This window comes from Paenibacillus sp. UMB4589-SE434, from assembly GCF_030226685.1.
Taxonomy (GTDB): domain Bacteria; phylum Bacillota; class Bacilli; order Paenibacillales; family Paenibacillaceae; genus Paenibacillus_B.
The window spans coordinates 57672-115342 of record NZ_JASOYK010000007.1 but is presented as its reverse complement, the minus strand read 5'-3'; the positions used below and the strand labels follow the sequence as shown (position 1 = coordinate 115342).

The 57671-nt window shown below is 44.8% G+C and carries 52 protein-coding genes (1 of these 52 only partly in view); 42 read left to right on the top strand and 10 right to left on the bottom strand.

Features of this window, described 5'->3' with window-relative positions:
• Window positions 1-104 precede the first annotated feature (104 nt).
• The 14 genes from QP775_RS20500 (at window position 105) to QP775_RS20435 (ending at window position 13623) form a co-directional block, all read left to right on the top strand.
• A complete protein-coding gene (locus QP775_RS20500; RefSeq protein WP_285108762.1) occupies window positions 105-1019 on the top strand; it encodes a TIGR01777 family oxidoreductase in 915 nt (304 codons plus the stop codon).
• A 300-nt stretch (window positions 1020-1319) separates the two neighbouring features.
• The gene (locus tag QP775_RS20495; protein WP_285108881.1) at window positions 1320-1925 is read left to right on the top strand and encodes a TerD family protein; all 606 of its coding nucleotides are present in this window, start codon (window positions 1320-1322) and stop codon (window positions 1923-1925) included.
• Window positions 1926-1948: 23 nt separating this feature from the next.
• Window positions 1949-2530, top strand: coding sequence for a TerD family protein (locus QP775_RS20490; RefSeq protein ID WP_239331661.1), 582 nt, complete (start codon window positions 1949-1951; stop codon window positions 2528-2530).
• A gap of 86 nt (window positions 2531-2616) precedes the next feature.
• The gene (locus QP775_RS20485; RefSeq protein WP_285108761.1) at window positions 2617-3195 is read left to right on the top strand and encodes a TerD family protein; all 579 of its coding nucleotides are present in this window, start codon (window positions 2617-2619) and stop codon (window positions 3193-3195) included.
• Window positions 3196-3228: 33 nt separating this feature from the next.
• A complete protein-coding gene (locus QP775_RS20480) occupies window positions 3229-3810 on the top strand; it encodes a TerD family protein (protein WP_028544482.1) in 582 nt (193 codons plus the stop codon).
• 35 nt (window positions 3811-3845) lie between these two features.
• Window positions 3846-5150: a TerD family protein gene (locus QP775_RS20475; protein WP_285108760.1), complete on the top strand. Its 1305-nt coding sequence runs from the start codon at window positions 3846-3848 to the stop codon at window positions 5148-5150.
• Between the two features lie 38 nt (window positions 5151-5188).
• The gene (locus QP775_RS20470; protein ID WP_239331667.1) at window positions 5189-5983 is read left to right on the top strand and encodes a TerC family protein; all 795 of its coding nucleotides are present in this window, start codon (window positions 5189-5191) and stop codon (window positions 5981-5983) included.
• A 102-nt stretch (window positions 5984-6085) separates the two neighbouring features.
• The gene (locus tag QP775_RS20465) at window positions 6086-7294 is read left to right on the top strand and encodes an HpcH/HpaI aldolase/citrate lyase family protein (RefSeq protein WP_239331669.1); all 1209 of its coding nucleotides are present in this window, start codon (window positions 6086-6088) and stop codon (window positions 7292-7294) included.
• Window positions 7230-8621, top strand: a complete 1392-nt coding sequence (locus QP775_RS20460) for a phosphoribosyltransferase family protein (RefSeq protein ID WP_239331671.1) — start codon at window positions 7230-7232, stop codon at window positions 8619-8621. Before QP775_RS20465 ends, QP775_RS20460 begins: the two co-directional genes overlap by 65 nt.
• Window positions 8622-8656: 35 nt before the next feature.
• The gene (locus QP775_RS20455; protein ID WP_239331673.1) at window positions 8657-9781 is read left to right on the top strand and encodes a cysteine protease StiP family protein; all 1125 of its coding nucleotides are present in this window, start codon (window positions 8657-8659) and stop codon (window positions 9779-9781) included.
• Window positions 9782-9784: 3 nt separating this feature from the next.
• Window positions 9785-10621, top strand: coding sequence for an HAD family hydrolase (locus QP775_RS20450; RefSeq protein ID WP_285108759.1), 837 nt, complete (start codon window positions 9785-9787; stop codon window positions 10619-10621).
• A 12-nt stretch (window positions 10622-10633) separates the two neighbouring features.
• Complete coding sequence (locus tag QP775_RS20445) at window positions 10634-11662, top strand: ATP-grasp domain-containing protein (RefSeq protein WP_285108758.1); 1029 nt, start codon at window positions 10634-10636, stop codon at window positions 11660-11662.
• Window positions 11663-11781: 119 nt separating this feature from the next.
• Window positions 11782-12495 carry a hypothetical protein gene (locus QP775_RS20440; RefSeq protein WP_285108757.1) on the top strand — a complete coding sequence of 238 codons (714 nt, stop codon included), beginning with the start codon at window positions 11782-11784 and terminating at the stop codon, window positions 12493-12495.
• Window positions 12496-12516: 21 nt separating this feature from the next.
• Window positions 12517-13623, top strand: coding sequence for a toxic anion resistance protein (locus tag QP775_RS20435; RefSeq protein ID WP_239331681.1), 1107 nt, complete (start codon window positions 12517-12519; stop codon window positions 13621-13623).
• Between the two features lie 389 nt (window positions 13624-14012).
• Here QP775_RS20435 and QP775_RS20430 read toward each other — a convergent pair whose 3' ends face one another.
• The gene (locus QP775_RS20430) at window positions 14013-14879 is read right to left on the bottom strand and encodes a helix-turn-helix transcriptional regulator (protein ID WP_285108756.1); all 867 of its coding nucleotides are present in this window, start codon (window positions 14877-14879) and stop codon (window positions 14013-14015) included.
• A 215-nt stretch (window positions 14880-15094) separates the two neighbouring features.
• Here QP775_RS20430 and fabF point away from each other — a divergent pair, with 215 nt between their 5' ends.
• Window positions 15095-16333 (top strand): beta-ketoacyl-ACP synthase II, encoded by a 1239-nt coding sequence (gene fabF, locus QP775_RS20425; protein WP_285108755.1) that lies wholly within the window; start codon window positions 15095-15097, stop codon window positions 16331-16333.
• A gap of 87 nt (window positions 16334-16420) precedes the next feature.
• Here the strand turns inward: fabF and rluF are convergent, their stop codons facing one another.
• A complete protein-coding gene (gene rluF, locus QP775_RS20420; protein ID WP_239331687.1) occupies window positions 16421-17143 on the bottom strand; it encodes a 23S rRNA pseudouridine(2604) synthase RluF in 723 nt (240 codons plus the stop codon).
• Between the two features lie 290 nt (window positions 17144-17433).
• Between rluF and QP775_RS20415 the strand changes: the two genes are divergently transcribed.
• Window positions 17434-18624, top strand: a complete 1191-nt coding sequence (locus tag QP775_RS20415) for a hypothetical protein (RefSeq protein ID WP_285108754.1) — start codon at window positions 17434-17436, stop codon at window positions 18622-18624.
• A 456-nt stretch (window positions 18625-19080) separates the two neighbouring features.
• Window positions 19081-20961, top strand: a complete 1881-nt coding sequence (locus QP775_RS20410) for a sensor histidine kinase (RefSeq protein WP_285108753.1) — start codon at window positions 19081-19083, stop codon at window positions 20959-20961.
• Window positions 20962-21017: 56 nt separating this feature from the next.
• Here the strand turns inward: QP775_RS20410 and QP775_RS20405 are convergent, their stop codons facing one another.
• From QP775_RS20405 to QP775_RS20385, 5 genes are all read right to left on the bottom strand, one after another.
• Window positions 21018-21272 (bottom strand): NHLP leader peptide family RiPP precursor, encoded by a 255-nt coding sequence (locus QP775_RS20405; RefSeq protein ID WP_239331693.1) that lies wholly within the window; start codon window positions 21270-21272, stop codon window positions 21018-21020.
• A 171-nt stretch (window positions 21273-21443) separates the two neighbouring features.
• On the bottom strand, window positions 21444-22361 hold the full coding sequence (locus QP775_RS20400) for a hypothetical protein (RefSeq protein ID WP_285108752.1): 918 nt from the start codon (window positions 22359-22361) through the stop codon (window positions 21444-21446).
• A 28-nt stretch (window positions 22362-22389) separates the two neighbouring features.
• A complete protein-coding gene (locus QP775_RS20395) occupies window positions 22390-23166 on the bottom strand; it encodes a class I SAM-dependent methyltransferase (RefSeq protein WP_285108751.1) in 777 nt (258 codons plus the stop codon).
• 260 nt (window positions 23167-23426) lie between these two features.
• Complete coding sequence (locus QP775_RS20390; protein WP_285108750.1) at window positions 23427-23999, bottom strand: TetR/AcrR family transcriptional regulator; 573 nt, start codon at window positions 23997-23999, stop codon at window positions 23427-23429.
• The gene (locus QP775_RS20385; protein ID WP_285108749.1) at window positions 23983-24717 is read right to left on the bottom strand and encodes an MBL fold metallo-hydrolase; all 735 of its coding nucleotides are present in this window, start codon (window positions 24715-24717) and stop codon (window positions 23983-23985) included. The genes QP775_RS20390 and QP775_RS20385 overlap by 17 nt, the downstream gene beginning before the upstream one ends.
• Window positions 24718-25065: 348 nt before the next feature.
• Between QP775_RS20385 and QP775_RS20380 the strand changes: the two genes are divergently transcribed.
• The 5 genes from QP775_RS20380 to QP775_RS20360 all read left to right on the top strand — a co-directional run bounded on the left by QP775_RS20380 (window position 25066) and on the right by QP775_RS20360 (window position 30843).
• On the top strand, window positions 25066-26151 hold the full coding sequence (locus QP775_RS20380; RefSeq protein WP_285108748.1) for a DNA alkylation repair protein: 1086 nt from the start codon (window positions 25066-25068) through the stop codon (window positions 26149-26151).
• A gap of 482 nt (window positions 26152-26633) precedes the next feature.
• The gene (locus QP775_RS20375; RefSeq protein WP_239331707.1) at window positions 26634-27182 is read left to right on the top strand and encodes an RNA polymerase sigma factor; all 549 of its coding nucleotides are present in this window, start codon (window positions 26634-26636) and stop codon (window positions 27180-27182) included.
• Window positions 27172-28812, top strand: coding sequence for a DUF4179 domain-containing protein (locus QP775_RS20370; protein WP_285108747.1), 1641 nt, complete (start codon window positions 27172-27174; stop codon window positions 28810-28812). Before QP775_RS20375 ends, QP775_RS20370 begins: the two co-directional genes overlap by 11 nt.
• A gap of 804 nt (window positions 28813-29616) precedes the next feature.
• Window positions 29617-30654: a lantibiotic dehydratase C-terminal domain-containing protein gene (locus QP775_RS20365; protein ID WP_239331713.1), complete on the top strand. Its 1038-nt coding sequence runs from the start codon at window positions 29617-29619 to the stop codon at window positions 30652-30654.
• 21 nt (window positions 30655-30675) lie between these two features.
• Window positions 30676-30843: a hypothetical protein gene (locus QP775_RS20360; protein WP_285108746.1), complete on the top strand. Its 168-nt coding sequence runs from the start codon at window positions 30676-30678 to the stop codon at window positions 30841-30843.
• 529 nt (window positions 30844-31372) lie between these two features.
• On the opposite strand, the gene QP775_RS20355 is transcribed toward QP775_RS20360, so the two are convergent.
• Window positions 31373-31942, bottom strand: coding sequence for a stalk domain-containing protein (locus tag QP775_RS20355; RefSeq protein WP_285108745.1), 570 nt, complete (start codon window positions 31940-31942; stop codon window positions 31373-31375).
• Between the two features lie 683 nt (window positions 31943-32625).
• Here QP775_RS20355 and QP775_RS20350 point away from each other — a divergent pair.
• The 5 genes from QP775_RS20350 (at window position 32626) to QP775_RS20330 (ending at window position 37375) form a co-directional block, all read left to right on the top strand.
• Window positions 32626-33561, top strand: a complete 936-nt coding sequence (locus tag QP775_RS20350; RefSeq protein WP_285108744.1) for a polyprenyl synthetase family protein — start codon at window positions 32626-32628, stop codon at window positions 33559-33561.
• 48 nt (window positions 33562-33609) lie between these two features.
• Window positions 33610-33783 carry a hypothetical protein gene (locus QP775_RS20345; protein ID WP_239331721.1) on the top strand — a complete coding sequence of 58 codons (174 nt, stop codon included), beginning with the start codon at window positions 33610-33612 and terminating at the stop codon, window positions 33781-33783.
• A gap of 92 nt (window positions 33784-33875) precedes the next feature.
• Window positions 33876-36182 (top strand): ATP-binding protein, encoded by a 2307-nt coding sequence (locus QP775_RS20340; RefSeq protein WP_285108743.1) that lies wholly within the window; start codon window positions 33876-33878, stop codon window positions 36180-36182.
• The gene (locus tag QP775_RS20335) at window positions 36139-36810 is read left to right on the top strand and encodes a response regulator (protein WP_343224476.1); all 672 of its coding nucleotides are present in this window, start codon (window positions 36139-36141) and stop codon (window positions 36808-36810) included. Before QP775_RS20340 ends, QP775_RS20335 begins: the two co-directional genes overlap by 44 nt.
• Window positions 36811-36973: 163 nt before the next feature.
• Entirely contained in the window at window positions 36974-37375 is a 402-nt protein-coding gene (locus QP775_RS20330) for an O-methyltransferase (RefSeq protein ID WP_285108742.1), read from the top strand.
• A gap of 357 nt (window positions 37376-37732) precedes the next feature.
• Here the strand turns inward: QP775_RS20330 and QP775_RS20325 are convergent, their stop codons facing one another.
• Entirely contained in the window at window positions 37733-38053 is a 321-nt protein-coding gene (locus tag QP775_RS20325; RefSeq protein ID WP_239331924.1) for a MazG nucleotide pyrophosphohydrolase domain-containing protein, read from the bottom strand.
• Window positions 38054-38164: 111 nt separating this feature from the next.
• Between QP775_RS20325 and QP775_RS20320 the strand changes: the two genes are divergently transcribed.
• The 6 genes from QP775_RS20320 (at window position 38165) to thpR (ending at window position 44085) form a co-directional block, all read left to right on the top strand.
• Complete coding sequence (locus tag QP775_RS20320; RefSeq protein WP_285108741.1) at window positions 38165-38749, top strand: LOG family protein; 585 nt, start codon at window positions 38165-38167, stop codon at window positions 38747-38749.
• 354 nt (window positions 38750-39103) lie between these two features.
• Window positions 39104-40153 carry a glycosyltransferase family 2 protein gene (locus QP775_RS20315; RefSeq protein WP_285108740.1) on the top strand — a complete coding sequence of 350 codons (1050 nt, stop codon included), beginning with the start codon at window positions 39104-39106 and terminating at the stop codon, window positions 40151-40153.
• Window positions 40150-40611, top strand: coding sequence for a GtrA family protein (locus tag QP775_RS20310; protein WP_285108739.1), 462 nt, complete (start codon window positions 40150-40152; stop codon window positions 40609-40611). Before QP775_RS20315 ends, QP775_RS20310 begins: the two co-directional genes overlap by 4 nt.
• A gap of 29 nt (window positions 40612-40640) precedes the next feature.
• The gene (wsfD, locus tag QP775_RS20305) at window positions 40641-42053 is read left to right on the top strand and encodes a glycan biosynthesis hexose transferase WsfD (RefSeq protein ID WP_285108738.1); all 1413 of its coding nucleotides are present in this window, start codon (window positions 40641-40643) and stop codon (window positions 42051-42053) included.
• A 127-nt stretch (window positions 42054-42180) separates the two neighbouring features.
• Window positions 42181-43422 carry an anaerobic sulfatase maturase gene (locus QP775_RS20300; RefSeq protein ID WP_285108737.1) on the top strand — a complete coding sequence of 414 codons (1242 nt, stop codon included), beginning with the start codon at window positions 42181-42183 and terminating at the stop codon, window positions 43420-43422.
• A gap of 57 nt (window positions 43423-43479) precedes the next feature.
• A complete protein-coding gene (gene thpR, locus QP775_RS20295; protein ID WP_285108736.1) occupies window positions 43480-44085 on the top strand; it encodes an RNA 2',3'-cyclic phosphodiesterase in 606 nt (201 codons plus the stop codon).
• A 259-nt stretch (window positions 44086-44344) separates the two neighbouring features.
• Here thpR and QP775_RS20290 read toward each other — a convergent pair whose 3' ends face one another.
• Window positions 44345-44995 (bottom strand): hypothetical protein, encoded by a 651-nt coding sequence (locus QP775_RS20290; RefSeq protein WP_285108735.1) that lies wholly within the window; start codon window positions 44993-44995, stop codon window positions 44345-44347.
• A gap of 327 nt (window positions 44996-45322) precedes the next feature.
• On the opposite strand from QP775_RS20290, the gene QP775_RS20285 reads away from it, so the two are divergent.
• The 9 genes from QP775_RS20285 to QP775_RS20245 form a co-directional block, all read left to right on the top strand.
• Entirely contained in the window at window positions 45323-45883 is a 561-nt protein-coding gene (locus QP775_RS20285; RefSeq protein WP_285108734.1) for a hypothetical protein, read from the top strand.
• 34 nt (window positions 45884-45917) lie between these two features.
• Complete coding sequence (locus QP775_RS20280) at window positions 45918-46370, top strand: MarR family winged helix-turn-helix transcriptional regulator (protein ID WP_285108733.1); 453 nt, start codon at window positions 45918-45920, stop codon at window positions 46368-46370.
• 355 nt (window positions 46371-46725) lie between these two features.
• Window positions 46726-48441 (top strand): amylo-alpha-1,6-glucosidase, encoded by a 1716-nt coding sequence (locus tag QP775_RS20275; protein WP_285108732.1) that lies wholly within the window; start codon window positions 46726-46728, stop codon window positions 48439-48441.
• Window positions 48442-48597: 156 nt separating this feature from the next.
• Window positions 48598-50328, top strand: a complete 1731-nt coding sequence (locus tag QP775_RS20270) for a sensor histidine kinase (protein WP_285108731.1) — start codon at window positions 48598-48600, stop codon at window positions 50326-50328.
• Window positions 50315-51553, top strand: a complete 1239-nt coding sequence (locus QP775_RS20265; protein ID WP_285108730.1) for a response regulator transcription factor — start codon at window positions 50315-50317, stop codon at window positions 51551-51553. Before QP775_RS20270 ends, QP775_RS20265 begins: the two co-directional genes overlap by 14 nt.
• Window positions 51554-51705: 152 nt before the next feature.
• Entirely contained in the window at window positions 51706-52983 is a 1278-nt protein-coding gene (locus QP775_RS20260) for an ABC transporter substrate-binding protein (protein ID WP_285108729.1), read from the top strand.
• 372 nt (window positions 52984-53355) lie between these two features.
• Window positions 53356-54279 carry a carbohydrate ABC transporter permease gene (locus QP775_RS20255; protein WP_285108728.1) on the top strand — a complete coding sequence of 308 codons (924 nt, stop codon included), beginning with the start codon at window positions 53356-53358 and terminating at the stop codon, window positions 54277-54279.
• A 162-nt stretch (window positions 54280-54441) separates the two neighbouring features.
• On the top strand, window positions 54442-55254 hold the full coding sequence (locus tag QP775_RS20250; protein ID WP_239331756.1) for a carbohydrate ABC transporter permease: 813 nt from the start codon (window positions 54442-54444) through the stop codon (window positions 55252-55254).
• Window positions 55255-55461: 207 nt separating this feature from the next.
• On the top strand, window positions 55462-57671 hold the 5' portion of the coding sequence (locus tag QP775_RS20245; protein ID WP_285108727.1) for a glycoside hydrolase family 2 TIM barrel-domain containing protein. It continues 1132 nt past the right edge of the window; only the first 2210 of its 3342 coding nucleotides appear in the window; it begins with the start codon at window positions 55462-55464; the stop codon falls past the right edge of the window.

The following is a 57671-nucleotide window of genomic DNA, read 5'->3' as shown; positions in this document are numbered from 1 at the left end:
CTACCTCATTGCACATTGGAAAGTGTTGATAGAGGTAGTCGGGTTATGAGTTTATTGTAAGTTTGTCCTAGCATGAACAAGAGTACACGCCAAGGAGGGATAACATGGCAGCTAGCATCGTGCTTGCAGGTGGAAGCGGATTTTTGGGTCAGGCACTCGGCACCTATTTATGTGAGCTTGGTTACAAGTGCTGTATATTGACGCGAGGAGAAGCGGGAACAAGAGACGGCATTCGTTATGTGAAATGGGATGGCAGGACACAATCCGGCTGGGAGCGTGAACTGGAAGGCGCACACGGTGTGGTGAATTTTACGGGAAAAAGTGTGAATTGTCTGTATACGAAGGCAAATCGTGCTGAGATTATTCGCTCGCGGTTGGACGCTGTACGTGTTATCGATGAGGCTGTACGTGGTCTTAAGGTGAAGCCGAAGGTGATTGTACAGGCGGGATCACTTGCGATCTTTGGCAATACGGAACGTGAATGCGATGAAGATGCTGCGCACGGGAATGGCTTCTCAGTTGAAGTGTGTCAGCAGTGGGAGAAAGCCTTTTTTCAGCAAGACATCCCAGGTGTACGCAAGGTTATGCTGCGTATCGGCTTTGCCTTAGGCCCGGACGGAGGTGCACTGGAACCGTTAATGCAGCTTGCACGCTTTGGTCTTGGCGGTACGATTGGCTCGGGCAGGCAGTATATAAGTTGGCTCCATCTCCATGACCTTAACGCTATGTTTCGTTATGCGCTTGAGGAAGAGCAAGCAGAGGGCATATATAATGCTACTGGAGTTCAGCCGATATCGAACCGTGAGTTCATGAAGACGCTGCGTGAAGTTATGGGGAAAGGATGGCAGCCGCCAGCCCCAACGCCTTTTGTCCGGCTTGGTGCTTATCTAATTATGCAGGCCGACCCTGAGCTTGCGTTATCCGGCCGTAATTGTGTACCGAAGCGTTTGCTTCGTGAAGGCTTCTCATTCCAGTACACCAAACTGGATGAAGCGCTGAGGCAAATTACAGCACAATAATCCTACAAAAAGGGTGTAATCAAGCAGATGGCAAAGCCGTGAGCAGAAGCTCGCGGCTTATTATTTTGTAGAAAGATGTTATGAATATTATCGTTATTAGTCGTATTTTGTCATAATTTGAGTTTATATGTTTACAAAGTATTAATTTTCTTTACGTGGTAAAAACATGAAACTATAATTAAGGTTGCCTCGTATTAAAATCTAGAAAAATATCACAAAATAATCCGTCGAATCCTTACTAGAATTGTAGAATGCTAGCAAGATGAAGGTGGATAATAATTCTAATATGGGAGGTGAAATATTTTGGCGATTTCTTTAGTCAAAGGTCAGAAGGTTGATCTGACAAAGGGTAACGCAGGTTTGTCGCGCATTGTTGTAGGTCTTGGGTGGGATCCAGCCGAGGTCGAGCAGAAAGGACTGTTTGGGATGAAGAAAAAACAAGTCCTGAACGTAGATTGTGACGCTTCTGCCCTCATGTTAAATGCGAATGGGAAGCTCATGAAGGAAGGCAATCTTGTTTGCTTCTATAATCTGAAGAGTCCTTGTGGTTCTGTCCACCATTCTGGTGATAACCTTACAGGCGATGGTGACGGTGACGATGAGCAGATTCAGATCGACTTGTCTCGAGTGCCTGCCGATGTAGATAAGATTCTGATGTGTGTCAACATTTACGAATGTGAATCACGTCGTCAAGATTTCGGGATGATACGTTCCGCTTTTATCCGTGTGGTCAACCCAAGCAATAATCAAGAACTTATTCGCTTTAATTTGACGGACAGCTATGCGGGTATGACAGCTCTACTAGTTGGTGAAATCTATCGCCACGACGGCGAATGGAAGTTTAATGCATTGGGCGAAGGTGCCCATGCTGCTCATATTAATGTATTGGCAACGCGATATACCTAAAACAACGAAGCGAGGGATACGACATGGCGATTAGCTTGCAGAAGGGCCAGAAGATTGATTTGACAAAAGGAAACCCTGGGTTAACTAAGGTTGTAGTTGGACTTGGATGGGATACGAACAAGTATGATGGCGGTAAAGATTTTGATTTGGATGCAACTGTGTTCCTGTTGAATAACGGCGGCAAGGTAGCTTCGGAAAAGGATTTTGTTTTTTACGGCAATACACAGAACAGCAATCAATCCGTTGTACATACAGGCGATAACCGCACAGGCGAAGGCGAAGGGGACGATGAGCAGATCAAAGTGGATCTGGCCAATATCCCAGCGGAGGTTGACAAGGTGTCATTTTGTATCACCATTCACGAAGCGGACACGCGCAGTCAGAACTTTGGACAAGTGTCCAATGCTTTTGTTCGGATTGTAAACGAGCAGTCTGGTGAAGAACTAATCCGTTATGACCTGGGCGAAGACTTTTCTGTAGAGACGGCTATCGTTGTAGCAGAATTGTATCGTCATGGTGGTGAATGGAAATTCAGCGCTGTAGGCAGCGGTTATCGAGATGGTCTTGCAGGCCTATGCCGCGATTTTGGCCTTGATGTAGGCTAATCGTAATCATTACTTGCTATGCAGTGTTGAGAGCCGTCCAACAACAGGCGGCTCCTTCTAATATAAGGAGAAGGGTGCTGGAGTAGATGCCTGTAAATTTATCGAAAGGCCAGAAAGTAGACTTAACGAAGTCTAACCCCGGATTAACCAAAGTGATTATCGGATTAGGATGGGATACGAACAAGTACGATGGCGGCAACGATTTTGATCTGGATGCGAGTTCATTTTGTTTGAGCGCTTCCGGCAAAGTAAGCTCTGATGCTGACTTTATTTTCTACAACAACCCAGTTAACACTAACGGCTCCATTCGCAGTACCGGCGACAACCGTACGGGAGAAGGATCTGGAGACGACGAGAGCGTTCATATTCAACTGGCAGAAGTTCCGGCAGCCGTGGAAAAAGTGGCGTTTTGCATTACGATCCATGAAGCACAAGCACGCAACCAAAACTTTGGTCAAGTCGCTAACGCTTATGTTCGGGTAGTTAACGAGCAAACAGACGAGGAGCTTATTCGGTATGACCTAGGCGAAGATTTCTCCATTGAGACTGCTGTAGTTGTCGGAGAGTTATATCGACATGGAGCTGAGTGGAAGTTCAGCGCTGTAGGCAGCGGCTACAAAGATGGATTGGTTGGCTTATGCCGTGACTATGGCGTTAGTGTCTAAGACGTTAGTGAACAAGTGATAAGGAGTGATGACATGACAATCAGCTTGTCAAAAGGACAGCGAATTGATCTGACCAAAACGAATCCTGGATTGGAGAAAGTCATCATCGGTCTGGGTTGGGATACGAATAAGTACAGCAATGGCGTTGATTTCGATCTGGATGCATCTGCTTTCCTGCTGCATGAGGATGGAAAAGCCAAAGGTGTGGAAGGTTTCGTATTCTACGGCAATACGAAGACACCTAACGGCTCCGTTCTTCACACGGGCGATAATCGCACGGGAGAAGGCGATGGGGACGATGAACAGATTAAGATTAACTTCGCTTTAATTCCGGCGGAAGTCCAGCGTATTGGCATCACGGTTACGATCTATGAGGCGCAGGCGAGAAGTCAGAATTTTGGCCAAGTAGCCAATGCATTCGTACGTGTAGTGGATGAACTGAGCGGCAGAGAAGTACTGCGCTATGATTTGGGCGAGGATTTCTCCATTGAGACGGCAGTAGTCATATGTGAACTGTACCGTCATGGATCAGAGTGGAAATTCCAGGCTGTTGGGTCCGGCTTCACGGGCGGACTTGCTGCATTATGCCGCAATTATGGACTGGATGCCCAGTAACGGGCTGATCGTTTGCAGCGGAGAGGCGGAGACATATGTCATTAGCATTGATAAAAGGTCAGAAGGTGGATCTGACAAAAAGTAATCCTGGTCTAGATCAGATTGTTGTAGGGATGGGCTGGGTTAACCCGAAGCAGGTAGATATTGATTTGTCTGCCTTTCTGTTAAGCAAGGATTCGAAAGTTACTAAGGATGAGGATCTTGTATTCTATGGCAATTCAACAGGCGGTGCTGGCTCTGTTAGCGTCCAGTCCGCAGCGGAGAAGCGCTCTTATTCAGGCATAATGGATAACGAGCAGTTCATCATTCAATTACAGCAGGTACCTGCTGTGTATGAGCGAATTGCTTTCACACTTACGATTCATTCGGATGCACATGTGTCGCATCAGTTTTCAGATATTCAGGAACTGTACATTCGTATTCTCCACCCGATGACGGGCAATGAGCTCATTCGTTACAATCTTGGGCAGATTTTTACAGTCGAAACCGCTATTGTTGTCGGTGAACTTTATCGTCATAACGGGGAATGGAAGTTTAATGGAACAGGAGCCGGATATGCGGGCGGACTTGCTGCGCTGTGCGGGAGCTTCGGCATCGAAGTGCAGGATCAGAAGCCATCGGCATCAGCAGGCAATTCTTCAGGGGATCGCGATGACATGAACTCGCAAGCGTCGGTTAAGCCTGTACCTCCAGCTCCCTTGGTACAGACACCTCCTGTTCAACCATCTCCTGCGCCAACGCCTGTTAATTTGACTAAGATTGAACTAAAGAAGCGCGGCGAGGTAGTTAATCTGACGAAGACAAAGGGACCAATTGGCGAAATCGTCGTTAATCTCAACTGGAATCGTAAGAAGTCATCTGGTTTTTTCGGGGCGAAAGGTGTCGACCTGGATGTAGGCTGCTTGTATGAGTTAACAAACGGGGATAAATCAACCGTGCAAGCTTTAGGCAATTCATTTGGTGCTCTCCAGTATGCACCGTATGTCGCTCTTGACGGAGATGATCGTACAGGTATGGTCAAGACGGGAGAGAACTTGCGCATCAACGGACAGTATCTGTCCCAGATCAAGCGTATTCTGGTGTATGCCTTTATCTATGAAGGAGTAGCCAACTGGGCGCAAGCAGATGGCATTGTTACGATTAAGCAGCCAGAGGGACCCGATATCATTATTAAGCTCGATCAGCCAGAGAATCGTAAGGGAATGTGCGCGATTGCTATGATCCGTAACGTGAATAATGAAACATTCAGTATTGAAAAGCTGGTTGATTATTTCCCGGGCCATCGAGATATGGACCATGCGTACGACTGGGGATTGCAATGGAGAGCCGGTTCTAAATAATAAAGCAACCTCTTTTATAGAAGGAGCCAATATTCGATATGTCTGATTTCATAAGCAGCTTTATTAGCAATTTCTCCAGTTTCTTTGAATGGTCCAACATTGTAGCTACACTTAGTGATCCTGTTAACTGGGGCATTATCGGCACGCTTGTTATCTTGGAAGGTCTTTTATCCGCAGATAATGCGCTTGTCTTGGCCGTTATGGTTAAGCACTTGCCGAAGGAACAGCAGAAAAAGGCCTTGTTCTACGGAATTCTGGGTGCTTATATATTCCGGTTCATCGCTATTGGTGTAGGTACATTTTTAGTGAAGATCACATGGGTTAAAGTTGCCGGCGGTGTATATCTGTTATGGATCGCGCTTAGTCATCTGTTTGGACTACAATTTAAACTGGCCAAAGTCGGCGGCATCCCGTTAATTCCTTATATCGGCAAAAAAGCGGAAGCAGAGGCAGAGGAAGTCGAGAATAAAGGCTATGGCTTCTGGAGAACCGTACTGGCCGTTGAAGTTATGGATATCGCATTTAGTATTGACAGTGTGTTGGCGGCATTTGGTGTAAGCGAGAAAGTGTGGGTGCTGTTCCTCGGCGGTATTCTCGGCGTGCTAATGATGCGCGGCGTGGCACAAGTCTTCCTGCGGCTTATTGAAAAGTTCCCGGAACTAGAGAAGGCTGCTTTTATTCTCATTATTATTATCGGTGCGAAAATGATTGCCGCAGCATACGGAATCCATGTGTCGCACATCTTGTTCTTCTCGGTCATTATCGGTGTCTTCGTAGGTACGATGATCGTCAGCTCCATCAAGAAAAAAACAGAGCATACGACTTCTGCTTAATCAGCACTCTCCTTCGCAGTACAATCCCCCTTCTGAACCGTAGATCAGGGGGATTATTTTTTACTTAACAATCAGTCCCCGCTTACGGAGGAGGTCATTCGAATGCGTTACTTCAACAATCTCTCTGAAGAGGAAGAAACGCTGATTTTTCATAAAGCGCCGGTCCCATTCGATAATAGGGCAGATAGAGAATTGCTGTCGCATGCTCTTGGCGCGGCTTTGTACATGCCGGCTACTCGGCAGACGATAAGTGAGGATATCTTGACAGGCAAGTACGAGGGTCTTGTTACCGTTGTGCTTGACTTGGAAGATGCGGTAGGAGATCAGCATCTTCAGGTTGCCGAGGAGTCGATCAGGGATCATCTCAGAAGGTTATCAACGCTGCTGCACCACGGTTTGATGACTCGTGATCAGCTGCCGTTGTTGTTTATTCGTGTGCGTGCACCAGAGCAGCTGACACGAATGATCGCAGTGCTGGAAGATACGATTGAACTGGTTGCAGGCTTTGTGCTGCCTAAGTTCTCGGTGCTGAATGGACGTTCATACTTATCCATTCTAAGAGAATACCATTTGGCTAACCCTGCCTTGCCATTGCTGTACGCGATGCCGATCCTGGAATCTTCGAGTGTTATATATTGTGAGTCGAGAAGGCAGACGCTTATCGAAATCAAGCAGCTGCTGGATGAATATAGGCCTTATATATTAAATGTACGGATTGGAGCTACCGATTTCTCCAGTTTATTCGGACTAAGACGCAGCCCCGATATGACGATCTACGATATTGGTGTAATCAGGGATTGCATCACGGACATTATTAACTTATTTGGACGGATGGAGGACAGTTATGTCGTTTCGGGTCCGGTCTGGGAGTACTTCAAGAGTGAACGTGTGCTGAAGCCACAACTCCGTCAGACGCCATTTGAAGAAAGTGCTGGTCGATTGGGACGAAGATTGCGCATGCAGTATATCAATGTATATGTAGATGGACTCATTCGTGAGGTCGCTATGGACAAGGAGAACGGCATTATCGGCAAGACCATTATTCATCCGTCACATATTCGACCGGTTCAGGCGCTCTATGCGGTTACACACGAAGAGTATGTGGACGCAGTTCATATTATCGCCAACAACAATGGACTGCTCGGTGTGATGAAAAGCGAATATTCCAATAAAATGAACGAAATCAAGCCGCACATGAACTGGGCGCGCCGCATTATGATTCGTTCCGAAATATACGGGGTGCTGCATGAAAACCAAAACTTTACCGCACTGCTTATCGGGAAAAATGAATACGAGCAAGCATTCATTTAACATACTAGGGGATTTGTTGGTAGAGATCGAAGTGACAGGCAATCCGTTTGGGCTTCCGCTTGATGTGTTATTCGAAATGGCGGCAAGAATCAATAAAAAGCGAAGCTTTCTCTTTGTCAGCAAAATATTGGGCAAACACATTCCCGTTCATCCGCATGTCTCTTTGTTGGGAGGAGCGGCATTAGCCTTATTGCTTCAGAACAGATTGCAGGGATCACCCGTAATAGGGCTTGATGATATGATTCAAGCGTTTGTCGAACCGGATACAGCGAAGGATAAATATGAAGCGCTGCGGACAAATCCTCTTGAAGTAGAAGAACCTTTGTTGTTTATTGCGTTTGCGGAAACGGCAACAGCTCTGGGACACAGCATGTACAGTTTCTTCAAGGGTCAGACTCGATTCTTGCACACAACTAGAGAAATAGTTGCAGGTATGACACCGGTTTTGGAGTTTGAAGAGGAGCATTCACATGCGACAGCACATCGCTGTTATGCGAGACAGGCAACTTTTTTTAATGGAACGGAACGTGTGGTATTAGTAGATGATGAGATAACAACAGGCAATACGTCGTTGAATATTATTCGTGATCTTCACAGCAAGCACCCGCGCAGCCACTATGTGATCGCTAGTCTGCTGGATTGGCGATCAGCATCGGACAAAGCGAGATTTGCCAATCTGGAGAAGGAACTCGGGATTACAATCGAATGTCTGTCATTGCTGCAAGGAGAAATTCGAGTAAGCGGAGGCCCGATTGAACTGGAACGACCTCAGCTGGATGTATGGCCAGGGCATCAAGACATGCCAGTTAGGCGTCACTACATAGGGCGTTATTTTGAACCTGCTCGGGCTCAAACGATGATTGCGGAGCGGTCGGTTCACGAGGAGTCCTACATGAGGGATACGGGAAGATTCGGAATGGACGCTCTTCACCAACAGGAATTAGAGGAACAGTTAGCTCGTGCGGGACAGTACATCCGATCGTTGCGGACGGGGAATAGAACATTATGTATGGGAACGGGCGAATTTATGTATATCCCGATGCGGCTTGCCAGTGAGATGGGGGAAGGTGTGTCCTATCAATCCAGTACACGCAGCCCCATATACCCGCATCGTCAGCAAGGATATGGGATTCAGAACGTGTTCTCATTTGATTCAATGGATTGCAGGGGAACGTTAAACTTTTTCTATAACGTGCCTTTGGATACGTACGATGAATTGTTTGTATTTATAGAACGGGCAGCAGGAGACGAGCAGGAAGCATCTTTTCTTGATGCATGTCGTCTGACGGGTATTCCGGTTATACATATCGTGTATGGTGATCAATGAATTAATGGGGGTATGATCGGATGCTAACCAATCTCATGTCCAGGCGCTTACCGGATCCGCCACATATGGGCAGTTACCGTGCTGAAGATGTACGATTTGTGCTTAAGGATCTGAGTGGTCTAATGATGGAACAAGGAACAGAAGATCGGGAGGAAGCGATCCAAGCGGGCGTTCATTATTCGGAAATGCTGCCGCTGGAGTATAGACCGTCTGACGCTTACATTCAACTGTTCCATCAGGCGCTGAAAGATAATGCTGAGCGGGTGGCATTAGCCGTAGGGATCGTGGCAGAGCTGATCCGGCTGAAGCGTGGCGACAACGTTGTGCTTGCCTCGCTAGCTAGAGCAGGAACACCCGTAGGGATATTGATCAAGCGATACTGGCGTGAAATATGTCAGATCGAAGCGCCGCATTACAGCATTTCGATTATTCGTGGCAAAGGGATCGATGAGAATGCTGTCTGTTATATGCTGCAGCAGCATCCGGATCGCCAGATCCAATTTGTTGACGGCTGGACAGGCAAGGGGGCGATCCGTACAGTACTCATGCAGGCTAGCGACCATATGTTCAGCAAGTATGGTGTACAGGTGGATGACGATTTGGCTGTATTAGCTGATCCTGGCCGCTGCTCGGACACCTATGGCACAAGGGAGGATTATCTCATTCCGAGTGCCTGCTTGAATTCCACTGTATCTGGATTGATCAGCCGAACGGTGCATCGAGCAGATTTGATCGGAGCAGATGAATATCACGGTGCAAAGTTCTATCGCGAATGGCAGCAAGAGGACTTGTCCAACTTATTTGTTGACACCGTATCCCGCTGCTTTGCACGTGTAGCTGCTGAGGCAAAGGTAAAAGCAGCTTATGCGTACGCGCATCCACGGGAGCATCGTGCAACTTGGCGGGGACTTGAGGATGTAGTAGGCATTCAAGATCGCTTTGGCATCAACAATGTGAATCTGATTAAGCCTGGCGTAGGAGAGACGACAAGGGTGCTGCTTCGTCGTGTACCCTGGAAGATTATTGTGGATCGCCTCGACAATCCGAGTTTAAAGCATATCCTCTTGCTAGCTGAGCAGCGAAATGTACCTGTTGAAGTATACAAGGGATTAACGTATTCCTGCTGCGGCCTTATAAAGTCGATGAAGGAGGATGCTTAACGGATGTTATTTGCGAGTGATCTCGATCAGACCTTGATCTATTCACAGCGTTCTATGGGGCAGGTTAGTCTGGATCAACTTGTGCCTGTCGAACGATATGAAGGTCGCATTATTTCTTATATGTCCCACACCTCGATCGAAAGGTTAAGGGAGTTAATGAATCAGGTGGAGTTTGTTCCTGTTACGACAAGGACGGTTGAGCAATATCGCCGTATATTTTACCTTGCCGACCTCTGCAGGCCCAAGTATGCGATCACGAGTAATGGCGGGTATCTGCTCGTGGACGGCAAGCCCGATGAGGATTGGGCGCAGAAGATTCGCTTGACAATGCGGGAATGTAGCGAAGCATTAGAGGTGAAAGCAAGGTTTGATGAGCTGGCCCATCCAGAATGGGTAGTCGATGTATCATTCGCTGATGAGATGTTCTTTGCGATACGAATTCATAGAGACAAGCTGCCGTTGTCTGAGATGGAGTCCTTCCGCTTGCTGCTTGCTGATCAGGGGTGGAAGATGTCGATTCAGGGAAGGAAGCTTTATCTTGTTCCTGCTGGATTATGTAAAGGTCGGGCTTTGTCTTACGTCGCTCAACTTCTGGGTTGTTCCCGTTTGGCTGCTGCGGGTGATTCCTTGCTGGATGAGAGCTTGCTGCGTGCAGCAGACTTTGCAATTGCACCGAAGCATGGTGAGTTGTTCAGACATTACGGGGGGGCAGCGCCTACTCATTTTACTTTTACTGAACAGTCAGGATTGGCGGCGTCAGAGGAGCTGTTAGTTCGTATACAGGCGTGGTTTGCCTCAAGTACTAACTATGCAGAAACAACCCCATTAGGGATACAGTGAGGAAGATGTGACATGACGAAAATTTGGTTTAATCGTTGGTTTTCCGTAGCTTATCATTACATTCATATGATTCGCAGCAATCCGGACCAGCAGCCGTTTGTATTTTATGGGACTCATCCTGACCCCAATCATATGCATTTGCAAGCTTGCGATTATGCTTTTGTGGAACCTACTGTCAAGGGCGCGGAATATGTGCAGTTCTGTCTGGACTTCTGTAGACAGCATGGCATTGATATCTTTATCCCCCGCCTGCACATGTATGACATTGCCGAACAAATCGAGCGTTTTGAGGCCATTGGGACTAAGGTGATGGTGTGCAGGGACCTTACGCTGCTCCACCAGCTGATGAACAAGCATTTGTTTTACGAAGCGCTTCAGAACACCGATGTCGTTACATTGCCCTCTTATCGGGTCGTAAATACGGCTGCACAGTTCAAGCAAGCTTATGAAGAGCTAACATCAGAAGGGAATAAAGTGTGTTTCAAGCCAACTAACTCTGAAGGTGGAATGGGATTCCGTATTATTGCTGAACGCAGTAACCCATTAGAGGAAATGTATGGCTGGGTGACGCTTAGAACTTCGTTTGAAGAAGCGTATAAAGCTTTTTCAAGCAAAGAATGGTTCGACGGCATTATGGTAATGGAACTGCTGGAAGGAGACGAATACAGCATTGACTGCTTGTCCTCGGCAGAGGGAAAGCTTCTGACAGCTATACCACGCAGAAAGTCGACCGGCCGGGTATACGAGCTTGAAAAGCTCCCGGCACTGCTGGACGTTGCCGAACGTGTAGCCGCACGTTATCGGATTCCATATGTGTTTAATATTCAAGTGAAGTACAACAGGGGAATTCCAAAACTGCTGGAAATAAATCCGCGTATGTCGGGGGGCTTGTATATATCCTGCCTATCGGGTGTTAACATTCCGTATTTGGCTGTAAAGGAGATTCAAGGTCAGTCTTTTGTTGTTCCAGAGCCAAAGTTTGATATGCAGATCAGTTATATTGAACAACCTGTCGTCTTAAAGAGCCATGTTGGGCACTGAATTGACTTCATTGACAAGCCTAAAAACCACCCGTAGAATGAATCCTGATACCAAATATTTACTTGGAATAACAGGGCAGTTTATCCTGTTCATCCGGGATCATATGGAGGTGTAGAGGGATGAACCGTAAATATAAATGGGCCGTAGGTCTAGCTGTTGCAGGTTATGCAGCGGCTCTGCTAACCCATATATGGCTGCCGTTATACGTCAGCATGCTTATACCCGCCGCCATTATTTTTGTGGCGGTAGCCGCAGGAAGTGGTCGTGCCAGACAGGTGGCGGCACAGGCCCTGCCTGATCAAGGACTGGCTAACGTACAGTCTGTGCAGCAGTCCATGCACATAGGTCAGCCGACACAGGCACCGCCGCAGCCAGCACATGCAGCATCCGCGGATAACCCGCCGGATTTGCAGACTGCAGCCGCGCAGGAAGAGGATCCTGTATGGGCTTCCGTGTATGAATATATCGGCGTTATCGAAGAGATGGTAATCTCTGAAGGTCAGAAAAATACGCTCGATAATGAGATTGTAGAGAAGACATTGACGTTATTAACACGTATTACGCGGCTTATCCCGCAGCTCAAAGAAATGAACGATGGTAATATGAATCATAATATTCAACGGCTCGTATTCCGCGATTTGAACGGTGCCATTAATCCCTTTTTAAAGTTGAGCGGAGAGGCTAAACGTCAAAATCGAAGATTGCTCTTAACAGGTGTAAAAGATATTAATTCTAAGTTGTCATTTTATGTGGAATCTATTGAACATAAAGATCTGGTTGAGCTGCAAGCCAAGGTTGAACTCATCCAGCAGCGCTACCGTACAACGGATTAAACCAATGAAGGAGGCGAGCAGATGGCTGCAACGCAGACGACTTTGTTAAAGCAAGAAGATGTGCTCAGAGTTGAGCAGGAAGCTGCACAATTTATTACCAAAGTATCAAACACCAATCCGATGGAATTGGAAATGCTCATGGACGATATCGGAATGATGGGGCAGAAGACGATGGAGAAAGCGGGACAATCGCTTGCGATGCTTGAACGTCCTGTTAATGAGCTTGCGTCTGGCAAACGTGCGGAAGTAAGCAACCATATTTTAAAGCTGCGCTCTGAGATTGATTCATTAAGCAAGAGCAAGCAGTTAAGTTTGTTGGACAAAATATTACGCAAAACGCCGATCAAAAATTATATCTATAAATACCAATCCGTCCGAACTAACGTCAACGCAATCGTTTCTAATTTGCGAAATGGGCGTGATACGCTGCAGGAAAATATCGTGTATATGAAAAGCTTAAAGCGGTCCTCCTTGGAGGAAGTGTATCACTTGCAGACACGAATAGCGATGGGGAAGAAGCTGCAAGAATTATTTGAACAAGAGATTGCTAAGCCAGAAAATGAGAGTCGTAAAGTACTGCTGGAAAAAGGACTTCGCAAGGTGGTTACTCGAATCCAGTCTTTTACGGAAATGGTGATGTTGTATCAGCAGGCGATAGCTGGCACAGACATTATTAATGATAACAATGACAAGCTGATTGATTCTGTCAACGCGACTATCGATAAGACACAGCATCTAGTGACGGTTTCCGCCATGATTGCGATGGCGCTGCAGGACCAGTTGGATACGATCGATGCTGTCAATACAGCGAATAAGACACTGCAAAATATGTTTGAGGAAAATTCAAAATTGTTAAAGGAAACTACGGAGAAGACGAATGATCTGCTTGGTAAGCCAGGATTAGAGCTGGATTCGATCAATCGTGCAATGACCGATTTGTTTGCGGCGATGGATGCTTATGAGCAATCAAACCGGACAATCATCCAGACAGCAACGGAACATACTGCACGTATGTCGGAAGCCAACCATAAGTTATCTGAACGGTTGGGTTTGACAGCTGGCAAGCCAGGCTCAGAGGCCGGTAGAGAGCTTCATACGGGAGCCAAAATGTCTAGCTTCCTGGACTAAAGCAAGCTTCGGGCGGTCAATCCAGGTTCCGATTGTCGTTTCCACGGCTAACGTGACAAAGGGAGATCAAGCAGCTTCGCCTGTTCATATTAGCAGCTTCTGATTCATATAGATGTACTACTATGAACATGGAGGAGCTAACATATGGTGGGGGTTATTTGTGCTGTTCTATTGACTGTGTTCCTTATCGTTATAGCAAGCCTTGAGAAGACTAAATCCATTTTGTCACGTCTATCCCAATGAGCATAAATCGAATCGAATTTAATTTGAAGGAAAGAAAGAAGCCGATCTGCGTTATATACAACGTTAAGATCGGCTTCTTGGCATACGGCGGGAAGAAGGGATGAGTCATCTGAACCGTGAAATGTGTGAATGATATTGTATATCTTTTATGGAAGGGGAATCTCTTTGCCCATCAGTTTCTGGAGCTTGTACTCTGTGGAAGATTCGGGAGCGGGCGTATAAATACTGACCCTCAGATCCGTATCCCCATGAACTTGCAACGAGGTAAGATGGAACAGCATTTTACCTGCTTTCGCATGTCGGAATTCAATAACAACTTCTGGCGCAGAGCTGACCTGGCTCTGATTCCAGAGCTGTTGGAATCCCGGATGAACTTCCCTCATCTCCTCTAAAAACGATTCATACCACTGATCTTCGACATGTTGGCCATAATATGCGCGGAAAATGGACAGGAACCCCTTCACGAAGTGCTCCCAATTGACAGCCAGCGACTGGAACTCTTTGCGTGTAAAGAGCAGACGGATCATATTCCGTTCCCCGTGCGGAATATGATTAAAATCGAGAAATACATGTGCAGCGGCCTCATTCCATCCTACGATATCGCATTTTCTATCCGAAATAATGGTGGGACAATGCTTTAATTCGCTAAGGATACGCTGGAGCGACGGGCTAATTCGTGGCTGCTCCTCGTGTATGACGTAGGTGCCTGTACCACTTTCCGTCGCTAACGCGTACAAATATTTGCGCTCATCAACCGTAAGCTGCAAGGCTGAGGCGATGCTGTCAAGCACGGAGGAGGATACCTGGATGTCACGCCCCTGCTCAAGCCATGTATACCAGGTGGTGCTGACGCCGGCGAGTTGAGCGACCTCTTCACGTCGAAGACCCGGTGTTCGTCTGCGTGTACCAGCAGGCAGGCCTACGGCCTGAGGCATAATCTTGGCGCGCTGTGCCTTCAAAAACTCGGATAATACTTGTAGTTTTGTCGGATGGTTAGAGTTAGATTGAGTCATATGATCATCCCCCCAGACGGTTAAAGGTTGTGTTCTATTTAGGGTGCATGCTTTGCATAAGGTGTGTTTATTGGATATCTTCGATCGGGTTTAGAGCGGAGATAAGTGTCAGGTTTATTCTAGTAGTTATTATACTAGGATAAACAACAACTTGTAATATGATAACTACTGTGTGAAGATAATGCCATGATTAGGAAAGCAGGAGGGAATTCTTCATGAATAGAGTTGTAGTTACAGGAATGGGTGTTATCTCCCCTGTAGGCAATGACGTGGATACATTTTGGAACCGCTTAGTGGAAGGACAATCAGGTATTTCAAGCATAGATGCTTTTGACACAAGTCACCATAAGGTAAAAATTGCAGGTATTGTGCGTGAATTTGATGCAGATGGCCGCTTTGGCCGCAAGGAAGCAAGACGGATGGACCGCTTTTCTCAATTTGCCGTAGCTGCGGCTGAACAAGCATACGCAGATGCGGGATTGGAGGGATACAAAGTCGATCCCGAGCGTGTTGGGGTGTACGTCGGCTCTGGCATAGGCGGCATTCAATCTATGATGGAGCAGGAAACCGTGCTGCGTAATCGAGGCCCTGAGCGGGTGAGTCCGCTGCTAGTACCGATGATGATTGCGAACAGTGCAGCAGCACAGATCAGCATACGTTTGGGCACATGGGGGCCAACCCTGTCCCCAGTGACGGCATGCTCAATCGGCAATACCGGAATCGGCGAAGCTTTCCGGCTTATTCGCTACGGTGGAGCGGACGTGGTCTTGGCCGGCGGGGCCGAAGCAGCGATTACGGAGCTGTCGCTCGCCAGCTTCAGCAATGCGACCGCGCTGTCTACGCGTAATGAGGAGCCTACCCGCGCAAGCCGACCATTTGACCAAGCGCGCGATGGCTTTGTAATGGCTGAGGGTGCTGGGGTTCTGGTGCTGGAATCACTCGAACATGCGCTGCATCGTGACGCCCGGATTTATGCGGAAGTGATCGGTTACGGAGCAAGCTCTGACGCTTACCACATGGTGGCAACACACCCAGAAGGGCGTGGCGCTTATCAAGCGATGAAGCTGGCGCTGCAGGAGGCTGGACTTCAACCCGAACAGGTGGATGTTATCAGTGCACATGCCACAAGCACAGAGCTGGGCGACCGTGTCGAGACAATGGCAATCAAGCGATTACTCGGCGAGCATGCGGGCAAAGTTCCAGTGACCTCGAACAAATCGATGCTGGGTCATATGCTTGGTGCGTCAGGAGGAGCAGAAGCGGTTGCTTTGGTGAGGATGCTTCAAGAAGGGATTGTGCTCCCAACGATCAACTTAGATCAACCCGATGTCGATTGTGACCTCGATTATGTTCCACATACAGCACGTCAGGCTGCATTAACGGTAGGCATGTCCAATTCCTTTGGGTTCGGCGGCCACAATGCGGTTATTGTGTTGAAGAAGTATATTCAGTGAAGCTTAATAAGCATATTAAGCTCAGGATAAGTTAAGGCTGTGGAAGAAATGAGAGACCTTGTAATGAATAAAGGAGGAAGGACCTAATCAGGTCCTTCCTCCTTTATTATCACGACTGACATGATCTGTCAGCCTCATCAACTCCGAGAGCTCCTTCTCGGTCAGATCACGCCACTGGCCCTTTTTCAAGGTACCGATTCCGATGTTCATAATTCGAATACGGCGCAGCTTGACGACGGTGTAACCAAACACTTGGCACATACGACGGATCTGGCGATTAAGTCCTTGCGTAAGAACGATTTTGAATACATTATCCCCTATCTTAGTCACGTGACAAGGCTTGGTGGTCGTTCCTAGAATACGGACACCGCTTGACATCCCTTGAACAAACTCAGGCGTTATTGGCCTGTTCACCGTTACAATATATTCTTTATCATGGTTATGTTCCGCACGAAGAATCTTGTTGACGATATCTCCATCATTGGTAAGCAGGATTAACCCCTCTGAGTCCTTATCCAGTCGTCCGATCGGGAAAATACGTTCTTTATGATTAACGAAATCGACAATATTCCCTCTAATGTGAGGTTCAGATGTGCAGGTGATACCAACAGGTTTGTTTAGCACGATATAGACATGACGTTTCTTCTCGCCAATTGCCTTGCCATTAACACGAACATCATCGCCTGCTTCCACAGTGCTGCCGAGCTCTGCACGCTGGCCGTTAATCGTTACACGTCCTGCCTCAATCCATTTATCTGCTTCACGTCTGGAGCAGACGCCTGTCTCACTAATGAATTTATTAATTCTCATATGGATTCCCTTCTCGTATCAGATCAAAGTACATCGCCTCACTATTATACTACATATGCATAAAAATAATGGAATTCTAAAGGGAGAACCTAATTGCACAATTTGACAAAAAAGTCTAGAGGTAAAGTGAATTTTCTCAATTTAAGGAGGAAATTTACATTGTGTGCAGAATATTTATAAGTGATCATACTTTCAGCAGAGAGGGGTAGGCATATGTGGAAGAAAGCAATTAATGAGTACATGTTCTCCAAAAAAACGATGATGTCAGTTCCTCGGAGGTGCATTTTAAAATGAAATGGTTACGTAAATGTTCTATTCTTGGGATATTGTTGTTTATAGTAGCGGGCGTATTTGCTCCTTACCAATCAAGCGCTGCAACACAGTCAGAGGAGATTATAATAACCAAGTGGGAAGTGTTGTGGGAAACAAGTGCCAAAGAGTGGGAGGAAATAGCAACGGGGAATCAGCCGTGGCAGGCCATCAACTTTGAACAAGGACTTCCTCCTATTCCTGAAGGAACTCACTCCGCGTGGTATCGGATTGACCTTCCCGAAACGCCATGGGGACAGCCAAGCCTAAACATTAATAAGCTGCACGGATATGATGTGGAGGTTGTTTCTTCTGAAGGAAGGACGCTGTACCACTCCATTCGGACATATGGTTTGGACCAGTATCGATTATTAATACCTGTACCCTTTCAAGAAGGTGCCCAATCGCTCTACATTCATATTAAGACTCCAAGTGATCGCATAGGTATTCAAAGTAGCATGGTTCTTGGAGACTATCAGTCACTATTCCCGAAGCATGTCTGGGGGGGCTTAACAGATCTGCTGCTGATCAGTTTTTTGATTTCAGTGGCCATTATAATGCTCATTTGTTCGATTTTTTTAAGAAGAAATCACTTTTCTTCGATGCTAACTTTAGCAGTACTTATCCTCTCATTTGGTGTACTTATTCTGGGGTATAGTGAATCTATTACGATGATTTTACCAGGTTATCAGACTGCGCTCGATACGGCCTTTGGAATCGCCCTAATCATTATTATGTTGACCCTGAGCTTGTACTTTGAGAAATTGGTAGGAGCAGGGCCTTGGGGTATCATTCGTCGTTATAGATATTTCTTAATCATTTACTCCATACTGTTTGGTGCGTATCAATTAAGCGGTGAACTTGTAAGTAATGAATTTATTAGCCTGTATATTTTTAGTTTGAATATTTATGGATTATTCCTGGTGATACAACTTGTCTTGCTTCTCGTTATTTCGATTGCGTATTCTACGAAGAAGAATAGCGACGCGATTTCGTTTATCATCGGGTATGCCATCTTTAGTTTACCTTTGGCTGGAGAATTGATATGGTTTATTATAAAAAGAGGACAATATGATCTTATATATTGGAAATGGGGGATTTTGGGGTTTGTACTGGTTATGATTTTAATGTTGGGCAGAAAAATGAAGAATACAAATCGAATGATTGGATAGCAGGTCACTACGAAACTAATCTTGAATGGCGAGCATATAGATCATATAGAGTAGATTAAGGATGGAGGGGGAATCCCCCTCTTGCTTAATCTATATCAGAAGTTTTAAAGTTTAACTATTGAGTATATGTTCATTTTATAATATGTATAATATTAAAGTTGTCTGATGTAAAAGTTATATGGTTTTAATTTTCAAAACTCGCAACAATCGCTACTTCCTAAAAACTTATGCTAGTACTAAGTTATTTCTTTGTGAAGTTGATAAAAATAAGTCCAAAGAAAGTTGATATTTTTTATTTATGAAAATATGATCATTTATTTAATGAAATTTGATAAAATATAGAAGGTAATCTGCAATAATTTGTCGAATAGTAACGAAATACGAACAATATTTTGGGTCTAAATAGGTTCCGAGGTGCATATTATAATGAATTTAATTCGAAAATGCTCTGTGCTCGTGATCGTATTAATCCTTCTAGGAGGCATATTTGCTCCCCTTAAATCGAGTGCAGGGACACCATCTGATGAAATCAGATTAAAGACATGGAAGGTGTTGTGGGAGAAAGAGATTAAGGAATGGGATGAAATTTCAAAGGGTAATCATTCTTGGGAGACGATTAACATTGAACAAGGGCTGCCGGATGTTCCAGAAGGTGTTCGTTCAGCTTGGTACAGAGTTGACCTTCCTAAGCTGTCATGGGGACAACCAGGCTTAGGTATTTATAAGTTATACGGGCGTGAAGTTCAAGTTGTATCATTTGATGGAAAAACCTTGTATAATTCCGTTCGTCAGTTTGGCTTGGATCAATATCGCTTATTATTGCCAATCCCATCTCAACAAGACGGGCAATCGCTATTCATTCACGTTAAGACACCAGATGACAGAATAGGTATTCAGGAATCTATGCTACTTGGTAATTATCAGGAAATGTTTCCTAATTACGTAGGCTCGGGGTTAACGAATATTCTACTTGCATGTTCTATGATATTAATGGCGCTTGTTATGTTGTTTTGCTCGGTTTTATTACGAAATGCTTATTTTTCTTCATGGATTACACTAGCGGTTATTGTACTTTCATTTGGTTTTCTTATTCTTGGGTATACGGACTTTGTGTTAGTCATTTTACCTGGATACGAGACTGCACTCGACATGGTTTTCGGAGCAGCGCTTATATCTTTAATGCTTGCACTAAGTGTTTATTTTGAGAAATTAGTAGGACCAGGGCCATTTTTGATTATTAGAAGATACAGACATCTATTAGTTGTTTATTCTTTATTATTTATTACCTTCCAATTATGTAATGCATTTGTGAGTAGTGAGTATTTTAACTCGTATATTTTTAGTTTGGATATATATGGGATGCTGCTGGTTATTCAGCTTGCACTTCTTTTAATTATTTCCATCGTATATTCAGTTAAGAAAAATTTTGACGCTATTTTGTTTATCATTGGTTATGCAATCTTTAGTATTCCGTTTATAGGGGAACTAGTATGGTTTATTCTAAAAGAAGGTCAGTATGACCTTGTATACTGGAAATGGGGTATTTTAGGATTTGAATTTGTGCTTATCATTATGCTGGGTAGAAGAATCGCTAATAATCATGAACGAGTTATTCGATATTCCAAAGAACTGGAAATGTACAATAATGAACTTCAACACTCTGAGAAGATGGAGATTATTAGCGAGTTAGCTGCTTCAGTTGCACATGAAGTGCGAAATCCATTACAAGTAACGAGAGGATTTATGCAGCTGTTGAATCATCGTTCAGGACCAAAGGAAAAAGAATACTTGGATATGGCCCTGATTGAATTGGACCGTGCGGCAAATATTATTACTGACTTTTTGACATTTGCCAAGCCAGAACTGCATGAAGTGATTCTACTTGATTTGGGAGCTGAACTTAGACATATTGAAAGTATTCTTGTACCGCTTGCCAATATGCAGGGGGGGCAACTCAAACTTCATATTGAAGAAGATGTGTTTATATATGGGAACTCTTCGAAATTCAAGCAAGCATTTATTAATATGGTCAAAAATAGTATTGAATCGATTACCGTTAAAGGTCTAGTTGTTATTTCTGCACACAAAAAAGGAAATAAAGTATTTGTACACATTAAAGATGATGGATGTGGCATGACTGAAAAAGAGCTGGCTCGGTTAGGCGAACCTTATTACTCAAATAAAAGTAAGGGTACTGGTCTAGGTCTAATGGTTACATTCCGTATTATTGAAGTTATGCAAGGCAAGATCAAGTTTACTAGTAAAAAAGGTATCGGTACAGAAGTAATGGTAGAATTTCCTTATGGTGAGCTTAATAATCCTCCAATACCGGTCTAGCAGAACAGGAGAAGCTGAGTATCAGCTTCTCCTGTATATATGTATGGGGCAGTAGTTTACCAAGCTATTTTACTTTGAGGCAATAGTACATTTGGATCAGAGGATTGCGTATCTGCGGGATTGGGAGGAATGACAAGCACGAATCGAGTAGGCGTTTCTTCCTCAACGTCTAGTGTAATATGTTCAGGAATTACAATGCCAAACTCCTCTTGAATAGCTTTTTTGGGGTTGATTAATAGTTCATTCTTGAACTCTTGATCATTCCAAGCTTTTTGAATAATTTCGTTCTTGAGCTGTTGTTCAGCGGACACTGAAAAATCATCCTTCCAGAATAATGTTTTGCGAATAATTCTAGTGTACCATGGGATATAATCAGGTTCTATTTCTTTTTTACTATTTTCGACAAAATAGGTCCTTTTTTTACTGTATATCTTGTCGATTGTGTTTCAGATAGGATTATTGATCTGGATTTCATTTGTTTTCTATAATATGGACAAGAAGTGAGTGAATCCACCTTCGAATAATAGCTCCTTTTGTCTCTGAATACGATTAGCCTCTTCTACTAAGACTTGTATGAGTAAATGTTGAAAATCATGTAGCTCGGATGCAACGGTGGGAGCATGATGGAGCAGCAAGGCAAATTGTGCAAATCCATCAAAATGTCCTAAAGTAAAGATCGATTGACGAACAGTTGCCGCGGTAAGCTCCTCAAAAGAGGATAAGTCTAATTTATATGTAATCCACGCCAACAAGCTATTGTAATTTCCCTCTGCCATGTCTTCTTCCCAATCGTAATAGTCGTCTACCATCTGTAGAGCAATTAATGCGTTGTTCACCTCATGAGATAGAACATCTTGGATATGGATACGCCCACCTAAGTAAACCGCGCCTTCAAATGCCAGTTTAATAGGTGCTGCCTTCAGCGTAATGTGAAATGGATTGGTTAAAAAGTAATTCGCGTATCCTTCTTGTGTAACTCCTTCTGCCCATTCTGCAGTACATTGATCAAACGCATTCCAAAATGGTGATTCGGAAGGGAAGAGTTGTCGGTATAAGGATAAGGCTGTGTTATAAAATAAGCTGCTAAGTGCAAGCGGCTCCTTTATTTGCGCAGGACGAGTGTCCATAACATCATCCTGAAGGAACAGATACAACATAATAAACACCTCTGCTAGAGACAACTGGCGACATTGCTCGGTTGTAATGCCGGTTGCCTCTTGTGTCCAATAAGGAAGAAGGTAGCAGATATAGTTCTTTGTGCTGGTTTCATTTAGCGGATTGTAAGCTTCTATATAACGAAAGCCATGTTCCTTTAATGATGGAGGGTATCGATTGATGTATGTTTTTGCTTGAGCGAAGATTAGCTCTAATTCAGGCTTATATTTCTCGAACCAGTACATGTGTAGTCCCCCGTTTATTTAGATGTCGTTAAATACGTTTTGCATGTAGACAAAACATACTTATTTCCATCGTGTCATCCCCTGAAATCAGCCAATTCTCCAATTCCTCATATATGGCGTTACGATTATGATCAAATGGAGTATGTAGGTGTGATTGCACAGCGGTCATTAGCTCGGTTACTGATCTTAGGTAGTGATAGAATTGTGCTCGCAGTTCTTTCGTATGGATGGCTAACTGATATTCTGTTGTAGTCACATGATGAAAACGAAATTGTTTCATCTCCAACCGTAATGAATCTTGAAGTCGAAGAAAAGAGGGCCGACGAATCCGATCTCTTATTCCTTTGTACATGCTAGTGAACAGTGGGAGTTTGGTAGAATCTGAAATACCATAGCCATTTATATCTGTAATTAAAATAGAGCCGTTTATCGCGGCTCGCTGCTGCAGCCAGTTCCAAAAATGAGTCCGATCCGAGATATGGTCAATGACTAAGCGAGCCAGTATCGTATCGAACGGATCGCTGACAGGCAAGTTTTCATAACTGCAATTGTAAAAAGCGATCGCCTCTCCGTTTCGATCTTTCGCTTGCTGAATAATAAAGGGGTCCAAATCCAGCCCGATAGCTTGTGCTTGGGGGAAATGGTTAATATATCTGGCTAGGTAATCTCCATTGCCGCAGCCTACATCCAGTACATGTTGAGCGGAGGAAGAGACCTGACCTAATAGCAATGATGACTCAAGCTCGAAAAACGCGGATGAGGTGAATGTTAACATTTTGTCGAATAATGCAGTGCTCCGGTCCATACTATCCTCCGATTGTGTTATAACTACCTGGTTAAGTATAAGTGAAGGTGACGAAAAACAGCAATAAGTCCCAACTATTCTTTCGAACAGTTGGGACTTGATGTTCATGTGTGTGAGCTGATATGAATAATTTCCATGTGAGATAACGTAACTCGGATGTGGTTTAACTAGATTACTTCATCAAGACGATACAATAACGGATTTTATTATCCTCAACTTTGAGCCTAATACGAAAGGAGCCGAATAACACACCCCTTTGTTCAATCGGAGCTTCGACTTACATACTGTATCCCTCTCAGATAGGCGGTTATGGCGTAGTGCAATGATTCATTCTTGCTCAGTTCGATATTGAATTCTTTACGTAGCTCCAGAGAAGCAAAGCCATGCACGATGCTGCGCATGCCGCGTACCGCATGAATAGCTACTTCTGGTTCTAATTGATAAGATTCCATAAGTCGCATAATCAATTGAACCACTTCAGTCCCAGCGGTCTGGAAGTCTGGGTCTAACGGATCAGGTGCACCCATCGATGCCTCATATATGCCGGGATGTCGGCGTACGAAGTCTACATAGGCGAACGCTAATGCATGAAGCGCTTCATCACCGCTCTTGCCGATAATGGCCTCGACGAGTGCCTCTTTTAGCTTGCGTACAGCATAGGAAGCCAGCGCTTGTTTAAGCCCAGGCATTCCTTTCACGTGATTGTATAACGAAGGAGTACGGATCTGAAGCTGTTTAGCCAGCGAAGCTAAGGAAAGCTGCTCATAACCGTGTGCGTCGGCGAGCTCTGCTGCTGCCTGTAACACGGTAAACTGATCAAGACCTTGCCGCATGCTGAGCACTCCTTTCGATGGCTGCTTCCGCTTCTGCAATGGATTGTTGCATTGCTGGCAGCGGATTAGCGAGCATAAGCCCATGGCCAACAGCCAGTGTGGCGGGCTGCAGAGCAATCAGGCGCTTGGCACTGTTTAGTGCAGACTCTTTGTGCCAAGTAGCCATTGCTGGGAATGGGAACCACGGCTTCATCGTGCCGGATACAGCGATGCCCCCTCTTGTCTGAAAAGCATCCCCTGCAATAAGCGTCTTGCTTCGTGTATCCAGGAAAGACATTGAACCTGGCGTATGACCTGGAGTGGATATGGCCATGAGCGAGCCGATAGGATCGCCATCTTGGATGTGGCAGTCAGGTATAGTCTTGACCTTTTTCGGCACGCTGCCTCGTATGGGTACAGTGGGTTCTTGGGTCTCCAATGACGTATCACCGTGGAGTAGCTTGGCATCCCGCGCTGAAATGTATACTTTTGCTTCCGGTAATCGTACTTTTAACTTGTCTAAGGCGCCGACATGATCGTCGTGCGCATGGGTTAGCACAATACGTGTAATTGGCTTGCCGATTCTCTCCGCTGCCTGTAGGATGCTCTTATCGCTGTATGGAAGTGCGGCATCAATCAGGGTAAGCTCACTTTCCTCCTCAATGAGATAACAATTCACTGGAAATAGATTTGGCATAAAAGATAATTGAAAGACCTGATGTACTTTACTCATTCGCATTGTATATTACCTCCCAGAAGGGTGTGTGTTTATTTGCTCTAAACTAATGATGTTAGTATATAACTAATAATATTAGTTAATCAAGTTGTTTTTTATATTTATTTGGTTCGTATACAAAATGGATTAGCTAAAAAGCGAGAAAAAGTATACTATATAGGGAACGTATGTGCGCTAATTACTTGTTAAGCAGTTTAAAGGCTATTGTTTATTATTTTTGTAGAGTTATTCCAGCATTTATACCAGCAACATTGATATATGCATAAAGATTATGATGACATATGCAGCAGGGAATAAATGATTCATAACAAGATGGGTGCAGAGATTACATCTAAATAGGAGGACTTTCCAATGTCTGAGCTGCGCAAACAAATTTTCGGCGATTCTTTTTTTCGTCCACTGATTACTCATTTAACTGATGCTTATCCGAAGTTTGATGGTGAGCGTTTTTTGTCTCTCGTTCAGGACACAGATTGGGAAGAACGTGAATTAAAACAGCGAGTACGTCACGTATCTGGAGTATTAAGGAAGACCCTGCCCGATTCGTATGAGGAAGCAATCGAAGTGTTGATGGAAATTGCACCTTTAGGGTCAGGGCTTGCTTATATTACGTTCCCTGATTTCGTGGAAGTATACGGACAGGAGCATTGGGACGTGTCTATTCGCGCGCTGGAACGTTTTACACCTTATTCTACGTCAGAGTTTGCAGTTAGGCCGTTTATTGAACGAGACCAGCCGCGTATGATGGCTCAGATGCTCAAGTGGGCATCACAGTCTAACGAGCATGTTCGTAGACTAGCTAGTGAGGGCTGTAGACCACGCTTGCCTTGGGCGATGGCACTGCGGGAGCTTAAGCGGAATCCAGAACCGATTTTGCCTATTTTGGAGCTGCTTAAGGAGGATGACTCCTTGTACGTACGGAAGAGTGTGGCGAATAATATCAATGATATTACAAAGGACCATCCTGCACTTGTTAGACAATTGTCCGCCGCGTGGATTGGCAGGCATCCACATACCGATTGGATTATTCGTCATGGCGCGAGAACGCTGCTGAAGCGTGGAGATGAAGAAATGCTGCAGTTGTTTGGGTATAAAGGGCATTTGCCGGTGCACGTGGAAGAACTGGAACTGTCCGCAGATAAGTTGCTGTTGGGGGAGAGACTACGTTTTCAATTTAACATTGTAAATGAATCGATAGAGTTAGAGAAGCTTCGAATTGAATACGGAGTGGAATATGTGAAGGCAAATGGAAGTCGATCCCTAAAAAAGTTCCAGCTGTCGGATAAGCTCTATCCGCCTGGTAGAACAAAGGTAACTAGGGAGCAGGAATTCCGCGACTTGTCGACACGCAAGCACCATGCTGGCGAGCATATCGTATCGGTGTGGGTAAATGGTGAACGTAAGCAGGAAGCCACCTTTATGCTTGAGCTTGTGTGAATGTCAGCCGTTGTCTCGTTTTTTATTAGAGCACTTGGGGTTGATGCTGCTGGGAGGAGCGCCTCAAGATCGATTCTAAAGGGACGGCTACTCGTGAAGAAGTAGCTGCTATTACATAAATCATAATATGATCCATTTACATCTACGAGGGACCCTCAGCGCTTATGCGCAAATCATCCGTATTCAATTACCCAAACCTTAACTTTCTCCAGCAACCTCTTGGACGCCTTCCTTCATACCATCAAATGGTATAGAAGGTGAGGCTCCAAGAGGTATTTTTGTGTCCGGCAACATGAAATCGTTTTTATGTTGAAAGATATGTCATACTTTCAACGTATTAAGAATGAAGATTCAATAAGGTACTTTGGGGTGACATGAGGATGAATCAACTATGGAGACCAAGCTGATCGAAGCAAGGAATACACATGTGGCTCTACAAGGAAAGACATATAGGGAAGATGACAGACGGAGGAACAATGATCATGATGGAAGATCAGGAGTGGGTAGCTCGGGTGTTGGCCGGCGACACGGAGAGTTACGCTCACCTTGTGAATAAATATAAACATAGGCTTGTTGCCATGCTCGTAGGTATGGGAAATTCTGCTGCGGATGCGGAGGATATCGCGCAAGCCGCTTTTGTGAGAGCGTACAAGCATTTAAGCAAATATAATCCTGAAAGCAAGTTTCCGGCCTGGTTGAATCGAATTGCAGTCAACTTGAGCATCTCCAATTGGCGTAAAAATCAAACACGCCAATGGTCGGAGCTTCAGGACACGTTAGTGGGGAGTGAGCCCTCTCCGGAAGTACAACTCCTTAAGCAGGAACGAAGAGAGGAAGTTGCGGAAGCTATTAAGCAGTTGTCCTTACCATACCGTACTGTCCTGTGTATGCGATACACGCAGGACATGAGCTACAAAGAAATTGCAGAAGTGCTAGAAGTCCCGGTGACAACTGTACAAGTTCATCTCCATCGAGCGAAGAAGAAGCTAGGGGAATTGATGGCTGAAAGGAGGGATTTGCTTGAAGTGTAGTCACTTTATATCGCTGCTGGATGAAGAAAGTCCATTAACAAATCAAGAAATAACTGCGCTAGAAGCACATGCTGCAGCGTGCGAATCCTGTTCTGTACTACTGGAGCCGGGAGAAGAACGAGATGAGTGGGATCTGATGACTCAATTACCAGATGTAAACGTATCGGAATCATTTACGAATGATGTGATGGCACAGATCCATGCGATAAATAAGGCCTCGACCAAACCAAAACGAATGCGCAGTAACATGGGATTAATCGCAGCAGGAATTGCATTTGCTTTGGTGGTAGGTGCTACGTCATCGCCGGCAGTTGCCCAGATGATCAAGTCCTTCTTTGCTTATGGCTTTGACAATTTGGATCGTGCCGCTGAGATGGGCTTTGCAGATCAGGTGCAAGCATCAGCTACGGATAAGGGGATAACGCTGTCGGTGCACCAGGTACTGCCTGATTCACCGATTGTATATATTACCTATCAAGTTAGCAAGGACGGGCAGGTGTATGACCCCTACTTACGATTCGAGGGTAAGAGAGGAAAGCAGAATAGATTGTATGTTACAGATGATCAAGGAATGGTATATGAAGCGAGGGCAAATGGAGGATCAGGCGGCAGGATGGGCAGCAACGATTATTCTACAGTCCGAGTGGATATGCCCTACGGTCTGGAAGGCAAGCAATTGACTCTTCATATGGAAATTCAAGTCGTAGGCGGACAGGATGAGTATGCTTCAGAATCTTTAAATATTTCATATAATGAGAAGGTTGAAGGCCATTGGAAAGTGAGTGTTCCTTTCTCATTCGGGAAGAGTGAGCACGCCAAAGTTCACATTCCGTTAAATCAATCAAATAAGTCACCGCAAGGTGTAACTTTAAACGTAAACAAGCTAGTATTAACTCCTACAGAAACGATTTTGGGACTGTCTCATGAAATGACAGCAGAAGCCAAGCAGCGCCAAATAGAGCATAAGCCACCATTTTGGAGCCAACTAAGCCGGGATGAATATATTCAGTATGATCTGAATACGCGTCGCTTTCTATGGCAGTTGTTGGACGATGCGGGAAATGTGATTAGTGACACGAACACATCCGAGTTATTGCTTGGTCGTTGGCCGCAAGGGAAGAAGTTGACGTTTAGACTGGATTATGAAGAGTACAACGAACTATCTGATCTAACTTTAACGTTCCGCCCTGCCGATGTTCGTCAAGGAATGGTAATCATAAAAATAAACGATCATGAATTTAAGTTAACCTCATTTAAGACGGAGGCTGACCCAAGAGAGTCTGGCAAACAAAATGCTGTACTCGAAATGGATCTCATCTTGAAGGCACCAGATTACAAATTTGGGGCGTGGATGCTGGCTAATGAGTCAGATTTGCTGCGGGAGCATTTGTTGGTTGAATCTAATCGCAACGAAGTAGAGGCGCATCAATCGCTTCAACTTGCGGGTACAGCCCGAATGAAGTATACGATTCGGATTCCGGATTATGATCCGTCATGGGAAGACAAGAAGCTGAAGCTTATCGCCCCTATAGTAACCAAGCGTTACTACTATGGTGATGAGGCGTGGACTTTCCCGATAGAGATTCCGCCGACAGCAGTACCTAATACCACTAGTAACTCTAGTAAATAACTTGTAATCAGGGAATCGAAGTGAATGCTACTCTTATAATATACGATAGGACTGCAGGTTCGGTTATGATATGACAATTCATATGAGACTAGTTCTTCTATTTATTAAACTGACAAATGCCGAGGGAAACCTCGGCATTTGTGCATTGCTTGTCTAATAGTGGAAAAGGTCTAATTGATACCCCCGCAATAACGCTAGAGGAAAAGTTGCGGGGTTCGGAAAACACACGTAAAACTTGTAGAATTAAAGCCTCTCAAATGTGATAGAATGGTTCTGCAAATTGTGTCATAAGTGCGCTTAACCCGCGTCAGTAATGGCTTTACAGCCATATCCGACAACTAATTAATTCTTGATTCTGGAAGTTCGACACATTCCGATAGCCCGCAAAATTATTGTGGGAATTACGGGGCATGAAGTCGGTGAAGAAATCCGGAATATAGTATATGATACAGACAAGACAAAGGTTGCAGTTACGTCAGTCATTCCTCAGTCAACAACTCATGAGGTGCAACTTCTCCTCTTGCACAATTAGTTGTTGGTACTGCCTCCTCTGCTAGGTTAACGGTGCTGCGAGCAGCCTCCCCCTTGCGCTTGCAGCACCGTTTATTGTTATCAGTCTCAGAAACAGGGAGATATCGATAACACATCCCTTTTTCATTCGCTGCTGAAGGTAGAACCTTACCAGCTATAAGTATCGATTCGAATTCAGCCCATTGCATGCGATAGCGACGTAGAGTTACTGAAATATATGGATACGAGTCGCAACAGCAGCGCAATTAGGTCAGGCGAAGGAGGTTTATCTTAGTGTGGAAAGCTGTGCACGTATACTACTATGAGGACAAGCAGGAATCGCTGCTCCTAGATGGCATACGACCGGTATTGCAACGCATTCAAGCAGAGGGGCAAGTGATTAGAGCCTATGTGCAGAGGCGATGGAATTTCGGGCCGCACATTGCCATCCATGTAGAAGTAGAACACGAGGCTTCTTTTGACCGCGCGTTACATGTACTCCGACGTCGAATTGGCTCCTATTTGAAGAAGCATCCTTCTACTAAGCAATTGGATCAACTAAGTTATAAGGCTCTATTTAGTAAGTGGTCATCGCCTGGGCGTGATACAAAGACATTTGAGCTTATTGCACCGAATAACAGCATTGAAGCAAGCGAACTCCATATTTCAAACGAATGGTATGGCAATGAAGCAATAATGGAGCTGCTGCACAGTTTTTATGCCTATACACATGAGCTAATTCTTAGCGAGATCGAACGAAGCCGTTCGAACAGCCAATTTCGCTTTCTCCAAATGCTTCGGATGATGGCTGTGAATGGTGGCTACGACCTGCAGGAAACTTTGCTGCGCGGTCACATTTCTCCCCGTGCTAAAGTGAGCCAATATATCTCAAGTTTACCGGAGCGTGACTTCGTTCAGGAGCAGTATGAAGCAGCAGATGTTCAGTTAGGCAGAGCTGTCGATGAGGTTGTCCAGGAAGTTATTCTGCATACGACCAAGGATGGCTTGTATGTGGGGGAAGACGTTATCCTGCGTCGGTGGTCAGCCGCACGTAAGGAACTGTACAAAGCAATCTGCAAACTTTCTGAAGTAGGCGTGATCCCTAATCAACTGGCTGCCTATGGGCGATATTGTCATGAGTATTCCGCTCATCAAGTGCTAAACGATAGTGTTGTGGCACTAATGCCATTGTTTCATATTAATCGGCATGAACAATTTATGCTGAAATTTTTGCTTATTCGAAGTATGGAACGCGTGGAAAGTCAAGGCCTATATGCTGGGTGCAGGATGCCAGTGACTACAACGCGTACAGCAGCTAGTTTCGCCCAATAACAAGTAAAGGAGGGCTACCCTATGGACGTGAACCAGCATCGAAGCGGTCCTCCAAGAACGGTAGAGAGTATTATTCAGATGCGTATGCAGGCGTTGTCTTCCCTGTTTCAACGCATGAACGATCCAATGGCAGGGTTGAGTCGCGAAGCCGTTAAGGGCCATATCGCGGAAAAAGACAAGTTTAAATAAGACATTCCGAAATGATTCACGTATGTCCGCGTTCTTTACTTCTACAGATGCCTCTAGTCTTTTTCTATCCGCCTTTACTTTACTCATCTCGTTTCAGCCTGTGGGTCTACATCCATTTTACGCATCTGTTGCATAATGACATTTCATTTTACGTAATTAGATTACATCTTAGTTATACAATCTCAACAACTATTGTATCATTAGCAGGTAGCAGAGAGGGATACTTTGTAGTTCCTATAGTCTGCTGCCTTTTTTGTGCTGTTAATGAACCATACGTAAATTATGTATGGGCCCTATTAGATACTATAAAATGAACATAGTCCGGAGTATTGAGCATTATTCTCTTCTGCACTTAAATTATGTATTAAGAGAGCATAATAGCAAGGGAGAGAGCGTGCCGAATAACGCTAGATTGAATCATTGCAATGACATACTGCTGCGAATTTTTGTATGAAACAGCATGTCTAGTAAAGCATTGGTAAGCAGAATTAATCAAAAAGCTGACTCCCGTCAGAATGATTGCTTCAGGCTATTTGATCTTTGATTGTAAATCAACAATAGTTAGCGCACCTGTACGCTGGACGTTTATGTTTAGATCAAATACCTTTGACATATCGCGAACGGGTACGTACAAGGTCCCTTTTCTTACAAACGGGCCGTGATATTTCTTTTCATCCAATGTGCAATTGTCCGTTTCTGGCTTACAAATGTATGTAGGTCCAGATATCTTCGTACCATAAGGACTATCCTCTTGTCCGAGCGGACGAGTTTGTATCCAGTAACCACGCTCAAGGTTTCCCCATACTCTAACGGCTTTGTTATTATGTTGTGTCTCATAGTTGTGATAGACATATTCTTCATTAAATTGAGAGAAATTCACGTTCAAACCAAGCGCATGAGTCAGAAACTTAAAGGGGACGTAAGTTCTTCCGTCTTTTAAGTACACTTCAGCGTCTCTAGCCACTTTTCCCTCGAACTTGATGACGTAATTGGACTGGACGTCTTCAGCTGTTGCCATCTGTCCATTAACACTCATAACTATAATCAAAGAACAGAATAGAGCTATCCAAGCGAGAGAGGGTATTCTTTTAACCCCCACAGTCTTACCTCCTAAACAACATTAGTGGAAATTGGACGAAATCATGTACACACTATATAGACTCTTGCTAACTATAAAATATTTCAATATCACTATGATTATTGGGTTGAATAATCTCACTGTTAGATTCTAAAGAGTTTATAAAAACTATTTTCATTTTCTGTTTTTACTATATGCTTAAGATAATATTGGGAGAAACTGCATTCACTCGTTTATACGCAAAAAGAAAGTATCTTCGGATGCGATCTCACTGCGGATATTCATCCCATGATTAATGAAAACCAATTGGTGTATCGCTACTTGATGTATCAGATACATCTTCATTCATGGAGCAGCGATAGCGAAGGAATACACCTTAATAATGATGAATTATATCTAACTTTGTTAATAGCGCTGCTTATTTGGTTTTTTTATGGATGCTATATAGGATAATGTTACAGCTGTGATAAAACTAGGATCATCCATTTCGCGATGTAAGATAGGGGACTTGAGTACGATGATAATTTAGTTATCGTGATGTTGTACAACAATCGACATATTTCGACTTTATTTTAAGGCTAAATGAAGATCTCAGGCAGTAAAATGAGGATTTCTTTTCATTATGAACTCCTTCATGGTTGCCTGTTTTTTCTTTTATAGTTATTATTATCAGTAGTAGTAAAGTATCAATTTGGAGGTGGGGCATGGAAGTTGAGTTAGTGAGAATTAAAGAGGAATTGCTCGCATTAATCGACGAATATTTTCAAGATTCGCTACGGGAATATGCGCGTACTTTCTTGGATGACAAGCTGGAGGAAGGCACTCATTTTGGCTTGTTAACCGTATTCCACTATCGCATGTTCGGAGGAGAAGGAGAGCTTATCTATAAGGCTGCGGCTGCTATTGAACTGTTTGTGTTGAGCTGTGACATGTTTGATGATATTCAGGATCAGGATGCGCCGTCTAAGCCATGGATGCAGATTCCTCAACCCCTTGCTATTAATGTAGCATTAGGCTTTATGGTTTTAGGGCATCAGTGTATAGGAAATAGTTCATTAGACCATGAGCGGATACGTATTGTAACTGATCAAGTAGATCGATTGCTTCTTAAGTCAATTAATGGCCAGATGATGGATTTGCAAAATGATGTGGCTGATTCTGATGGTTACACGAACATGATCACCATGAAGTCTGCATCCATATTAGTAATGGCCTGTATGGCAGGAGTTCTCCTTGCTACTGGGGCATGGAATGAAACTGTTGCTAATTACGCTACCGAAATGGGTCTGGGGGCACAGCTATACAACGATTACCGTAATATGCTTCGTTGGCATGAGTCCAGTGATATCATATCCGGTAGACGTACGCTGCCGATCTTATTAATGTCGGAAGAGCTTGAGAAGGCACAGCTTGTGTCAAGCGAAGGATCTAATCCGTTAGCCCTATATTTAAGCGAACATGAGAATACGGAAGAGATTGTTGCGCTGCTGGACCAAACAGGTGTAGGGAAATACATACAAGTACTGTTGAAATTGAATTACTATCAGTGTCTGGAATATTTCGACTCGTTGTCACCAACACCGTTATTACGCCAGCAATTTATAGATTCCTTTGTTCAACAGACTGAATTAGTTTATTGAACGTATTGTTAGCACACATTAAGCTTATATCATAGGAGGATTTTAAAAATGATTAAAGATATAATTAAAGAATTGATGAATGATATCTCTAAAAGAGAAATGTTTTTACAAGGGAAATTGAATTTCGCAGGTGTAACACCTGTTCAACAACAAGTTATCATGGAGTCTTTTAGCCCAAAGAAAAATTCTCCAAAAGATAAGGTTTTTCTTAAATGGCAATAAAGAGGTGACTTGAAATTCGATTTAAAAAGTGGCAGGACATCATATTTGTGATTTGTTTACTTCTATTAATAATTCAAATCGTTTCTGCATCTATGAAGTGCGCTCAGATTGGATTAACGGTCTCTATGAACAATGAGGGGCAATATATCGCAACGGATATAAATCCTTACGATAGAGCAGACGAAAATGGAATTAAGCGAGGAGACATATTACTACAAGTCGATGGAGATCCACCTGCAAATAATATGTTTGTTCGAAAGTTTGGCTTGGTTGAACAAGTAGATACGTTAATGATTCGTAAGCTGAATGGCACAGTACAGACAATAACAATTGATCACGATTGGCTTACTAATATACGGTCAGGTCCACTATTTTTTCAGATCATCATGCCCAGCCTTGTACTGATTGTTTTCCTCTTGATGGCCAGTATTGTGTATGTAAAGCGAGGGGATGATAAGGCCGCAAGGCTGCTAATCCTATTTTTTGTATCATTAGGCATGATGTATTTTAGTGTAACAGCTTCAACAAGGCTTGATCATATTGGACGTATAGTAATGTCTTTGCTCCCTGTAAGCTTCTGTATTTTTATGTACTTCATGAATGTATACTTATGTCGGTATAGAGTTAAATTTATAAATAATGTGATATTAAACTCTTTGACGCTTATTGTATTAACACAATGTATAATACGAGCATTGTATCAATTTGATATTATTCGTTCGAATATAAACATAATGTTAAATTACTTATATTTGGGTTCTATCACAGTTGTTTATGGAATTTGCTTATACCGACTTGTTACTTTATTTGTGCAGTATCGATTTACTAAGCTTAATCCATTATTCAAATTTATGCTTGCTGCACATATGATGGCGTTCATACCATTTGTCACTATGAATGTACTACCATTAATTCTATTGAATTTGCAATTTCTTCCTTCAATGTTCACTACGTTATTTGTGTTGGTTCTTCCTTTAAGTTATATGTACTTAATAACATCTAATCGTTTGTTTGATATCGATTTTATTTTGACACGTTTTAAATATTACACTTCACTAGCTATTATTCCGTCACTTGTTGTTCTATTTTTTTTAGGCTTAGTTTACAATATTAATTATGATCACACATGGATACAGTGGTTCCAAATCTTTGTTGTGATCCACATTGGGTTTACTCTTTTCTTGTATCTCAAAGAGCAAATCGATTATAAATTTAGACCCAAGCTCTTTAAACAGATGTATAGCTACCAAGATAGTTTGGATCGATTTTCTAGATCAATGGCCCGTGTGATGAAAAAGGAAGATCTTGTCCGCGCTATTGAGCAAGAAGTGACCTCCATGTTGCCGTTATGCAGCTTTCAATTTCTTACAGTGAATGGTGAACAGCGTATCGTCAACCCAGACCCTTTTAATGATGTAGATCATGACATTGCAAAGTATCTATTAGCAAATGTGGAATCTCTTCAAGTAGCAGAGGTCATCACGATGCCACAGGGTGTCGCATTAATAGTAGGGCAACGCAAAGAAGAGATTCATGTCATCTGGATTGGCAACAAGAGTAATCGCACCTTATTTAATGTAGACGAACTGCGCTGGCTCAAAACAATTGCTAATTACACAAGTATTGTGTACGAGAACCTGCATTTTCTTGATAACTTTATGGAGCAGTTGGAAGATGAAATGCGTCAAACGCAGTCTTCTACCTCGCCTTGGCTGCTGCGGTTGTTGTTCTTGCTATCAGAGAATGAACGACGTCGCCTTGGTTCGGATCTGCACGATTCCGCGCTTCAAGACCAGTTGATCTGGTACCGGAGGCTGGAAACCTTTATGGCCGACAACAAGATCCCTAAGCACATGCAAAATGAGCTGTTTCTGATTAAGGAAGGGCTGCTTGACGTTATACATCAGATTCGTGAGACGTGTAACGAACTCAGACCGCCTTTGTTAACTGAGCTGGGTGTAGTAGAAGCGGTTGAGTTTTTAACAGATCATTTGCAGCTTCAGGTGAACTTTGCGGTTGTTCTTCAGGCCAAGCCTGTAACGGCAACTTTAAGCGAAGAACAGATCACTGCGGTATATCGGATTATGCAAGAACTGCTGCGCAATACGGAGAAGCATGCGAAGGCCAATAAAGTTGTTATCGACATTGAAGAGGATGATACCCACATTTACCTAGCCTATAAAGATGATGGTATCGGCATGAATTTGGACAACTTACAATCGTCATTCAGCCATATGGGATTGTCAGGGATTCGTGAACGTGTGATTAGCCTGGAAGGTGAGATTGAGTTTCATGCGGAAGAGGGCCATGGGTTCGCAGTAAGCATGAAGATTCCGATTAAATTGTCAAAACGACGTGAAGAAAGGGACGATATACGTGATTCGTATCTTATTGGTTGATGATCATCCTTCTGTAGGAGAAGGTACGAAGACCATGTTAGAGCAGGACCCGAACTTAAACGTAACATTTGTGCTGTCTGCAGTTGAGGCGCTGGAAGCGGTAAAGCACGAGGAATTTGACATTTTTCTGTGTGATCTGAATATGCCTACAATAAGTGGCATGGAATTAACGAAACGGTTAATACAGGAGGACCCGGATCGTCGGGTCCTTATTTATACGGGCTATGAGATCAATACTCATTTCAACTTGCTTGTTGAAACGGGCGTTTCCGGCTTCATCTCAAAGACGGCGCCACGCGACCAACTTCATAATGCTATTTATTGCGCAATGCATGGCGAGGCTATGATTCCTGTAACGCTGTTGAGACAGCTACGCAGAAGTGAGGTTAAGATTCAGAAGGGCGAGAAATCAATCGAAGAAGCCTCCATTACGGAACGAGAACAACAGATTTTGCAGGGCGTAGCGGATGGGATGAGCAACAAGAACATTGCGCTTATGTTGATGATGAGTCAACGTACAGTGGAGTACAATCTAACCCGCATCTTTGAGAAGTTAGGTGTTAGTTCGAGATCAGAAGCCATTGTAGAAGCAAAACGATTAGGTCTGGTTCGAATGGAGTCCTTTTAAACGAGATTCATCACGGTAGGCCCTTGTATTCAGATTCTTTCTTATACCTAAGCACTAATTAATATATGAATATATGTTGATTAATAGTATATATCCCCTTATAATGGGCATGTAGAACTATGTTCTTGCATATATATGGGTATTTTTTGAGAGGAGGAATTAGATGTCAAGGGCTTATGAGATGAGTTTGGCTAGGCAGCTAAGTTATGTATTTGAGGAGTTGGAACCGGAACTTCTAGGCCTGACTGGGGGCACCTTAGTCGTTTGTATCCGTAATGATTCCATAGGTAAGTTCGGCATCAGACATGATGCTATGGAAAGCCATGACGGTGTTATTGTTCCGCTCCGCAAAGGACTGCAGAAAAGTCATGTTACCTCATTCCGCCTCATGGCGATGGAAGCATTAAAGCGCAAGAAGAACTGGACACACGGTGAGATCGTATTTGACTTTACAATGAAGCAGGATACGCTGCTCGTGAGTACTTGGTTCGAGTCCAATTATAACATGTCCAATTTGTTAGAGAAGTTCCCTTATTCAGATCCACATCAAGCTTCCCGTCGTTAATCCTCTTACATCATGCTTACCTAACATCCTTTATTCGGATCGTCCCATAACTTATATTGTTATCCGTACCCTGTATGATGCTGGAGCTGCAGCACAAAGGATGTTCAAGGTAAAAGACTATCCTGTTTGCTACAATTCGTCACATTTATAGCTGTACATACCGTTTGAAAACAAGAGCGTTGGGCCGACAAGGTCCAGCGCTTTATTTAATAATGTTGAGATCATAAGAGAACCAAGTAACACTTTAATCAGACTCAAACCCACACTGGACATACGAAGCGTGGGTTGTATAGTTTGACAACGCGAGATTTATAAGAGACCGCCGATAATCCTTATGTTCAAAGCTTGATCATGGCCCTATATGGAGCCGAATCGGTTTATTAATTTGTCCTGATGGGCTTGCATCATACGATCCATAGAAATATCATATCGCTTCGCTAACACGAGCAGATTTGCCAGTACATCACCAAGTTCTTCAACCAGTTCCTGATGCAGCATGCTGTCGCTTGGAACAGCCTCATCTGGCCGATCACGACCGATCTCCATTGCACGTACTGCTCTGGCAACTTCGCCTACTTCTTCCATGAGGAATCCGACACGGATAAAGGAGTCATAATCAGACCATTGGCGAGAGGCGTAGAATTGATGTACCCATTGTTCAAAAGATTGAATATCCATTTTTGTGTGTTCTGTCATATGTAAGCTTCCTTTCTATGCCATTAAGGCTTATACTTCTTATAGCTTATATGGAGCTGCAACAAAGAACAAGTAATAGGAGTGTTAACAGAGATGAAGAGTATTTGTGTGTACGCTGGCTCTAACTTGGGCAATCGGCCCGAGTATGCGGAACAGGCACGCCAATTGGGTGTGGAACTGGCTAAACGGGGGATTCGGCTTATCTATGGAGGTTCCAAAGTGGGACTGATGGGGGAAGTCGCAAACAGCGTATTGGAGCATGGCGGTAAAGTGACAGGTGTGATGCCAACGGGCTTATTTAAGGGAGAAATGATGCATACAGACCTTACTGAGCTGATCGAGGTTAAAGATATGCATGAGCGTAAAGCAACGATGATCCGGCTGGCGGATGGCTTTATTGCGATGCCAGGCGGTTTCGGTACGCTTGAAGAATGGTTTGAAGTGATGAGCTGGTCCCAGCTTGGTATTCATGAAAGTCCAGTTGGGTTATTAAATGTCGCGGATTTTTATACTCCATTGCTGAGAATGATTGATCATTCAATTGAAGCTGGATTTGCTCTTCATACACATCGAAGCTTGGTTATTGCAGAACCGACAGCGATCGAGCTGCTGGAACAGATGGAAGCATTTAAGCGTCCTGTATTCGGGAATAAGTGGAAACAGCTTGATGAAGCTTGATGTTTACATAAATGTATACAGATAGAGGACTGTATCCCAGTGAATGCAGTCCTCTTTAGTGATGTAGAGGTAGTGACGAAGTGTCACATATTTCCCGATATCAGCAGATTATAGCGCTGTTCATCTTATAGATGAGGGTTCACTTATAATTAAAATGTGCCGAAAGAGGCAAGTTTATTGTGTTCAAACAGGCCGAGCAGGATGGCCAAATGCGATCTTAAGCTAAAAAAATGTTAAAAAAAAGACGTATCGCTTTTACTTTTTTTAGAAACGTGTTGTTATAGAATAGAGAAAGTTAGGAGTATAAAGGAATAGATACATAAGTAATTAACGGATTGTGGAAAGGAGTCGTATATGGTTCAGTCAGAAATGTCATTTTACAACAGCAGTCAGTCATCTTCTTACAAACAACAACCTATCTTGTATATTGTAGTACCTTGTTATAATGAAGAAGAGGTATTCACCCTAACCGTTGAGCATCTAACTGAGGTGATGACGTCGATGGTGCAGGAGCAGCTAGTTTCAAGGGAGAGCCGTTTAATGTTTGTGGATGACGGTAGTCGAGATGCGACATGGTTGCAGATTGCGGCGGCACGTAGGGAGAATCCTTGGGTAACCGGATTAAAGCTTGCTCGAAATGCGGGGCACCAGAAGGCATTGTTAGCGGGCTTGATGTACGCGAAAGAATTTGCGGATTGTGTGGTATCGATGGATGCTGACCTTCAGGATGACACGGGAGTTGTGCGCGACTTTGTACTCCGATATCGTGAAGGTTATGATGTGGTGTATGGGGTGAGAAGAAGTCGCGAAACAGATACATGGTTCAAACGTTGGAGCGCAGAGAAATTCTACAAGTTAATGCAGCGGATGGGAGTTAACACGGTATACAACCACGCCGATTATCGTCTGATGAGCAAACGTGCATTGGAGCACTTGGCTGAGTATAAGGAAGTAAACGTATTTCTGAGAGGGATCGTTCCCTTAATCGGCTTCCGTACGACAGTTGTTGAATATGATCGTCATGAAAGGGCCGCTGGAGAATCCAAGTATCCTTTAAAGAAGATGCTCTCATTTGCTTGGGAAGGTATTACTTCATTTAGTGTGAAGCCTATGCGAATTGTAACGATGATCGGATTTTTAAGCTTGGGAGCCAGTTTGCTTGCGGCTATATATGCGCTTATGTCCAAAATCATGGGCATGACCGTCTCCGGTTGGACTTCCCTTATGGTATCCGTCTGGTTTATAGGAAGCATTCAACTGTTGGCCCTGGGGGTAATTGGTGAATACATAGGCAAGATATATAACGAGGTTAAGCATCGTCCGCTCTATGTTATAGATGAAGTCCTCCACGAGCAACCGAGCGCCGCAGCTGCACCTTGGAAGGAAGCAGGTTGGAAGGAATGATTCAATTTATCAAATACGCTTTGGTTGGCGTTGCTAATACGGTGATCGGGCTTGGGACGATTGCTTTGCTGCTGCATGCGCTTCATTGGCCCCATCTATGGGCGACCTTTGTCGGCAACAGCGTAGGCGTGATGTTTAGCTACGTGATGAATCGCAACTACACGTTTCAACACCGAGGGAAAACATCAACAAGTATGCTATTGTTTTTTGGTGTGAGCTTTCTTAGCTATGTGCTAGCCTATCTGGCGATGCACAATTGGATTACACAGGCTGTTAACACTGTACAGCCCCAATTAAGCATGGCCGCCAAGGTGAATGTCGTCATATTAATTGAAGCATGTATCTATACGGGGGCTTCTTTCCTGCTGCATCGCTACATTACCTTTGCTCCGGCTCGATCCAAGAACGTGGAGGGCATGTTGCCGGCAGGAGTCAGTGAGGAGTCCAAAGGAGATTAAACAACGAGAAATTAATAGGAGAGATCATGTTGAACAAAGATCGAGTAATGACTGCCGTTATCGTAGTTATCGGGGCAGCGCTTTTGATTGGTCTGTTGTTTGTGCCGCCATTTATCGGCATTGCGGACAATGGCGACTACCCAAGAATTATGTCCAGCGGGGGCATATCTGTACTGAATGATACGTTTACTTATGAGGATAAATACTTTGGATACGCACATAGTCAATATGAATATGCTCCTTTTGGAATTGGCTATGCTTCTTCTCAAGTATTGTTTGTATTTATCGCGGGTCTGTTGGGGAGATTGTGGGACAGCAATCTGTTCACAATGCATGCTATGGGAGTCGTGTACAGTGTCTTAATGTTGCTTACCCTTGGCTTTATGATCTACGTGTTAGGCAAAGGACGCTTATGGCTGCAAATTACACTAGGTGTACTGATGCTGTTTATCTTTTTTGATATTGGATATGTTGCTTATTTTCAGTCCTTGTTTGGTGAGCCGGTATCCCTCATCTTCCTCTTATTGTCGGCATCATTAGCCATCGCGCTTGCAGCGCAGGAGAAGCCATCCTCTGTGCTGGCGGTGCTGCTGTTTGTATGTGCTTGGATATTGGCGATGTCGAAGATCCAGAATGCACCTGTAGGCCTTGCTTTTGCAGCTTATGGATTTCGTCTTTACCGCCGAAGAAGCGACGTGCAGTGGAAGAGAATTCTGATTGCAGGTTCGTCCATTATGGTGCTGTCTACTGTTTTGATGTACGTATTTGCACCCGGAGAACTGAAGCAGATTAATTTATATCAAACGATCTTCTTTGGCATTCTTAAAGATTCACCACATGTAAAAGAAGACTTGAAGTCGCTTGGTATACCAGAGAAATACGAGGTGCTGGCTGGTACGAACTATTTCCAGACAGATGTGGCGATCAAACAGGACGCACCTGAATTAACGGAGGATGTCTATTCCAAGCTGGGGCATTTTGATGTCGTTCGATATTATGCCACGCACCCTTCGCGTATTATAGACAAGCTGGAGGCTGCCGCAGCTAATGCGACTTTTATTAGACCTTATTATTTGGGAAATTACGTGAAAGAAGAGGGGAAATCCCGCGGCGAAGTCACTTATACGTATAGTACGTGGAGCGAAGGTAAGAAACGCCTCGTTCCAGAGTCTCTTTTGTTCTTTGTAGCTTTTTATGTATTATACATCGGTGTTATTGTTTGGGAATGGATTCGTAAGCGCTACTCGCGCGGAATATTAGAAGTGCTGCTGCTTATAGCTGGTATTGGTCTCTTGGCCGTTGCCATTCCGCTGGTAGGGGATGGCGAGGCGGATATTGGTAAGCACTTATTCTTGTTTAATGTCGTATTTGACATGATGGTTGTAGTATCAGCCGTCTGGCTCGTAGCGATTATTCGAGGATTGTGGCACCGTATTCGGTAGATAAGTCCTTGTTTTTAACCTATAGTAGCTCTCATTGTGAAAATGCTCCTAGTCTTGGCTGTTGTCCAGCTATATTCTGATACATAGAAGCATGGCTTGCAGGATATCGGGAAGAGGAGTGATGGCGATGGACGTGAGGGCTGCCTATCGGCGTAAGTCACCAACAAGTATAATGTGGAAAACCGTTGCAGGAGACTGTAACTTGGCATGTGATTATTGCTACTACAGTACTTGTGGCGGTAAACCACAAAGCGAGATCAGACGTATAGAAGACAAACTGCTGGAGCGTGTCATCCGCCAGATGATGCACGAATGTGAAGGAAGCGTATCATTTGCTTGGCAGGGCGGGGAGCCTTTGTTAGCGGGGCTGTCGTTCTTTCAGCGTGTCGTTCAGCTTCAAGCGTTATATGCGCTGCCCAATACTACGATTAGTAATGCTGTGCAAACGAACGGCACCCTAATTGATGAGCATTGGGCGGCTTTTTTTCGTCGTTATTCTGTTTTGGTTGGTGTTAGCTTGGACGGTCCGGAAGAGATTCATGATAAACGAAGACGAACAGGATCAGGTAGGGGATCTTATAGACGAGTAATGGCAGGAGTTTCTACGCTGAAGCAGGCAGAAGTGGACTTCAACATCCTGACAGTCATCCATGAAGATAACGTGGGTCAAGCAGCGATGCTGATGGATTGGCTGGAGGAGAATGAGTTTCGACATGTACAGTTTATTCCTTGTATGAATTTTAGCGCACAGGATGTAGATGCAAAGGGACAGTATCGCATTAGTCCGCAGCAATATGGGCAGTTTTTGTGTGAAGCTTTTGATCGTTGGTATAACGATGGACGGCCTGGCCTCTCCGTACGGATGTTCGTTAACTGGCTGCAGAAGCTGATTGGCAGCGAGCCGGAACTTTGTATTCATCAGCAGGAATGTCCTTCTGTACTTGTTCTGGAACAGAACGGGGATGCCTATCCGTGTGACTTTTTTATTCATGAGCGCTTCCGGCTAGGCAATGCCAACGAGGATACACTTGTACAACTATTGGAAGAGCAGCGGTGGTCTATGTTCCGTTCGCTTCAACTAAGGATGTCGTCTCCGTGTATGACATGTAGATACCTGCATTATTGTGGAGGTGGATGTCCACGCAATCGTACTGATTTCTTGGATGTAAACGACAGGGGAGTACAAGGCAGGGATCAAGTCGACTATTTTTGTGAGAGCTATCGTATGCTGTATGCATATGGGGAAGAACGGATGCGTAAGCTAGCCTATGAATGGATGTTCCAACAAGGCATAGCGCTACCAGGCCGCAATGAACGATGCATATGCGGCAGCGGTCGCAAAGCAAAGAAATGTTGCAGCACCAGATGATATGGATAAACATTTTCCGGGAAATAATGTCGAACTTATCGATGAGGAGCGAATAAAGTGGAACAACAATGGCGTGTGTTTATCGCTATCCCTCTGCCAGAAGAAGTGAAAAAGTGGATTCAGGTCAGAATGAACAGCTTTGTCATTCCGACAAACCAGCTATTTAAACGGATAACGGATCCGCGTGACTATCATATAACGGTACAGTTTCTCGGAGATGTGGAAATATCACGCATAGCAGAAATTGAAGCCCGAATGCAGCTGGCAGTCCAAAGACTGTCTCCCTTTTGGCTGCAGTTGTCGGAATGGGATACGTTTGGGCGTAGAGATGCGCCTAAGGTGCTATGGTATGGTACACAGGGTAACTTACAGGTTTTAACAGAACTTCATCATCATGTTACCGCACAGATGCATATGAGTGGCTTCTTACCTGAAGATAGAGCATACCATCCACATATTACGACGGCTCGTCAATATAAGGGGGAAGGTGAATTTGATCTGATCGGTATGGAGCGAGTAATTACGGGTGGCGGACATGATGAAGATCCGGTATTGACCCTATCGCGTCCCGAGTGGCAGGTAGACCGAATTGTGTTGTACCGAACCCGTATGGGACAGCGACCGATGTATGAGGTTGTGGCAGAAGCTCTGCTAGCGCCATAGCGTGAAGTTTATTTGTTGAGATCAAAACAGGTTGGCAGGCTTCGTCCCTAACGGGCGGAGCCTTTTCTATACCTTGATAGAGTTTCGATTGGGGAAGTGCAGAGGAAGTACAGATGAGTGTAGATGGCATTCGCGGGGATATTATAATATAAATAATTCAAATTTCAATGTATAGTATGCAATCCAGTATATGTTAACGTTAAATGAAGCAGACCCTTCCTTTTGTGAAAGACGGGCCTGCTTCATCGCTGCTATTGTGCTACCATTTCATCCATAAGTCGCCATTCCAAGTGCTAATTTTTGCCCATCGGTTTCCGTTTCCATCAAATTCTACGTATTTCACCGTCACCTTTTGTGACTGCAGGGTGGCTGTTTTTTTACCATTTGGCTTGTTGAACAACGCTGTTGCCTTATTTAACTGTACGCTTTTAAACGTTTGGTCTGGTGCTATTACCCAGGAATTTTCTTTCCACGTTTTCACTTGATACCAAGTGAACCCATTTTTATCTGTTTTTTGCGAAATAACGTGCAAAGTCTGTTTGGACAACGTTCCGAGACGAGCACCATTCGTGCCTTTGTAGAATACGGTACCGTTGCCGACCTCAACTAATTTTAGCTGCGGAAGGGATGCTGGGTCTTTAATCCATGCTATACCTTTCCAAGTATTGATTTTGTACCAGGTCACGTTGTTGCCGTCTTTGCTTGCTTCCAGGACACCGATCTGCTGCGGGTTAATGCTTCCTAGCTTTTTTCCACCTGGAGTCGAATAAAATGGAGTGGCTTGCTTTAGTTCGATTGCATCTGTCTGTTTGATGACTGTACCCGTTGAATCTGAGGCGGCTGCGAGCGCAGCTCCAGAGAATGTACTGAACGCCAATGTTAGTGCCAGAACTGACAAAATTCTCTTCATGGTTGTTATATCTCCTCTCATGGTTATACAATTGGTAGGTTCGATTAATTATATTAATCCTCATAGTAAAAAGTTGCGGTCCTGCGAGGATTAAAACAGTAAAAGTGTGGTAGCGACACCTACTTTTATCTAGCCGCTGTCTGTGTGAATGAATCAGGAATGGAAAATTTAAGATGAATGAAGAAGCGTCAGGACATGCAGTCTCAAGCAGCTAATTGGAGCGATACAGCTTGTCATACGCACTTTTTAGCCTGGTTTTGGACCTGTTAGAAGCCGTATCTGTAACTGAACGCTAACGGAAAGGATGGATGGAAAATGAAATCTTTCATGAAATGGTTGAAACGTATTTTCTTTGGTATCGTTATACTTATTGTGATCGTTGCAGCAGCGCTATACTTTTATATAAAGCCAAATGAAAATTTGGGCTGGGCATCGCCTGTACAGGTAACCTTGACAGAGCGCATCGATCAGATGATTCGTCAGCATGCGCCAGAGATTGCAATCAGTGAGGCAGAACTGAACGGATATGCTGCGGAATGGATTAGGAAAGAGCTCCAGACGAGCCCAATCCTAACGAAATGGAAGCCTACAGGGATGCATATTGAATTGCATCAAGATCAATTGCTCATTAAGGCAGAAATAGAGCCATGGCAAGGTATTCGAGCATTAGTCCGGATACCAATGGACCTATCCTGGAATGTATCCGAGCAGATCATTCAAGCTGTGCCAACAGGGGGATATGTGAAGGATATTCCGATACCGCAAGGCTGGATGGAATTAAAACCGATTCAGATACAGGCCGGAACTTGGCTGCATGAGTTCGTCAAAGTGAAACAAATTCACTTTGAGGAAGGAAAGTGGCGAATACGCCTAGGGTTGAAACTGTAATAACGTCCAGCAGGATGGAATGGAGTGAATCAAATTGCCGAATAAGAAAGAGCTGCATCAGTTACAAATGAATTTCCGTACAATGGTTCGGGGGATGTATAAAGTATGGAATGAACAAATGGATCATGGTATTAATCCAACCCAGTTTAGCGTGCTGGAGCAATTGGACCGACATGAACCTATGAAAGTAACGGATCTGGCGAAGTCATTGCGGCTTACACCAGGAGCAGTGACGGGCATAACGGACAAATTGATAGAGCTTCAGTTGGTGACACGCCGTCGCGATGAATTGGACCGCCGAACGGTGCACGTGGAGTTGACTGAGGAAGGGCGAAAGACGATCACAGAAACGATCGTCCACCGTGGGGAAATGTTCGAGCGTTTCTTCCAGAATGTACACGATGAACAGCTGTATGCTTTTCTTGATGTATGTAAGCAGGTTATTTATAACTTAGAGGATATTACAAAGGAAGAGGGCGGAAAATAGGCAAGTGAAGTACGTTGTACTATTTTCTGTTTACCAAACAACCGTTGTAGGCTGATAACACAGCTGCAACGGTTGTTTGCGTTAAGGAAAATACGATATAGGCAATGGAACAAACAAATGGACGAATAGGGCCAAACAGATGATCCACTTGTAGTATTTATTGTGGAAGCGCTTACGTATTGATCTAACAAGCAGGAACCCTTTTCCCTACAGTTGTACAACTGCACTTGGATAAGAGCGGCCTATAATGAAAGTAGAGCGTGGATAGCAGAATAATCATTTGCATAAGACATCCCTTGGCATCGGGAACATTTTGTTGTTCTTTAATGGGGATAAAGCAAAGGGGAGAATACGCATGCCATTATCATTTGATATCCATACAGTTCCATTTAGCCGCTATGGTTCGTTTCTAACTGTCTCGTATTTGAACGCAGCAGGTTCACGTCCTGAGGGGGTGTATTTACGTACGGTTAGAGGGGGAGACCTGACGGCTGGAGCGGCATTCCGAATCGAGCTGCTAGAGAATCAAAGTCCTGTTGTTTATCAGGTTCAGGCCACGCCAACACGCCTACGGCTGAAAAGTGCAAGGGGCTATGCAGATCTCTGCATATGTAGTGCGGCTGCGGTGAGATGGAAGTCACATGGAGTAGGCGTACGCTTAACGCTAGAAGGTGGCGATTATGATTACGCGATGCAGTTGGCAGATAATCGGTGGGAAATTAACAGCTTTTTAAATGAAGTGCGGTTTATGGCAAATCGCCTGCAAGGCACCTTATCGGTTGATGCACCTTGGAATCGTACGCGATGCACACATGTCGCACTTCAATTTGAGCCGGACGATGACGGTTGTGCCGAATTTACGATTGAAGAATACCGCACAGTATGGCAGGAATTATCTCACTCCACAACCTTTGAGCAGGATGTTGAGCAGGTTGATGCGGAGTTCCAACAATGGCTTACCGGAACTTTGCAAACAGGGGACCCTGCGTTGAGTAAGGGACGTGAATTGGCTGCTTATATCACTTGGTCTTGTATCGTACCTAAAGGGGGATATCTGACACGATCAGCTATGTATATGTCTAAAAATTGGATGACTAATATATGGAGCTGGGATCATTGCTTTAATGCGATGGCACTTATTCGTTCAAATCCTGAACTAGCTTGGGATCAGTATATGATTTTCTTTGACCGACAAGATGAGAGCGGGCTGCTGCCTGATTTTATGAACGATAAATATGCGCTATGGAACTGTAATAAACCGCCGATCCACGGCTGGACGCTGCTTTGGATGATGGAGCGCAGCGATTGGATCGGCGAGCGTCAGCTCCTTGAAGTATACGAGCCGCTATCGCGTTGGACAAGGTGGTGGTTCAATTACCGCGATGATGATCGTGATGGTGTACCGCAATACAATCACGGTAATGATAGCGGCTGGGACAACAGTACGATTTTCCATGAGCGAGGTGCGGTAGAAAGTCCAGATTTGTGTGCATATTTAGTGCTGCAGTGCGAGGTGCTCATGAGAATTGCAGAGCGTATTGGCAGACCGCATGACGGAACAGCATGGCGTAATCTAAGGGAGCGTACCTTAGCGCTTATGCTGGAGCACTTCTGGCATAACGGCGAGATGCGGGCGCTGCGTTCTGGCAGTCATGAGCCGCTGGGGGGAGATAGTCTGCTTGTCTACCTGCCGATTATACTAGCAGACAGACTCTCGGCAGATGTGAAGGAATGGCTGGTGAACGGCTTGGCGGATAGCAGCAAATTCCTTGCTCCACACGGGTTTGCCACGGAAAGCCTTAGCAGTGAGGCTTATGAGTCTGACGGTTATTGGCGCGGTCCTATATGGGCACCTGTTATGATGCTGCTAGTTGACGGCTTGGTCCGCGCTGGCGAACGTGGTTTGGCACAAACAGCTGCCGATCGCTTCTGTCGTATGGCGGAGAAGAGCGGCATGGCTGAGAACTTTAATGCGATGACTGGTGAGGGGCTACGTGACCGCGCATTTACATGGACTTCGAGCGTATATTTAATGCTTGCCCATGAATACATTACGGAAGCTTCGAGTTAAACCTGACCTTATGCGGCTGTATCAATTAAGGCCAATTAGCGTGTTCCTGCTGCCTGGGAGCACGCTTTTTTGTTACAATTTTATATAGATTGCAGATAACGATTATGATAAACTTCATTTACTCCGTTAGCGTGAGCCTCAAAGGAGAGGATAAGGATGCTTCGTCTGAATAGAACTTCGTTTGTCAGTCGACTGCCTGCGCCGCGCCGAAGCCTTCGTTTTAAGCTTGTTCTGTCGTTCCTTGCGGCCGCACTTGTGCCGTTAATATCGCTTGGCCTGTTATCATACGTGAAGTCGACGGAACTGCTTGACGAGCAGCTTGGCAAATACGGGCATAATGCAGTTACCCAGCTCCAATACCAATTGGATGCCGAATTAAGTCAATTGGAGATGACTGCGGGGTATGTGCACACGTTCTTACTGGACCCAACACGGGTCGTGATCGGTCAACAAGTGCCGCATACTTATGCGGAGCTGCAAGAACAGCGCAACTTGGAAGATTTTTTGAAAGCGCTTAAAACGTTGAAATACCAAGGTATTTATATTGTGCTCCCCTCAGGCTATTACTTTGGCGAAAGCCTTATAAATACTAGTGAACTAGCGGACCAGAAATGGTGGCGTACGCTGCCGGAAAGCTATGCGGGCAAGTACTGGGCTGGCTTTTATACGTCAAGCCATTATATAAGCAGTACGGATCAGCATACGCGGTTGCTTGGTCTGGTAATTCCGATTCGCAACCAGCAAGGGTTGCTTCACAATAGTCGTATTCTCATTGAAATGAAAGCGGATAAGCTATTTGAACTGTTTCACCTGTTCGAAAAGGATACACAAGCCGCATTGACGATTCGGAGCCAAGCGGGACAGGTCATTTATCAATCCGAACACCAATATGAACCGAGTCCGACCGATGTTGTCTGGACAAGAGGGCTTACAATGAACGATTGGCAAATAGAATCGAGGCTGCCTTACGATCAATTCTATCAATCGTCAAATGTGATTCGTTCTTTTACAATCATCGGCTTGGTGGTCGCAGGGTTGGTGGCTTTGCTTCTGGGTTACTTCTTTTCCTCACTCGTAACGGGCAGAATCAAGCGTCTCAAAGAGTCGATGCATCTGGCGGGCACTGGTCGGCTGCACACGCGGGTGCCTGAACAGGAGCAGGATGAACTTGGCGTACTGGCGCACAGCTTTAATCGTATGGTCGCCCAGATTCAGACGCTCGTGGAAGAGATCGGAAGGACGGAGCAGCAGAAGAAAGAAGCCGAGCTGCGAGCGTTTCACTACCAGATTAACCCGCATTTATTGTTTAATACGCTGAATACGATTCAATGGAAGGCCCGCCTGCAAGGGAATGAGGAGATTCGCAGAATGCTCTTTCATTTGACAAAGCTGTTGGAGGGGAATCTGGATATTTCACAAGAGCTGGTCACGTTAGAGCAGGAGCTTACGATTATCGATCATTTTCTCCACATTCAACGTGCTCGCTACGAGTATGAGTTTGGTTACGAGGAGCGAGTGGATAAGCAGCTGCTGCATTACATGCTGCCAAGAATGAGTTTGCAGCCGCTGTTCGAAAATATATTTTTCCATGGATTTGAGGACGGTCAAGGTCTGATTACACTTGTCTTGAAAGAAGAGGGGAAAGAATTAGTGCTGATCTTGCAGGATGACGGCAAGGGCATCGGCGAATCTACACTTTTGCGGTTAAAGGAGAGGGCTGGGGAGCAAGCGGATGGCAGAGGGCTTGGGGTTGCTAATGTGGATCAAAGGTTTAAGCTGCATTTTGGTCCTGCTTATGGCTTAACGATTGAATCTGCTGCAGGTTCAGGAACAACCATTATCATTAGGTGGCCAAAGAGAGTGGGGGATAAGCATGACAGTGAATGATCCGATTAAGGTTCTGTTAGTTGACGATGAAAGCATTGTACGCCGGGGCTTGAAGGCTACGGTAGATTGGGCGCGTTACAATATGCAGGTCGTAGCTGACGCACCAAACGGACAGAAGGGTTGGGAAGCTTTTCTGGAATTCAAGCCAGAAGTCATTATTACGGATATTGTAATGCCTGAGATGGATGGGATTGAGCTGGCCAGAAGAGTAAAGCGGCAATGTCCAAATGCTAAAGTGCTGCTGCTTAGCTGTCATCGCGACTTCGAATATGCGCAGCAAGGAATTGCAATCGGGGCGTCAGGGTACTTGCTAAAGACCTCATTTGAGGACGAGGAACTTGATTTCTTTTTGAGCAAATTCAAAGACGAATTGTCTGCGGTGATGAAAGCTGTGGAGGTCATGCCGCACGATGACCGTGATCGCTGGGATGCCTCATTCTACGCTTGGCTGTGCGGTTTCCGCAACGAGTTCCGAAGCGAGCTGTTGTCCCGATGGAATGAGCATTGGTCATGGATGAATGAACCCCATGAAGTCTATTTAGCCAAGCTGTTTCCCTCTGGCGGCAGTGCCGAACTGGGACGGGATCAGGCCAGTAGTAACTCTGCTAGCCAGGCTCATCTGCTGTGGGAGGAAGTAGTGGGTCAATTCAAGCAGGAATACAAACAGGACGGATTTCTGGAAATGGTGCCGTGCGGAGCTGATCGCTGCTTTTATATGGTCAGCCAAAAAAAAGGACAGAAGCTGGAACATGTATTAAAGGAATGGAAGCACCGCAACGCGGACTTCTATTGGAGTCGGAGCGCCCCGATACAAGGGATGGAAGCGTGGCTTCAAACTGTGACGATGCTGCACCAGGAGGCGGAGTTGGAGAAGCAGTTCGAGCTGCGTACGTATTCCTGGCCGGAGACAATCACGTTGGCGGTTCGCCTGACGGCTGACAATCTCCGTGAACCATGGAGTGTGAGCGATCTCGCACACCGTGTGGGCTTGAGCAGAAGTCATTTTAGTACCTTATTTAAGAAAGTGACAGGAGAGAATTATGTATCATTTTTATATCGTATGCGCTTAAAAACGGCAAAGAATCTGCTTTCAAACACACCTATGACGTTGCAGGAGGTGGCTGAGCAGATCGGTATGGTAGACGGCAAATACTTAAGCAAATGGTTCAAGCGCTGCTGCGGCATGACGCCTACACAATTTAGAAACGGACAAAAAGCAGAATAATACCTATCAATTTAGAAGTGGCTGCATCTCCAAACTAAAGGATGGGCGGACAAAATAGCCCCAAAAAAGAAACAAATGACTGTTTTGAAAACGCTTTATTTCTCTTAAATTGAGGGTACGTCAACAAAAAAATCAATTAGGGGGACGTACGGATGAGCGCAAAGTTAAAATGGATAACCGTTCTAATGGTAATGTGCACAGCGATCCTGAGCGGATGCGGCGGCGGGCAGGACAGCGTGGGCTCAACAGATCAGCAAGGCGGCAAGTCAGAAAAGACGGTGCTCCGTTTTGCGACTTGGGACACAGGCGAGAGCCTCAAGGTGATGGAGAACATCGCAAAAGCGTTTGAAAAAGCGAATCCGAACGTAAAGGTACAGATTGAGCCTTATGCAGACGGATTTGATCAGAAGCTGGCAGCTTCCTTTGGAGCAAGCAACCCACCGGATGTGATGCTGATGTGGGATTTTCCAACCTATTATACCAATTTAGAGCCGCTGGACGAATATATTGCTAAGGATGCCAGCTTAAAGCTCGATGACATCTACGAGAGTTTGTTTAATTATGTAAAAGTTGACGGGAAGAGCTATGGCATCCCGGCTGGCTTCTCCTCCCGCGCTGTCTACTATAACAAGAAACTCTTTGATGCAGCAGGCGTCCCGCATCCAAAAGACGGCTGGTCATGGGATGACTTCAAGGCTGCTGCTGCCAAACTGACGGATAAGTCCAAAAAGCAGTATGGTTTTGGTGTTCGTGCCGAGAATGATCCATACGATATGCAAGGTTTTGTTTGGAGTAATGGGAGCAGCTTTATTAGTGATGATGGTAAGGCGATTGAGGGTTATATGAACAGTCCGGAGACTGCACAAGCCCTGCAGATGTTCGGGGACATGGTCAAGGACGGTTCAGCGGTACTCGTAGGCGGCAAAAACCAACTGAACGGCAACGATATCTTTAAAGCAGGCAAGTTGGCGATGTGGGAGAGCGGTGTCTGGCCGCTAGAAAGCTTTAAAGAAGCGAAAGTGGATTTTGGCACAGTTGAGATGCCTGCATTCAGCGGTAAGCCGGTGAAGGGTGTCATTGCGATGAGTGCGATCTCGGTAGCAAAGCAGTCCAAGCAGAAGGAGCTTGCTTGGGAGTTCGTGAAGTTCTTTATTTCGGAAGATGCGGTCAAAATGAAGAGCGATGCTGATCTGCCGATCCGCAAGAGCATCGTGCAGGAGAAGAAGTTCGATCAGGATCCGCTGTATAAGCCGTTCTATACCATGCTGGAGCGCTCCGATAAGACGCCTTCATTTTTGTTGAGCAAGAACTGGAAATTGGTGAATCGTCACCTGTCAACGGCCGTTGATTCTGTTATGTTGGGTCAAGAAGCACAGAAAGTATTGGATGCGGCTGTGAAGGATGCAAGCAAGTATATGGGAGAGAAGTAAGTAGTCCTCTCTTCGAAAAGGTGCTGTACCATGAGTCATCTCAGATGACAGTGGGACAGCACCTTTTTTTGATGTGAAAATACTTGAAGCAGAGACGGACAGCCAATTGTCAGTTTACCGACAAATCTGCATTGCAACACAGGCTTTTGTTGTGCAGCTAGCTGCTCTTGGACAACGGTTATATCGCACCTAACAATATGGTGATATCAAGCGGACAATTCGGCACCTAGGCTAAAAATATAGGCGGAAACAGGCTAACAAAGTGCCCCCTCCAGCCAGACAGACGTGTGTGTAAAAACGCTTACAATCGAAATAAAATAATACACAACGGGGGACGCCCCACATCGAATAGGATGGAAAGGAACGAAGTCTATGGAGACCAAAGTAAAGAGACCGACAAGCCTACGTTTACAAAAGACGATTCCTTATTTGTTCATTATGCCGTGGATTATCGGGTTTATCGCTTTTACACTCGGACCACTTATTTTCTCGCTGATCATCAGCTTTTATGACTGGCCAATTGTAGGAGACAAGACATTTGTCGGCCTTGCCAACTTTAAAGAGATGTTTACAGATGATCCCTTGTTCTATACCTCTTTGGAAGTAACCGTGAAGTTTGCTATATTGTTTGTGCCGCTTAACATTATTATTGCACTGCTGCTGGCTATGCTGTTGAACAAAAATGTCAAAGGAAGCGGGCTGTTTCGAACGGCGTTTTATTTGCCTTCCGTTATTTCAGGTGTCGCTCTGGCGATGATCTGGGCTTGGGTGTACGACGGAGAATACGGCATCTTGAACTACTTCCTGTCGCTGGTAGGTATTGAAGGCCCCAATTGGCTGAACGACCCGACATGGGCACCGATTGCAATGGTCATCGCAAGCTTGTGGGGACAAGGAACGATGATGCTTATTTTTCTGGCAGGTCTCAAAAATATTCCAAAAGATCTCTATGAAGCCTCTGCCATTGATGGGGCAGGGAAAGTGGCACAGTTTTTTAAGATTACGATTCCCATGTTGTCGCCGACAATTCTGTTTAACTTGATCACAACGATTATATCGGCCTTCCAGCAGCTAACGCTGGCGTTGGTGTTGACGGGCGGCGGGCCGCTTAACTCCACCTATTTTTACGCCATGTATATGTATGAGAACGCTTTTAAATTTTCGAAAATGGGATACGCCTCTGCCAACGCTTGGTTTATGTTCATTGTAGTTCTGCTGCTGACCATGCTGGTGTTTAAGTCATCTTCTGCGTGGGTGTACTATGAAGGAGAAATGAAAGCGGGACAGAAGGGATAAGCTGATGCAGCTATGAGTGTAGTACTCAATTAAGTTATATAAGCTTCTTACGTCTACCAAGCCCTTCCAACAGAGTCTGAAGCGTATTCGCAAGACTGGCATATAGCTTCGACTCCTCAAGGGTCAGAGCTTGGTTGCGCACTTAATAGATGGGGTGATCTTATGAAAAAAGTGCTCGTATACGCGGTGCTCGTTCTCTTTTCTTTGATGTTCCTTGCACCGTTCTATTGGATGATTACAACGGCGATCAAGTCACCAGAAGAGCTGTACGTCTTTCCGCCGAAGTGGCTGCCATCGGTTTTTAATTTCGATAATTTTGCCAAAGCGTGGACGATTCAACCGTTTAATACGTTCTTGGCCAATTCATTAATTGTAACCCTTCTATCGCTTATCGGTCAGTTAGCTTCGTCGGCGCTGGTAGCCTATGGCTTTGCCCGCTTTCGATTTAAAGGGCGGGATACGTTATTTGTGATCTTGCTTGCGTCGATGATGATTCCGTGGGAAGTGACGATGATCCCGCTGTATATGGAATTTAACGCATTAGGCTGGATCAATACGCTGAAGCCTTTAATTGTACCAGCATTTTTCGGAGCACCATTCTTTATTTTCCTGCTGCGTCAATTTATTATGACGATTCCGATTGAATTGGAAGAGGCTGCGCGTATTGACGGTGCAAATCCGCTGCAATCTTTTGTGCGTCTTATCATCCCGCTTATGGGTCCTGCACTGATTCTGGTCGGGGTGTTCCACTTCCTGAGCAGCTGGAACGATTACTTGGGGCCGCTTATTTTCTTAAACGATCAAAGCATGTATACCCTTACGCTTGGTCTGTCACAGTTCCGGGGCATGTACGGTGTAGAAATGGAGTCCATAATGGCCGTCACGTTCCTGATTTGCTTGCCGCCGCTGATTCTGTTCTTTATTGCCCAGCGCTACATTGTCGGGGGGATCGCGACCACAGGTATTAAGAGCTAGGCACGGAGGTGTAAAGGTTTACGCGGCAACGACTTAGAAATCAGGATGAACATGCACAGCATGGAGCAAAGTCGAAATGGAGCAGCTAGTCCTGACTGCTGGACAACGTCATATGATAGAAATGGAACAGCTTCTTTCAGTACTGTGAAAGAAAAATGATTATTCGGCATCGGACTAGGTGCAGAATCCGCAAGGAGGAATATACAAATGAACGTCAGACATTCATTAAATGATACAGACCAAAAATTGAAGGTGTCGTCCACAAACAACATGCAGAAGGATTGGAGCAACCTGGACGTGCTCCACCTGAATCGTGAAGCAAGCCGCTCTTACTTTATTCCACATGCGCGCAAGCAAACCGCATGGCAGTATGAGCGTGGAGGGTCACCATGGTTTCGTCTCTTGAACGGAAGCTGGCAGTTTCGTTACGATGAGCGGCCGGAACTAGCGCCTACTCATTTCTACAGGGAGGATTATGACGCGGAAAGCTGGGCCGTTATTGAAGTGCCTGGGCACTGGCAGTTACAGGGATACGGGAGTCCCCATTATACAGACCTGTATTATCCGTTTCCGCTGGATCCCCCTCATGCGCCTGCGCATAACCCGACAGGCTCATACCGACGGGAGTTTACCATTTCACCAGCTTGGACGGGCATGCGCAAGACGTTAAGATTCGAAGGTGTTGACAGCGCATTTCATGTTTGGGTCAACGGTCAGTCTGTCGGTTATAGCCAAGGCAGTCGATTGCCATCTGAATTTGATATTACAGCGTATGTGCGCGAGGGCAGCAATACACTAGCTGTTCGTGTATATCAATGGTCTGATGGCAGTTATTTAGAAGATCAGGACATGTGGTGGCTGAGCGGTATATTTCGGGACGTATCCATTATAGCGGAGCCACCTGTCCATATTCGTGACTTCAGTATCAGGACAGAGCTGGACAGCGCTTATCATAATGCGATGCTATTGGTAGAGTGTGAGCTTCAGAGCGTAATAGCAGACCATGTAGGTGTAAGCAGCGGTTATTACGTCACCTATGAGCTGATGGATGTAAATGGATGTCTTATTAGTTCAGGAGCGAGTGAAGCAGTGACCCACACAGGATCGGAGGAATCGCAGCAATTGGCTGCTGGACATACTTTGTCATCATATACTCTGCAGATAAATGCGGCAGTGACGAATCCGAACAAGTGGACAGCAGAGACACCTTACCTTTATACGCTGCTATTATCGTTATATGATGTTCATCACCGGCTTGTTGAGGTCATTCCTAGTCGAGTCGGTTTCCGCAAAGTAGAAGTCCGCGGCGGCCAGATGCTGGTGAATGGTACAGCTATTCAGCTCAAAGGTGTAAACCGCCATGACCATCACCCGGAGCTCGGCCGTTATGTACCTTACACTGTTATGAAGCAGGACGTACTGATGATGAAGCAGCATAATATTAATGCTGTACGTACAGCTCATTATCCGAACGATCCTCGTTTCTATGACCTCTGTGACGAGTTAGGCCTATACGTGATGGACGAAGCAGATCTGGAAACCCATGGAACCGAACTGGTAGGTAAGCCAGATTGGCTGAGCGACAATCCGCTCTGGGAAGCCGCTTATATCGACCGAATTGAGAGAATGGTACAGCGTGACAAGAACCATCCGTCCATCATTATGTGGTCCCTTGGCAATGAATCAGGATTTGGCTGCAATCATAAAGCGATGAGCCAATGGGTGCATCAAGCTGACCCAACACGTCTTGTTCATTATGAGGGGGATCGGGAAGCCGCAGTATGCGATGTATTTAGCACGATGTATTCCTCTGTTGAGAAACTGGAGGGCTTCGGGCAGCTTGAAGAGTTGGATAAGCCCCATATTGTTTGTGAATACGCTCATGCGATGGGCAATGGACCGGGCGGATTGAAAGAATATGATGAAGTTTACCGAAAGTACCGTCGTCTTCAAGGTGGCTTTGTATGGGAGTGGATAGATCACGGATTACTGGCATATAGTGCCGATGGCGAAGCCTATTACACCTATGGCGGGGATTACGGTGACGAACCGAATAACGGCAACTTTGTAATCGACGGCCTTGTGCGACCAGATCGCTTTCCTTCTCCAGGATTGCTGGAGTATAAAAAGGTAATCGAGCCCTTGCAAGTTGCAGCAGTAGATTTAAATGTGGGTGCAATTATGATTCATAATTTGTATGATTTTATTTCACTGGATCATCTGTTGCTGGGTTGGTCCATTGTCAAATATGGTCAAGTGCTCGCTAGTGGAACCAGTGCCTTGCCGCATATTCGAGCTGGTGCTTCCGAGCAGGTTGTCCTGCCGCTCCCGCAGCTTGCTGCTCCGTTGGTCAGCGGCGGCGCTGCAGACGTAGATGCATCGTCACAGCCGGAAATCTGGCTGAACTTAAAACTGAC

Coding starts and splice junctions, on each gene's coding strand:
- QP775_RS20500 (WP_285108762.1), top strand. CDS start 105: ATGGCAGCTAGCATCGTGCTTGCAGGTGGAAGCGGATTTTTGGGTCAG.
- QP775_RS20490 (WP_239331661.1), top strand. CDS start 1,949: ATGGCGATTAGCTTGCAGAAGGGCCAGAAGATTGATTTGACAAAAGGA.
- QP775_RS20485 (WP_285108761.1), top strand. CDS start 2,617: ATGCCTGTAAATTTATCGAAAGGCCAGAAAGTAGACTTAACGAAGTCT.
- QP775_RS20480 (WP_028544482.1), top strand. CDS start 3,229: ATGACAATCAGCTTGTCAAAAGGACAGCGAATTGATCTGACCAAAACG.
- QP775_RS20475 (WP_285108760.1), top strand. CDS start 3,846: ATGTCATTAGCATTGATAAAAGGTCAGAAGGTGGATCTGACAAAAAGT.
- QP775_RS20470 (WP_239331667.1), top strand. CDS start 5,189: ATGTCTGATTTCATAAGCAGCTTTATTAGCAATTTCTCCAGTTTCTTT.
- QP775_RS20465 (WP_239331669.1), top strand. CDS start 6,086: ATGCGTTACTTCAACAATCTCTCTGAAGAGGAAGAAACGCTGATTTTT.
- QP775_RS20460 (WP_239331671.1), top strand. CDS start 7,230: ATGAAAACCAAAACTTTACCGCACTGCTTATCGGGAAAAATGAATACG.
- QP775_RS20455 (WP_239331673.1), top strand. CDS start 8,657: ATGTCCAGGCGCTTACCGGATCCGCCACATATGGGCAGTTACCGTGCT.
- QP775_RS20450 (WP_285108759.1), top strand. CDS start 9,785: ATGTTATTTGCGAGTGATCTCGATCAGACCTTGATCTATTCACAGCGT.
- QP775_RS20445 (WP_285108758.1), top strand. CDS start 10,634: ATGACGAAAATTTGGTTTAATCGTTGGTTTTCCGTAGCTTATCATTAC.
- QP775_RS20440 (WP_285108757.1), top strand. CDS start 11,782: ATGAACCGTAAATATAAATGGGCCGTAGGTCTAGCTGTTGCAGGTTAT.
- QP775_RS20435 (WP_239331681.1), top strand. CDS start 12,517: ATGGCTGCAACGCAGACGACTTTGTTAAAGCAAGAAGATGTGCTCAGA.
- QP775_RS20430 (WP_285108756.1), bottom strand. CDS start 14,879: ATGACTCAATCTAACTCTAACCATCCGACAAAACTACAAGTATTATCC.
- fabF (WP_285108755.1), top strand. CDS start 15,095: ATGAATAGAGTTGTAGTTACAGGAATGGGTGTTATCTCCCCTGTAGGC.
- rluF (WP_239331687.1), bottom strand. CDS start 17,143: ATGAGAATTAATAAATTCATTAGTGAGACAGGCGTCTGCTCCAGACGT.
- QP775_RS20415 (WP_285108754.1), top strand. CDS start 17,434: ATGAAATGGTTACGTAAATGTTCTATTCTTGGGATATTGTTGTTTATA.
- QP775_RS20400 (WP_285108752.1), bottom strand. CDS start 22,361: ATGTACTGGTTCGAGAAATATAAGCCTGAATTAGAGCTAATCTTCGCT.
- QP775_RS20395 (WP_285108751.1), bottom strand. CDS start 23,166: ATGGACCGGAGCACTGCATTATTCGACAAAATGTTAACATTCACCTCA.
- QP775_RS20390 (WP_285108750.1), bottom strand. CDS start 23,999: ATGCGGCAAGGTCTTGATCAGTTTACCGTGTTACAGGCAGCAGCAGAG.
- QP775_RS20385 (WP_285108749.1), bottom strand. CDS start 24,717: ATGCGAATGAGTAAAGTACATCAGGTCTTTCAATTATCTTTTATGCCA.
- QP775_RS20380 (WP_285108748.1), top strand. CDS start 25,066: ATGTCTGAGCTGCGCAAACAAATTTTCGGCGATTCTTTTTTTCGTCCA.
- QP775_RS20375 (WP_239331707.1), top strand. CDS start 26,634: ATGATGGAAGATCAGGAGTGGGTAGCTCGGGTGTTGGCCGGCGACACG.
- QP775_RS20360 (WP_285108746.1), top strand. CDS start 30,676: ATGGACGTGAACCAGCATCGAAGCGGTCCTCCAAGAACGGTAGAGAGT.
- QP775_RS20350 (WP_285108744.1), top strand. CDS start 32,626: ATGGAAGTTGAGTTAGTGAGAATTAAAGAGGAATTGCTCGCATTAATC.
- QP775_RS20345 (WP_239331721.1), top strand. CDS start 33,610: ATGATTAAAGATATAATTAAAGAATTGATGAATGATATCTCTAAAAGA.
- QP775_RS20340 (WP_285108743.1), top strand. CDS start 33,876: ATGAAGTGCGCTCAGATTGGATTAACGGTCTCTATGAACAATGAGGGG.
- QP775_RS20330 (WP_285108742.1), top strand. CDS start 36,974: ATGTCAAGGGCTTATGAGATGAGTTTGGCTAGGCAGCTAAGTTATGTA.
- QP775_RS20325 (WP_239331924.1), bottom strand. CDS start 38,053: ATGGATATTCAATCTTTTGAACAATGGGTACATCAATTCTACGCCTCT.
- QP775_RS20320 (WP_285108741.1), top strand. CDS start 38,165: ATGAAGAGTATTTGTGTGTACGCTGGCTCTAACTTGGGCAATCGGCCC.
- QP775_RS20315 (WP_285108740.1), top strand. CDS start 39,104: ATGGTTCAGTCAGAAATGTCATTTTACAACAGCAGTCAGTCATCTTCT.
- QP775_RS20310 (WP_285108739.1), top strand. CDS start 40,150: ATGATTCAATTTATCAAATACGCTTTGGTTGGCGTTGCTAATACGGTG.
- QP775_RS20300 (WP_285108737.1), top strand. CDS start 42,181: ATGGACGTGAGGGCTGCCTATCGGCGTAAGTCACCAACAAGTATAATG.
- QP775_RS20290 (WP_285108735.1), bottom strand. CDS start 44,995: ATGAAGAGAATTTTGTCAGTTCTGGCACTAACATTGGCGTTCAGTACA.
- QP775_RS20285 (WP_285108734.1), top strand. CDS start 45,323: ATGAAATGGTTGAAACGTATTTTCTTTGGTATCGTTATACTTATTGTG.
- QP775_RS20275 (WP_285108732.1), top strand. CDS start 46,726: ATGCCATTATCATTTGATATCCATACAGTTCCATTTAGCCGCTATGGT.
- QP775_RS20270 (WP_285108731.1), top strand. CDS start 48,598: ATGCTTCGTCTGAATAGAACTTCGTTTGTCAGTCGACTGCCTGCGCCG.
- QP775_RS20265 (WP_285108730.1), top strand. CDS start 50,315: ATGACAGTGAATGATCCGATTAAGGTTCTGTTAGTTGACGATGAAAGC.
- QP775_RS20260 (WP_285108729.1), top strand. CDS start 51,706: ATGAGCGCAAAGTTAAAATGGATAACCGTTCTAATGGTAATGTGCACA.
- QP775_RS20255 (WP_285108728.1), top strand. CDS start 53,356: ATGGAGACCAAAGTAAAGAGACCGACAAGCCTACGTTTACAAAAGACG.
- QP775_RS20250 (WP_239331756.1), top strand. CDS start 54,442: ATGAAAAAAGTGCTCGTATACGCGGTGCTCGTTCTCTTTTCTTTGATG.